The 55,199-nt window shown below is 69.5% G+C and carries 57 protein-coding genes and 1 tRNA gene (2 of these 58 running past the window's edge); 49 read left to right on the forward strand and 9 right to left on the reverse strand.

From position 1 onward, the window contains the following. From FHT38_RS08050 to ggt, 34 genes are all read left to right on the forward strand, one after another. Positions 1-237: the final stretch of an NADH:flavin oxidoreductase gene (locus FHT38_RS08050; protein WP_183491140.1), read on the forward strand. The gene continues 873 nt to the left of window position 1, outside the view; 237 of the gene's 1,110 nt are visible here — the last part of the coding sequence; its start codon lies beyond the left edge, outside the window; its stop codon occupies positions 235-237. Positions 238-555: 318 nt separating this feature from the next. Further along, entirely contained in the window at positions 556-1,089 is a 534-nt protein-coding gene (locus FHT38_RS08055; protein WP_091724267.1) for a Fe-S cluster assembly transcription factor, read from the forward strand. A 67-nt stretch (positions 1,090-1,156) separates the two neighbouring features. After that, positions 1,157-2,377, forward strand: a complete 1,221-nt coding sequence (locus tag FHT38_RS08060; protein ID WP_183491142.1) for an IscS subfamily cysteine desulfurase — start codon at positions 1,157-1,159, stop codon at positions 2,375-2,377. Between the two features lie 43 nt (positions 2,378-2,420). Then, positions 2,421-2,834 (forward strand): Fe-S cluster assembly scaffold IscU, encoded by a 414-nt coding sequence (gene iscU / locus FHT38_RS08065; RefSeq protein ID WP_091724269.1) that lies wholly within the window; start codon positions 2,421-2,423, stop codon positions 2,832-2,834. A 10-nt stretch (positions 2,835-2,844) separates the two neighbouring features. Next, positions 2,845-3,168: an iron-sulfur cluster assembly protein IscA gene (gene iscA / locus FHT38_RS08070; protein ID WP_091724270.1), complete on the forward strand. Its 324-nt coding sequence runs from the start codon at positions 2,845-2,847 to the stop codon at positions 3,166-3,168. Positions 3,169-3,316: 148 nt separating this feature from the next. Beyond that, a complete protein-coding gene (gene hscB, locus FHT38_RS08075; protein WP_091725198.1) occupies positions 3,317-3,838 on the forward strand; it encodes a Fe-S protein assembly co-chaperone HscB in 522 nt (173 codons plus the stop codon). Positions 3,839-3,896: 58 nt separating this feature from the next. Then, positions 3,897-5,765 (forward strand): Fe-S protein assembly chaperone HscA, encoded by a 1,869-nt coding sequence (hscA, locus tag FHT38_RS08080; protein WP_183491144.1) that lies wholly within the window; start codon positions 3,897-3,899, stop codon positions 5,763-5,765. Between the two features lie 35 nt (positions 5,766-5,800). Then, positions 5,801-6,139, forward strand: a complete 339-nt coding sequence (fdx, locus tag FHT38_RS08085) for an ISC system 2Fe-2S type ferredoxin (RefSeq protein WP_091724272.1) — start codon at positions 5,801-5,803, stop codon at positions 6,137-6,139. Between the two features lie 15 nt (positions 6,140-6,154). Next, positions 6,155-7,213 (forward strand): tRNA (adenosine(37)-N6)-threonylcarbamoyltransferase complex transferase subunit TsaD, encoded by a 1,059-nt coding sequence (gene tsaD / locus FHT38_RS08090; RefSeq protein ID WP_091724273.1) that lies wholly within the window; start codon positions 6,155-6,157, stop codon positions 7,211-7,213. A gap of 41 nt (positions 7,214-7,254) precedes the next feature. Continuing rightward, entirely contained in the window at positions 7,255-8,601 is a 1,347-nt protein-coding gene (locus FHT38_RS08095) for a branched-chain amino acid ABC transporter substrate-binding protein (RefSeq protein ID WP_183491146.1), read from the forward strand. Between the two features lie 248 nt (positions 8,602-8,849). Next, complete coding sequence (gene rpsO, locus FHT38_RS08100) at positions 8,850-9,119, forward strand: 30S ribosomal protein S15 (RefSeq protein ID WP_091724274.1); 270 nt, start codon at positions 8,850-8,852, stop codon at positions 9,117-9,119. Positions 9,120-9,432: 313 nt separating this feature from the next. After that, positions 9,433-11,571: a polyribonucleotide nucleotidyltransferase gene (pnp, locus tag FHT38_RS08105; protein ID WP_183491147.1), complete on the forward strand. Its 2,139-nt coding sequence runs from the start codon at positions 9,433-9,435 to the stop codon at positions 11,569-11,571. A 36-nt stretch (positions 11,572-11,607) separates the two neighbouring features. Further along, the gene (locus FHT38_RS08110) at positions 11,608-12,594 is read left to right on the forward strand and encodes an NAD(P)H-quinone oxidoreductase (protein ID WP_183491149.1); all 987 of its coding nucleotides are present in this window, start codon (positions 11,608-11,610) and stop codon (positions 12,592-12,594) included. A 48-nt stretch (positions 12,595-12,642) separates the two neighbouring features. Next, on the forward strand, positions 12,643-13,383 hold the full coding sequence (gene tpiA / locus FHT38_RS08115; protein ID WP_183491151.1) for a triose-phosphate isomerase: 741 nt from the start codon (positions 12,643-12,645) through the stop codon (positions 13,381-13,383). Positions 13,384-13,417: 34 nt separating this feature from the next. After that, positions 13,418-13,810 carry a preprotein translocase subunit SecG gene (gene secG, locus FHT38_RS08120; protein ID WP_091724278.1) on the forward strand — a complete coding sequence of 131 codons (393 nt, stop codon included), beginning with the start codon at positions 13,418-13,420 and terminating at the stop codon, positions 13,808-13,810. 134 nt (positions 13,811-13,944) lie between these two features. Further along, a tRNA-Leu gene (locus FHT38_RS08125) sits at positions 13,945-14,029 on the forward strand. A gap of 290 nt (positions 14,030-14,319) precedes the next feature. Next, a complete protein-coding gene (locus FHT38_RS08130) occupies positions 14,320-14,679 on the forward strand; it encodes an NADH-quinone oxidoreductase subunit A (RefSeq protein ID WP_091724279.1) in 360 nt (119 codons plus the stop codon). Positions 14,680-14,852: 173 nt separating this feature from the next. Then, positions 14,853-15,329, forward strand: coding sequence for an NADH-quinone oxidoreductase subunit B family protein (locus tag FHT38_RS08135; protein WP_067067101.1), 477 nt, complete (start codon positions 14,853-14,855; stop codon positions 15,327-15,329). A gap of 20 nt (positions 15,330-15,349) precedes the next feature. After that, the gene (locus tag FHT38_RS08140; RefSeq protein ID WP_091724280.1) at positions 15,350-15,946 is read left to right on the forward strand and encodes an NADH-quinone oxidoreductase subunit C; all 597 of its coding nucleotides are present in this window, start codon (positions 15,350-15,352) and stop codon (positions 15,944-15,946) included. A 2-nt stretch (positions 15,947-15,948) separates the two neighbouring features. Further along, complete coding sequence (locus tag FHT38_RS08145) at positions 15,949-17,205, forward strand: NADH-quinone oxidoreductase subunit D (protein WP_091724281.1); 1,257 nt, start codon at positions 15,949-15,951, stop codon at positions 17,203-17,205. Between the two features lie 11 nt (positions 17,206-17,216). Next, positions 17,217-17,732 carry an NAD(P)H-dependent oxidoreductase subunit E gene (nuoE, locus tag FHT38_RS08150; RefSeq protein ID WP_183491153.1) on the forward strand — a complete coding sequence of 172 codons (516 nt, stop codon included), beginning with the start codon at positions 17,217-17,219 and terminating at the stop codon, positions 17,730-17,732. Between the two features lie 12 nt (positions 17,733-17,744). Continuing rightward, on the forward strand, positions 17,745-19,142 hold the full coding sequence (gene nuoF, locus FHT38_RS08155) for an NADH-quinone oxidoreductase subunit NuoF (protein ID WP_183491155.1): 1,398 nt from the start codon (positions 17,745-17,747) through the stop codon (positions 19,140-19,142). Between the two features lie 21 nt (positions 19,143-19,163). After that, positions 19,164-21,506 carry an NADH-quinone oxidoreductase subunit NuoG gene (gene nuoG, locus FHT38_RS08160; RefSeq protein WP_183491157.1) on the forward strand — a complete coding sequence of 781 codons (2,343 nt, stop codon included), beginning with the start codon at positions 19,164-19,166 and terminating at the stop codon, positions 21,504-21,506. Between the two features lie 13 nt (positions 21,507-21,519). Next, positions 21,520-22,614 carry an NADH-quinone oxidoreductase subunit NuoH gene (gene nuoH, locus FHT38_RS08165; protein ID WP_091724285.1) on the forward strand — a complete coding sequence of 365 codons (1,095 nt, stop codon included), beginning with the start codon at positions 21,520-21,522 and terminating at the stop codon, positions 22,612-22,614. A 15-nt stretch (positions 22,615-22,629) separates the two neighbouring features. Further along, positions 22,630-23,112 carry an NADH-quinone oxidoreductase subunit NuoI gene (nuoI, locus tag FHT38_RS08170; protein ID WP_088407447.1) on the forward strand — a complete coding sequence of 161 codons (483 nt, stop codon included), beginning with the start codon at positions 22,630-22,632 and terminating at the stop codon, positions 23,110-23,112. Positions 23,113-23,191: 79 nt separating this feature from the next. Then, on the forward strand, positions 23,192-23,833 hold the full coding sequence (locus FHT38_RS08175; RefSeq protein WP_183491161.1) for an NADH-quinone oxidoreductase subunit J: 642 nt from the start codon (positions 23,192-23,194) through the stop codon (positions 23,831-23,833). Further along, positions 23,833-24,144 (forward strand): NADH-quinone oxidoreductase subunit NuoK, encoded by a 312-nt coding sequence (gene nuoK / locus FHT38_RS08180; RefSeq protein WP_067273420.1) that lies wholly within the window; start codon positions 23,833-23,835, stop codon positions 24,142-24,144. Before FHT38_RS08175 ends, nuoK begins: the two co-directional genes overlap by 1 nt. Before the next feature lie 20 nt (positions 24,145-24,164). Beyond that, positions 24,165-26,213 (forward strand): NADH-quinone oxidoreductase subunit L, encoded by a 2,049-nt coding sequence (gene nuoL / locus FHT38_RS08185; RefSeq protein ID WP_183491163.1) that lies wholly within the window; start codon positions 24,165-24,167, stop codon positions 26,211-26,213. Positions 26,214-26,231: 18 nt separating this feature from the next. Then, on the forward strand, positions 26,232-27,701 hold the full coding sequence (locus FHT38_RS08190) for an NADH-quinone oxidoreductase subunit M (RefSeq protein WP_183491165.1): 1,470 nt from the start codon (positions 26,232-26,234) through the stop codon (positions 27,699-27,701). 12 nt (positions 27,702-27,713) lie between these two features. Then, positions 27,714-29,195 (forward strand): NADH-quinone oxidoreductase subunit NuoN, encoded by a 1,482-nt coding sequence (gene nuoN / locus FHT38_RS08195; protein ID WP_147240855.1) that lies wholly within the window; start codon positions 27,714-27,716, stop codon positions 29,193-29,195. A 22-nt stretch (positions 29,196-29,217) separates the two neighbouring features. After that, a complete protein-coding gene (locus FHT38_RS08200) occupies positions 29,218-29,553 on the forward strand; it encodes a DUF2818 family protein (RefSeq protein WP_091724290.1) in 336 nt (111 codons plus the stop codon). Further along, positions 29,534-30,193 carry an NUDIX domain-containing protein gene (locus FHT38_RS08205; protein WP_183491167.1) on the forward strand — a complete coding sequence of 220 codons (660 nt, stop codon included), beginning with the start codon at positions 29,534-29,536 and terminating at the stop codon, positions 30,191-30,193. The genes FHT38_RS08200 and FHT38_RS08205 overlap by 20 nt, the downstream gene beginning before the upstream one ends. Before the next feature lie 12 nt (positions 30,194-30,205). Continuing rightward, positions 30,206-30,694 carry a DUF1178 family protein gene (locus tag FHT38_RS08210; protein ID WP_183491169.1) on the forward strand — a complete coding sequence of 163 codons (489 nt, stop codon included), beginning with the start codon at positions 30,206-30,208 and terminating at the stop codon, positions 30,692-30,694. A 196-nt stretch (positions 30,695-30,890) separates the two neighbouring features. Further along, the gene (gene ggt / locus FHT38_RS08215) at positions 30,891-32,510 is read left to right on the forward strand and encodes a gamma-glutamyltransferase (protein ID WP_255488768.1); all 1,620 of its coding nucleotides are present in this window, start codon (positions 30,891-30,893) and stop codon (positions 32,508-32,510) included. Between the two features lie 57 nt (positions 32,511-32,567). On the opposite strand, the gene FHT38_RS08220 is transcribed toward ggt, so the two are convergent. The 3 genes from FHT38_RS08220 to FHT38_RS08230 form a co-directional block, all read right to left on the reverse strand. Continuing rightward, the gene (locus tag FHT38_RS08220) at positions 32,568-33,566 is read right to left on the reverse strand and encodes a 5'-nucleotidase, lipoprotein e(P4) family (protein ID WP_183491173.1); all 999 of its coding nucleotides are present in this window, start codon (positions 33,564-33,566) and stop codon (positions 32,568-32,570) included. 117 nt (positions 33,567-33,683) lie between these two features. Next, on the reverse strand, positions 33,684-35,111 hold the full coding sequence (locus FHT38_RS08225; RefSeq protein ID WP_404935699.1) for a 3-deoxy-D-arabino-heptulosonate 7-phosphate synthase: 1,428 nt from the start codon (positions 35,109-35,111) through the stop codon (positions 33,684-33,686). A 147-nt stretch (positions 35,112-35,258) separates the two neighbouring features. After that, positions 35,259-36,515: an NADH:flavin oxidoreductase/NADH oxidase family protein gene (locus FHT38_RS08230; RefSeq protein WP_183491175.1), complete on the reverse strand. Its 1,257-nt coding sequence runs from the start codon at positions 36,513-36,515 to the stop codon at positions 35,259-35,261. Between the two features lie 93 nt (positions 36,516-36,608). Here FHT38_RS08230 and FHT38_RS08235 point away from each other — a divergent pair, with 93 nt between their 5' ends. Continuing rightward, positions 36,609-37,082 carry a MerR family transcriptional regulator gene (locus tag FHT38_RS08235; RefSeq protein ID WP_183479073.1) on the forward strand — a complete coding sequence of 158 codons (474 nt, stop codon included), beginning with the start codon at positions 36,609-36,611 and terminating at the stop codon, positions 37,080-37,082. Here FHT38_RS08235 and chrA read toward each other — a convergent pair. Next, the gene (chrA, locus tag FHT38_RS08240) at positions 37,027-38,400 is read right to left on the reverse strand and encodes a chromate efflux transporter (RefSeq protein WP_183491177.1); all 1,374 of its coding nucleotides are present in this window, start codon (positions 38,398-38,400) and stop codon (positions 37,027-37,029) included. The two genes, FHT38_RS08235 and chrA, sit on opposite strands and share 56 nt — an antisense overlap. 123 nt (positions 38,401-38,523) lie before the next feature. Between chrA and FHT38_RS08245 the strand changes: the two genes are divergently transcribed. Next, on the forward strand, positions 38,524-38,928 hold the full coding sequence (locus tag FHT38_RS08245; protein WP_183491178.1) for a DUF5329 domain-containing protein: 405 nt from the start codon (positions 38,524-38,526) through the stop codon (positions 38,926-38,928). A 100-nt stretch (positions 38,929-39,028) separates the two neighbouring features. On the opposite strand, the gene ampC is transcribed toward FHT38_RS08245, so the two are convergent. After that, entirely contained in the window at positions 39,029-40,207 is a 1,179-nt protein-coding gene (ampC, locus tag FHT38_RS08250) for a class C beta-lactamase (protein WP_183491180.1), read from the reverse strand. A gap of 253 nt (positions 40,208-40,460) precedes the next feature. Here ampC and FHT38_RS08255 point away from each other — a divergent pair, with 253 nt between their 5' ends. The 6 genes from FHT38_RS08255 to FHT38_RS08280 all read left to right on the forward strand — a co-directional run bounded on the left by FHT38_RS08255 (position 40,461) and on the right by FHT38_RS08280 (position 46,637). Next, a complete protein-coding gene (locus FHT38_RS08255; RefSeq protein WP_183491182.1) occupies positions 40,461-40,889 on the forward strand; it encodes a hypothetical protein in 429 nt (142 codons plus the stop codon). A gap of 158 nt (positions 40,890-41,047) precedes the next feature. Continuing rightward, the gene (locus FHT38_RS08260; protein WP_221213986.1) at positions 41,048-43,270 is read left to right on the forward strand and encodes a diguanylate cyclase domain-containing protein; all 2,223 of its coding nucleotides are present in this window, start codon (positions 41,048-41,050) and stop codon (positions 43,268-43,270) included. 170 nt (positions 43,271-43,440) lie between these two features. Beyond that, positions 43,441-44,502, forward strand: coding sequence for a cyclopropane-fatty-acyl-phospholipid synthase family protein (locus FHT38_RS08265; protein ID WP_183479081.1), 1,062 nt, complete (start codon positions 43,441-43,443; stop codon positions 44,500-44,502). Positions 44,503-44,516: 14 nt separating this feature from the next. Continuing rightward, a complete protein-coding gene (locus FHT38_RS08270; protein ID WP_183491187.1) occupies positions 44,517-45,326 on the forward strand; it encodes a DUF1295 domain-containing protein in 810 nt (269 codons plus the stop codon). Between the two features lie 17 nt (positions 45,327-45,343). Further along, entirely contained in the window at positions 45,344-46,135 is a 792-nt protein-coding gene (locus FHT38_RS08275) for a DUF6134 family protein (RefSeq protein ID WP_183491189.1), read from the forward strand. 22 nt (positions 46,136-46,157) lie between these two features. Next, positions 46,158-46,637: a DUF2177 family protein gene (locus tag FHT38_RS08280; RefSeq protein WP_183491191.1), complete on the forward strand. Its 480-nt coding sequence runs from the start codon at positions 46,158-46,160 to the stop codon at positions 46,635-46,637. Here the strand turns inward: FHT38_RS08280 and FHT38_RS08285 are convergent. Continuing rightward, positions 46,600-47,289 carry a ChrR family anti-sigma-E factor gene (locus tag FHT38_RS08285; RefSeq protein WP_183491193.1) on the reverse strand — a complete coding sequence of 230 codons (690 nt, stop codon included), beginning with the start codon at positions 47,287-47,289 and terminating at the stop codon, positions 46,600-46,602. The genes FHT38_RS08280 and FHT38_RS08285 overlap by 38 nt on opposite strands. Positions 47,290-47,388: 99 nt before the next feature. Next, positions 47,389-47,982, reverse strand: coding sequence for a sigma-70 family RNA polymerase sigma factor (locus FHT38_RS08290; protein WP_254783275.1), 594 nt, complete (start codon positions 47,980-47,982; stop codon positions 47,389-47,391). 262 nt (positions 47,983-48,244) lie between these two features. Here FHT38_RS08290 and FHT38_RS08295 point away from each other — a divergent pair, with 262 nt between their 5' ends. The 4 genes from FHT38_RS08295 (at position 48,245) to FHT38_RS08310 (ending at position 52,487) form a co-directional block, all read left to right on the forward strand. Next, entirely contained in the window at positions 48,245-49,654 is a 1,410-nt protein-coding gene (locus FHT38_RS08295) for an NAD(P)/FAD-dependent oxidoreductase (protein WP_183491194.1), read from the forward strand. Then, positions 49,651-50,487 carry a DUF1365 domain-containing protein gene (locus FHT38_RS08300; protein ID WP_183491196.1) on the forward strand — a complete coding sequence of 279 codons (837 nt, stop codon included), beginning with the start codon at positions 49,651-49,653 and terminating at the stop codon, positions 50,485-50,487. Before FHT38_RS08295 ends, FHT38_RS08300 begins: the two co-directional genes overlap by 4 nt. Positions 50,488-50,519: 32 nt before the next feature. Continuing rightward, positions 50,520-51,824 carry a cyclopropane-fatty-acyl-phospholipid synthase family protein gene (locus tag FHT38_RS08305; protein WP_183491198.1) on the forward strand — a complete coding sequence of 435 codons (1,305 nt, stop codon included), beginning with the start codon at positions 50,520-50,522 and terminating at the stop codon, positions 51,822-51,824. Positions 51,825-51,890: 66 nt separating this feature from the next. Then, positions 51,891-52,487, forward strand: a complete 597-nt coding sequence (locus tag FHT38_RS08310; RefSeq protein ID WP_091724306.1) for a GAF domain-containing protein — start codon at positions 51,891-51,893, stop codon at positions 52,485-52,487. Positions 52,488-52,536: 49 nt separating this feature from the next. Here the strand turns inward: FHT38_RS08310 and FHT38_RS08315 are convergent, their stop codons facing one another. Beyond that, complete coding sequence (locus FHT38_RS08315) at positions 52,537-52,977, reverse strand: hypothetical protein (protein ID WP_254783400.1); 441 nt, start codon at positions 52,975-52,977, stop codon at positions 52,537-52,539. Positions 52,978-53,202: 225 nt separating this feature from the next. Then, complete coding sequence (locus tag FHT38_RS08320; protein ID WP_183491200.1) at positions 53,203-53,583, reverse strand: hypothetical protein; 381 nt, start codon at positions 53,581-53,583, stop codon at positions 53,203-53,205. Positions 53,584-53,798: 215 nt separating this feature from the next. Here FHT38_RS08320 and FHT38_RS08325 point away from each other — a divergent pair, with 215 nt between their 5' ends. The 3 genes from FHT38_RS08325 to FHT38_RS08335 all read left to right on the forward strand — a co-directional run. Beyond that, complete coding sequence (locus tag FHT38_RS08325) at positions 53,799-54,017, forward strand: hypothetical protein (RefSeq protein ID WP_091724308.1); 219 nt, start codon at positions 53,799-53,801, stop codon at positions 54,015-54,017. Between the two features lie 164 nt (positions 54,018-54,181). Further along, complete coding sequence (locus FHT38_RS08330; RefSeq protein ID WP_175538227.1) at positions 54,182-54,346, forward strand: hypothetical protein; 165 nt, start codon at positions 54,182-54,184, stop codon at positions 54,344-54,346. Positions 54,347-54,469: 123 nt separating this feature from the next. Further along, positions 54,470-55,199, forward strand: partial view of an NAD(P)/FAD-dependent oxidoreductase gene (locus FHT38_RS08335; protein ID WP_091724309.1) — the beginning only. The gene runs 953 nt beyond the window's last position; only the first 730 of its 1,683 coding nucleotides appear in the window; its start codon is at positions 54,470-54,472; its stop codon lies beyond the right edge, outside the window.

The following is a 55,199-nucleotide window of genomic DNA, read 5'->3' on the forward strand; positions in this document are numbered from 1 at the left end:
GGGTCGGTGCCGGTGATCGCCAATGGATCGCTGCATGATCCGGCCCGCGCCGCAGGGATGATGGCGCGCGGGGAGGCGGACCTCATCGCCCTGGGACGGGGCGCGCTGAGCCATGCCGACTGGCCGCGGCGGGTTCGGGACGGGCTGCCGCTGGAGGAGTTCGACCGGACGTTGCTTTCGCCGCTCGCCGATCTGGCGAACGCCGACCTCAGACGGGCCCGGACCGCACGGGCCTGAGATCGCTCGCAAGACCCCGCCTGCAGGAAGGGTTATTGGCGCTGTCATTGAGAATCCGGCGGCGCGGGATGCCAAGGCCCGCCCGGGCCGGCCGCCCGGCCGCTGGACATCTGGCCTCTAGCGCAAACCGCCGTTCCGCGCCTGGCCTGGAACGGCCCCCTCGACGCCAGTCGGGGGTAACCCGAGCAAGCTCCTTCTTAATTGAGTAAAATGCTCGGACATTGCAGGGGGAAACCCTGCTTCGTGAGTCGACCCGGCGTCAGCCGAGCCGCCGCCTCCATGTCCTGAAGCCCGACACGGGCGCCAAGGAGAAGTTCGATGCGTCTCACCACCAAAGGTCGTTTTGCCGTCACCGCGATGATCGATCTGGCCCTGCGCGAAAACAGCGGCCCCGTCGCGCTGGCGGCAATCAGCCAACGCCAGCAGATCTCGCTGTCCTACCTGGAGCAGCTGTTCGGCAAGCTCCGCCGCCATCAGCTCGTCGAGTCCACCCGCGGCCCCGGCGGCGGTTATTCGCTCGGCCGCCGTTCCGATGAGATCACCGTCGCCGACATCATCGTCGCCGTCGACGAGCCCATCGACGCCACCGGCTGCGGCGGCAAGGAAAACTGCATGGGCGACGACAACGGCCGCTGCATCACGCACGACCTCTGGACCGCGCTCAACAACAAGATGATCGAGTTCCTGGACTCCGTGACGCTGCGCAAGCTCGTCGACGACCAGCTCGCCAAGGGCGTCACCGTCGAGGAAGCGCCCGTCAAGCGCGCCATCTCCAGCACCCCCGTCGTCAAGCCCATCCGCATCACCGCGCCGAATTCCGTCTTCGCGCTCGGCAATGCAATGAGCAAGTGATCCCGGCCCTCCGCTCCGCTCCGGTCCGCGTCAACCCGATTCAGTAGTCGACAAGAAGAACGTTCCCATGGACATGACCCCGCACTTCCCCATCTACATGGACTACGGCGCCACCACGCCGGTGGACCCGCGCGTCGTCGACGCGATGATCCCGTGGCTGCGCGAGCATTTCGGCAATCCGGCGTCGCGCAGCCATGCCTGGGGGTGGGAAGCGGAAGAAGCCGTGGAGAAGGCCCGTGGCGAGGTCGCCAAGCTGATCAACGCCGATCCGCGCGAGATCGTCTGGACCTCCGGCGCGACCGAGTCCAACAACCTCGCCATCAAGGGCGCGGCCAACTTCTACCAGTCCCGCGGCAGGCACCTGATCACCGTCAAGACCGAGCACAAGGCCGTGCTCGACACGACGCGCGAACTGGAGCGCCAGGGCTTCGAGGTGACCTACCTCGACGTCAAGGAAGACGGCCTGATCGACTTCGACGTGCTCAAGGCGGCGATCCGCCCGGACACGATCCTGATCTCGGTGATGTTCGTGAACAACGAGATCGGCGTGATCCAGGACATCCCCGCCATCGGCGCGCTGTGCCGCGAGAAGGGCATCATCTTCCACGTCGACGCCGCGCAGGCCACCGGCAAGGTCGAGATCGACCTGGCGACGCTGCCCGTCGACCTGATGAGCCTGGCCTCGCACAAGAGCTACGGTCCCAAGGGCATCGGCGCGCTGTACGTGCGCCGCAAGCCGCGCGTGCGTCTGGAAGCGCAGATGCACGGCGGCGGCCACGAGCGTGGCTTGCGCTCGGGCACGCTCCCCACGCACCAGATCGTCGGCATGGGCGAGGCCTTCCGCATCGCCCGCGAGGAGATGGCCACCGAGCTGCCCCGCATCAAGGCGCTGCAGCAGCGCCTGCTGGATGGCCTGAAGGACATCGAGCAGGTCTTCATCAACGGCGACCTCGAGCGCCGCGTGCCCCACAACGTCAACGCCTCGTTCAACTACGTCGAGGGCGAGTCGCTGATCATGGGCATCAAGGGCATCGCCGTGTCCTCGGGCTCGGCCTGCACGTCCGCCAGCCTGGAGCCCAGCTACGTGCTGCGCGCGCTGGGCCGCAGCGACGAGCTGGCGCATTCCTCGCTGCGCATGACGATCGGCCGCTTCACGACCGAGGAAGAGATCGATTACGCCGTCTCGCTGCTGAAGGACCGCGTCGCCAAGCTGCGCGAGCTGTCCCCGCTGTGGGACATGTACAAGGAAGGCATCGATCTGAGCACCATCCAGTGGGCCGCTCATTGATCTGATCCGCAGGACACCCGAACAACGACGTTGGAGAACAGTCATGGCATACAGCGACAAGGTCATCGACCACTATGAGAACCCCCGCAACGTGGGCGGTTTCGACAAGGGCGACGAATCGGTGGGCACCGGCATGGTCGGCGCGCCGGCCTGCGGCGACGTGATGAAGCTGCAGATCAAGGTGAACCCGGCCACCGGCCTGATCGAGGACGCCAAGTTCAAGACCTACGGCTGCGGCTCCGCGATCGCGTCGAGCTCGCTGGTCACCGAGTGGGTCAAGGGCAAGACGCTGGACGAGGCGCTGTCCATCAAGAACAACCAGATCGCGGAAGAACTGGCGCTGCCGCCGGTGAAGATCCACTGCTCGATCCTGGCCGAGGACGCCATCAAGGCCGCCGTGGACGACTACCGCGCCAAGCACGGCCAGACCGCCGACGCCGCGACCGCCACCGCCTGAGGTCCGCGCGATGTCCGTCACCCTGACCGAAGCCGCCGCCCGGCACGTCACGCGCTACATCGCCAAGCGCGGGCGGGGCGTCGGCGTGCGCCTGGGCGTCAAGACCACCGGCTGCTCCGGCCTGGCCTACAAGCTGGAGTACGCCGATGAAGTGGCCCCCGAGGACGTCGTCTTCGAGGGCCATGGCGTCAAGGTGCTGATCGACCCGAAGAGCCTGCCCTACCTGGACGGCACCGAGCTGGACTTCGTCCGCGAGGGCCTGAACGAGGGCTTCAAGTTCCGCAACCCGCGTGAGAAGGACCGCTGCGGCTGCGGCGAATCCTTCCGCGTCTGACTGTCGGCCCCCGGACGGGCGTGTACGCCCGTCCCGCCCCCCGAGGGGGCAGCAAGACATCTTGGGGCGGCCCGGCGATGTCTTCCGCGCGCTGACGGTCACCGCTTCATCGGCGCGGCAGCTCGGCCGCGCTTTTTTCATTGACATCGTGAAACTCGACGACGACGACTTCACCCTGTTCGGCCTGCCGCAGCGCTTCGCGCAGGACGGCGCCGAGATCGCGCAGCGCTGGAAGGCGCTGGCGGCGAAGGTGCATCCGGACCGCTTCGCCGCCGACGGCGCCGCCTCGCAGCGCCTGGCGATGCAGTGGTCGCTGCGCGTCAACGAGGCGCATCAGCGCCTGCGCGATCCGCTCAAGCGCGCGTCCTATCTCTGCGAGCTGCGTGGCGCGCCGATCCAGGCCAACGAGAACACCCGCATGCCGGCCGCCTTCCTGATGGAACAGATGGAATGGCGCGAGTCGCTGGACGAGGCCAAGACGCCCGACGCGATCCTGGCCATCGACCAGCAGGTCGCCGGCCGCGAGCGCGCGCTGCTGGCCCAGGCCGGCCGCCAGCTCGACGACGAGGGCGACGCCGCGGCCGCCGCCGAATCGGTGCGCGCGCTGATGTTCCTGACGCGCTTCCGCGCCGACATCGACCAGCGCCTGGAGGCGCTCGAGCATTCCTGAGGCCCGCGCGCGCATCGCCGCCCGCCGCCTCGACTTCCGAAGAACAAGACACGACACCATGGCCCTGCTGCAAATCTCCGAACCCGGCGCGTCGCCCGATCCCCATCAGCGGCGCATCGCCGTGGGCATCGACCTGGGCACGACGCACTCGCTGGTGGCGGCGATGCGCCACGGCGTCGCCGAGTGCCTGCCCGACGATCAGGGCCGCGTGATCCTGCCGTCGGCGGTGCGCGTGATGCCCGAGGGCCGCCGCCAGTTCGGCTACGACGCGCTGGCCGCGCAGGCCGAGGACCCGGAGAACACCATCGTCTCGGTCAAGCGCTTCATGGGGCGCCGCGTCGAGGACATCGCCAACCGCGACAAGCTGCCGTATCGCTTCGAGGACACGCCGGGCATGCTGAGCCTGGCCACGCGCGAGGGCCTGAAGTCGCCGGTCGAAATCAGCGCCGAGATCCTGGCCACGCTGCGCCAGCGCGCCGAGGACACCTTCAACGACGACCTGTTCGGCGCCGTCATCACCGTGCCCGCCTACTTCGACGACGCGCAGCGCCAGGCCACGAAGGACGCGGCGCAGCTCGCGGGCCTGAACGTGCTGCGCCTGATCAACGAGCCCACCGCCGCCGCGATCGCCTACGGGCTGGACAACGGTAGCGAGGGGCTCTACGCCGTCTACGACCTGGGCGGCGGCACCTTCGACATCTCGCTGCTGCGCCTGACGAAAGGCGTGTTCGAGGTGGTGGCGACCGGCGGCGACGCGCAACTGGGCGGCGACGACTTCGACCGCCTGCTGGCGGACTGGGCGCTGGCGCAGGCCGGCCTGAGCGTCACCAGCGCCGCCGACAAGCGCCGCGTGCTGGTCGCCGCGCGCCAGGCCAAGGAGGCGCTGACCGATGCCGAACGCGTCACGCTGAGCGCCGCGCTCGATGCCGGCGCGCTGAGCGTCGAGGTGTCGCGCGCCCTGTTCGACGAACTGGCCCTGCCGCTGGTCAACAAGACGCTGCTGGCGGTGCGTCGCGTGCTGCGCGACGCCAAGGTCGGCGCCGACGAGGTGCAGGGCACGGTGATGGTCGGCGGCTCGACGCGCATGCCCATCGTGCGCCGCGTCGTGAGCGAGCTCTTCGGCCGCGAGGTGCTGACCAACCTGAATCCCGACGAGGTCGTCGCGCTCGGCGCGGCGGTCCAGGCCAATCAGCTCGCGGGCAACAGCGCCGACGGCGAGATCCTGCTGCTGGACGTGATCCCGCTGTCGCTGGGCCTGGAGACGATGGGCGGGCTGGTCGAGCGCATCATCGAGCGCAACGCCACCATCCCGGTCGCCAAGGCTCAGGACTTCACCACCTTCAAGGACGGCCAGACCGCGCTCGCCGTGCACGTGCTGCAGGGCGAGCGCGAACTGGTGAGCGAGTGCCGCTCGCTGGCGCGCTTCGAGCTGCGCGGCATCCCGCCGATGGCCGCGGGCGCCGCCCGCATCCGCGTGAGCTTCCAGGTCGATGCCGACGGTCTGCTGAGCGTGTCCGCTCGCGAGCTGGGCTCGGGCGTCGAGGCGGCGGTGCAGGTCAAGCCGAGCTACGGCCTGGCCGACGAGCAGATCGCCACGATGCTGCGCGAGGGCTTCGCCAGCGCCGAATCCGACATGGCCGCCCGCAAGCTGCGCGAGGCGCGCGTCGAGGCCGAGCGCATGATCCTCGCGACCCAGTCCGCGCTGCGTGCCGATGGCGACCTGCTCAGCGAGGCCGAGCGCGCCGAGATCGCCGCGCTGCAGTCGGACCTGCTCGCCAAGGCGCAGGTCGACGACGCGGCCGCGAACGCCGATGCCATCGATGCCGCCGTCCAGGCGCTGGCCAAGGGCACCGAGGCCTTCGCCGCCGCGCGCATGAACCGCGGCATCCAGCAGGCCCTGACCGGCCGCAGCATCGATCAGGTCTGAGCGCGAGCCGACACCGCCAGCTTCAAGGACATCCCATGCCCGTCATCAAGATCCTTCCCCATCCCGAATACGCGCCCGAGGGCAAGACCATCGAGGCGCCGTCCGGGACGACGATCTGCGAGGCGCTGCTCGACAACCACGTCGAGATCGAGCACGCCTGCGACCAGGTCTGCGCCTGCACCACCTGCCACGTGATCGTGCGCGAGGGCTTCGCCTCGCTGTCCGAGATGGAGGAGAACGAGGAGGACATGCTGGACCGCGCCTGGGGTCTGGAGCCCAACTCGCGCCTGTCCTGCCAGGCCATCCTGTCCAACACCGACGTGACGGTCGAGATCCCCAAGTACTCGATCAACCACGCCAAAGAGAACCATTGAGCGGCGGCTGAGTCCATGCGTGTCCTCGGCATCGAATCCTCCTGCGACGAAACCGGCGTGGCGCTGGTGGACGCCTCGGGCGACGGCGTGCCCGCGCTGCTGGCGCATGCGCTGCACAGCCAGATCTCGATGCACCAGGCCTATGGCGGCGTGGTGCCGGAGTTGGCCTCGCGCGACCACATCCGCCGCGTGCTGCCGCTGACCCGCGAGGTGCTGGCCAGCGCCGGCCTGTCGCTGGCGGACATCGACGTCGTCGCCTACACCCAGGGGCCCGGCCTGGCCGGCGCGCTGCTGGTGGGCGCGGGCGTGGCGGCCTCGCTGGGCGCCGCGCTCGATCGGCCGGTGATGGGCGTCCATCACCTCGAGGGCCACCTGCTGTCGCCGTTCCTGTCCGAGGATCCGCCGGAGTTCCCCTTCGTCGCGCTGCTCGTCTCGGGCGGCCACACGCAGCTGATGCGGGTCGACGACGTCGGCAGCTACGAGCTGCTCGGCGAAACCATCGACGACGCCGCGGGCGAGGCCTTCGACAAGTCGGCCAAGCTGCTCGGCCTGCCGTATCCCGGCGGCCCGCATCTGTCGAAGCTGGCGGAGCAGGGCGATCCCGAGGCCTTCGCGCTGCCGCGGCCGCTGCTGCACAGCGGCAAGCCCGATTTCAGCTTCGCGGGCCTCAAGACGGCGGTGCTGACGCAGGTGCGCAAGCTCGAGGCGCAGCCCGGCGGCATCACCGAGGCGCAGCGTGCCGACTTGGCCGCGTCGACGCAGGCCGCGATCGTCGAGGTGCTGGTGAAGAAGGCGCTGCTCGCGCTCAAGGACACCGGGCTGAAGCGGCTGGTCGTGGCCGGCGGTGTCGGCGCCAACAAGCGGCTGCGCGAGCAGTTGAACGCGGTCTGCGACAAGCGCCGCGTGCGCGTGCACTATCCCGAGTTGCACCTGTGCACCGACAACGGCGCGATGATCGCGCTCGCCGCCGCGCTGCGCCTGCAGCGCGATATGGCGGCGCTCACGCGCGGCGGCGGCTTCGAGGTCCGCCCGCGCTGGGACCTGTCGCAACTGAACGGCCCGGCCGCGCTGTGAGGCGCCTGGCGAGGCGGGCGGCGCTGTTGCTGGGCGCCGTGATGGCCGTTGGCATCGCGAGCGCCGCGGGAGCGACCCGCGTGACGACGGGGCCGAGCGCTTCGTCCTCGGTCTCGTCCCCGTCTCTATCTCCGTCTTCCGGGTCCGCTGGGTCTTCCGTGTCGTCGCTCCCGAAGGGCGAGCCGGCGGCGCCCATCCGGCTCGCGCTGATCGAGGGCCTGTCCGGTCCGCTGGGCAATGGCGGCGAAGCGGTGTTCCGCAACCTGGTCTGGGCCACCGAGCGTGTCAACGCGCGCGGCGGCGTGCGGCTGCCTGGCGGCGCTCGGCGACTGGAGCTGGTGCGATTCGACAGCAAGGGCTCGGTCGAGGAGTCGCTGTCCATGCTGCGCGCCGCGACCGACCAGGGCATCCCGGTCGTGCTGCAGGGCAACAGCTCGGCGGTCGCCGGTGCGCTGATCGCGGCGCTGGAGAAGCACAACGCGCGCGAGCCGACGCGCCGCGCGCTGTTCCTGAACTACGCCGCCGTCGATCCCGCGTTGACCGGCGCGCAGTGCAGCTTCTGGCATTTCCGCTTCGATGCCCACACCGACATGCGGCTGGCCGCGCTGGTCGAGGTGATCGCCCAGGACCCGGCGCTGAAGACGATCTACCTGATCAACCAGGACTACAGCTTCGGCCAGCATCTGCGCGAGCAGGCGAGGGCGATGCTCGCCAGACGCCGGCCCGACCTGCGCATCGTCGGCGACGAACTGCATCCGCTGGGCCGGGTGAAGGACTTCCTGCCCTACGCGACCAAGATCCGCGCCAGCGGCGCCCAGGCGGTGCTGACCGGCAACTGGGGCAACGATCTGACGCTGCTGATCAAGGCGGCCAAGGACATCGGCCTGACGGCGCGTTTCCACACCTTCTACGGCAATGCGCTGGGCGTGCCGGGCGTGCTCGGCGAGGCGGGCGTCGACCGGGTGCTGGCCGTGGCCGAGTGGCACCCCAACGTCGGCACTCCCGACGCGGAGCGCTTCTATGCCGCTTTCCGCCAGCGCTTCCCGAAGCCGGAGCACGATTACCTGCATGCCCGCATGCAGCTGATGGTGGAGATGCTGGTCGCCGCGATGGAGCGGGCCGGTACGACCTCGCCCCAGGCGGTGGCGACGGCGCTCGAGGGGCTGACGCTCGATGGCCGGCCGCTGGGCATCGCCCACGAAGGCGTGATGCGGGCAACCGATCATCAGCTCCAGCAGCCGCTGTACGTCAGCGTGATGCGCCGCGCCGGGGAGGCCGGCGTGCCGCACGACAACGAGGGATCGGGTTACGGCTTCCGCACCCTGCGCTATCTGGATGCGTCGCAGGCGGCGCAGCCTTCGACCTGCCGGATGCGCCGCCCGGACTGATCGCCGCCGCCGCGGTGGGGCGGGGCGGGGCGCCAGGGTCGGCGGCTCTGTGCGAGCGCCGCTTCGATGCCCGATTCGTATATACTGCGCGCTGTTTTGCCTGGCTCGCCCAGGGAAACTGCCAGCACGGCACGGGTCGGTTTCACCTGTGACCGCAAGTCAATCCTCGGAAACCGTCAGCGCACTCGCAGCCTTCATCGGCCATGCCCGGCGGACCTTCCGAACCATTCCGGAACAAGGAACGCATCATGTCCATCGCCGATCTGAACAAGGCCGACATCGTCAAGGCCAACGCCCGCAGCGCCAACGACACGGGCTCCCCCGAAGTCCAGGTCGCCCTGCTGACCGCTCGCATCAACGAGCTGACCCCCCACTTCAAGCTGCACGCCAAGGACCACCACGGCCGCCGCGGCCTGCTGAAGATGGTCAACCAGCGCAAGAGCCTGCTGGCCTACCTGAAGAACAAGGACGCTGACCGCTACACCGCCCTGATCCAGAAGCTGGGTCTGCGCAAGTAAGTCGCGCGTGCATGCAAAGAGCCTGATTGGTCCGATTCCAACAGGCTCTTTGTCGTTTCTGCGAGCCGCTGCCGGAGCGTTCCGGACGGCCCGCCGCCGGTCCAGTCGCCGGTCAGGCCGCCCGCCCGCAGGGCAGGCCGCCTGAGAAGACGATGGAGTCGGGCTGACGTGGCGCTGCTGTGTCATTCCAATGCGCTTGCCGGCAGGGGCCGGGCAAGCAGGCGCTCTGGAATGGCATCCCGCCAAACCCAGCTTCACTCCCGGTTCCGCGCCGCACCGCGAGCGGCGCATCCCTGAACTGAGGAGAACTCGAATGAGCATGTTCAACAAGGTCACCAAGACCTTCCAATGGGGCCAGCATCAAGTCGTGATGGAGACCGGCGAGATCGCCCGTCAATCCAGCGGCGCCGTCCTGGTGAACATCGAGGACACCGTGGTCCTGGCGACCGTCGTCGCCAAGTCGGCCCCCAAGGCCGGCCAGGACTTCTTCCCGCTGACCGTCGACTACATCGAGAAGACCTACGCCGCCGGCAAGATCCCCGGCAGCTTCTTCAAGCGTGAAGGCCGTCCGAGCGAGCTCGAAACCCTGACCTCGCGCCTGATCGACCGCCCGATCCGTCCGCTGTTCCCTGAAGGCTTCTTCAACGAAGTCCAGGTTGTCATCCACACCGTCTCGCTGAACCCGGAAGTCCAGGCCGACATCGCCGCGATGATCGCCACCAGCGCCGCGCTGGCGATCTCCGGCATCCCGTTCAACGGCCCGATCGGCGCCGCGCGCGTGGGCTATGTCAACGGCGAGTACGTGCTGAACCCGGGCAAGACCCAGCTGATCGACTCGAAGCTGGACCTGGTGGTCGCCGGCACCGAAGCGGCCGTGCTGATGGTCGAATCGGAAGCCGACCAGCTGAGCGAAGACATCATGCTGGGCGCCGTCACCTACGGCCACGACCAGGGCAAGATCGCGATCGCCGCGATCAACGAGCTGGTCCGCGAAGCCGGCAAGCCGTCCTGGAACTGGGTCGCCCCGGCCAAGGACGAGGGCTTCATCGCCAAGGTCACCGCGCTGGCCGAGGAAGAGCTGCGCGCCGCCTACCAGATCCGCTCCAAGCAGGCCCGCACCGAGGCCTGCCGCAGCGCCTACGCCAAGGTCAAGGACGCGCTGACCGCTGAAGGCGTCGCCTTCGACGGCGTGGAGGTCGACGGCCTGCTGTTCGAGATCGAAGCCCGCATCGTGCGCGGCCAGATCCTGGCCGGCGAGCCGCGCATCGACGGCCGCGACACCCGCACCGTCCGCGCCATCGAGATCCGCAACAGCGTGCTGCCGCGCGCCCACGGCTCGGCGCTGTTCACCCGCGGCGAGACGCAGGCGCTGGTCGCCGCGACGCTGGGCACCGACCGCGACGCGCAAGTCATCGACGCGCTGGCCGGCGAGTACTCCGAGCGCTTCATGCTGCACTACAACATGCCCCCGTTCGCCACCGGCGAAACGGGCCGCGTGGGCAGCCCCAAGCGCCGCGAGATCGGCCACGGCCGCCTGGCCAAGCGCGCGCTGGTCGCGGTGCTGCCGAGCAAGGAAGACTTCCCGTACTCGATCCGCGTGGTCTCGGAGATCACCGAGTCCAATGGTTCGTCGTCGATGGCCTCGGTCTGCGGCGGCTGCCTGTCGCTGCTGGACGCCGGCGTGCCGCTGAAGGCGCACGTCGCGGGCATCGCCATGGGTCTGATCAAGGACGGCAACCGCTTCGCCGTGCTGACCGACATCCTGGGTGATGAGGACCACCTGGGCGACATGGACTTCAAGGTGGCCGGCACGACCTCGGGCATCACCGCGCTGCAGATGGGCATCAAGATCCAGGGCATCACCAAGGAGATCATGCAGGTCGCCCTTGCGCAGGCCAAGGAAGCGCGTCTGCACATCCTGGAGAAGATGGTCGACGCGATGGGCTCGGCCAACGCCGAGATCTCGCAGTTCGCTCCGCGCCTGTACACGATGAAGATCAATCCGGAGAAGATCCGTGACGTGATCGGCAAGGGCGGCGCGACCATTCGCGCGCTGACCGAAGAGACCGGCACGCAGATCGACATCGCCGAGGACGGCACCATCACCATCGCCTCGACCGATGGCGACAAGGCCGAGCTGGCCAAGAAGCGCATCGAGCAGATCACCGCCGAAGCGGAGATCGGCAAGGTCTACGAAGGCCCGGTCACCAAGATCCTGGACTTCGGCGCGCTGATCAACATCCTGCCGGGCAAGGACGGTCTGCTGCACATCAGCCAGATCGCCCACCAGCGCGTGGAGAAGGTCACCGACTTCCTGAGCGAAGGCCAGATCGTCAAGGTCAAGGTCCTGGAGACCGACGAGAAGGGCCGCATCAAGCTGTCGATGAAGGCGCTGCTGGACCGCGACGCGGCGCCGGTCGCTCCGGCTCACGGCGAAGGCTCGGCCGAGTAATCGGCCCGGCTTCGACGCACCGCGACCCGACCTGCCATGAAGGCCATTGCCATCACACAGCCCGGCGGACCGGAGGTCCTGCAGCTGATCGAGCGCGCCGACCCCGTCGCCGGGGCTGGCGAGTGCCTGATCCGCGTGCAGGCCTATGGCATCAACCGTCCGGATGTGCTGCAGCGCAAGGGCGCGTATCCGCCGCCGGCGGGTGCCAGCGATCTGCCTGGCCTGGAGGTCGCGGGTGTTGTCGAAGCGGGGGATGCGCAGGCGCTGGCCGAAGCTGGCCTGAAGGTCGGCGACGCGGTCTGTGCGCTGGTCGCGGGCGGCGGCTATGCCGAGCTGTGCGTGGCGCCGGTGGTCCAGTGCCTGCCGGTCCCCAAGGGCTGGAGCATGGCCGAGGCCGCCAGCCTGCCGGAGACCTTCTTCACCGTCTGGAGCAATGTCTTCGAGCGCGCCCGCCTGCAGCCTGGCGAAAGCCTGCTGGTGCATGGTGGCAGTTCGGGCATCGGCGTCACCGCGATCCAGATCGCGAAGGCGCTGGGCTCGACGGTGCTGGTCACCGTCGGCACTGCGGACAAGGCCAAGGCCTGCCAGGCGCTTGGCGCCGACGTCGCGATCAACTATCGCGAGCAGGACTTCGTCGAGGCGGTGAAGGCGGCGACGGGCGGTCGTGGCGTCGACGTGATCCTGGACATGGTGGCCGGCAGCTATGTCGCGCGCAACGTGCAGTGCCTGGCGGATGACGGCCGTGCCGTGATCATCGCGGTGCAGGGCGGCGTGAAGGCGGAGTTCGACGCGGGCCAGGTCCTGCGTCGCCGTCTGACGATCACCGGCTCGACGCTGCGTCCGCGCCCGATCGCGTTCAAGGCCGGCATCGCCCGCGCGCTGCGCGAGCGGGTCTGGCCGCTGCTCGAGTGCCGTGCCATCGCGCCGGTGATCTTCAGGCAGCTGCCGGCGTCCGAGGCGGCCGCGGCGCACGCGCTGATGGAATCGGGCGAGCACGTCGGCAAGATCGTGCTGAGCTGGTGAGCGTCCAGCGCGCTCGCGGGATTTTTCGGTTTCAAGGGAGTTGATCTGATGCGCAAGAAACTGGTGGTCGGCAACTGGAAGATGCATGGCACCCGTGCGTCGAACGCCGTGCTGCTGGCGGGCCTCAAGGAAGCGGGTCCGTGGAGCGCCCAGGTGGCCGTGTGCGTGCCTTTCCCGTACATCACGGAGACGGCGCTGGCGCTGACCGGCACGCAGATGGCGTACGGCGCGCAGGACGTGTCCACGCACGAGCAGGGCGCCTACACCGGCGAGGTGTCCTCGGCCATGCTGGCCGACCTGGGTTGCCGTTTCGCGATCGTGGGGCACTCGGAGCGCCGCGCCTACCACGCGGAGAGCGACCAGCTGGTCGCCGACAAGGCCAAGGCGGCGCTGGCGCATGGCGTCACGCCCATCGTCTGCGTCGGCGAGACGCTGGCCGAGCGCGAGGGCGGCAAGACGGAAGAGGTCGTCAAGCGCCAGCTGGCGGCGGTGATCCACACGCTGACGCATTGCATCGGCGAGATCGTCGTGGCCTACGAGCCGGTGTGGGCGATCGGCACCGGCCTGACGGCTACGCCGGAGCAGGCCCAGCAGGTCCATGCGCTGCTGCGCCAGCAGTTGCGCGCGGCCACGCAGAAGGCTGATCAGATGCAGATCCTGTACGGCGGCAGCGTCAAGCCCGACAACGCCGTCCAACTGTTTGCGCAGCCCGACATCGATGGCGGCCTCATCGGAGGCGCCGCGCTGAAGGCGGCCGATTTCGCGGCGATCTGCCGCGCCGCCGGCTGAAGCCCGGCGTTCAAGGTTCCTGGAGAAAGAAGCAATGCAAGTGATGATGAACCTGGTGCTGGTGGTGCAGCTGATCGCGGCACTGGCGATGATCGGCCTGGTGCTGGTCCAGCACGGCAAGGGTGCCGACATGGGGGCCTCGTTCGGCAGCGGGGCCTCGGGCTCGCTGTTCGGTGCGACCGGCAGCGCCAACTTCCTGTCGCGCTCGACCGCGGTCGCGGCCACGATCTTCTTCGTGGCGACGCTGGCGCTGGCCTACATGGGCAGCCACCGCGAGGGCGGTATCGGTGCCGGCCCGACGGCGGGCGAGCAACTGCTGGAACGTGCCGCCACCCCGGCATCCCCGGCATCGGCCGCGGCGCTGCCCGGTGCGTCGATCGCTCCTCAGGCCGCGCCTTCGGCGGCGGCCTCGGGCGCCTCGAACTGACAGAGATGGGCGGCAAGCGCAAGCTCCTCGACAAAATTGCTTCGGTTTCTTTTTGTCGCTCAGAAAGCGCTATAGAATTCGAGGCTGTCTGAAACGCGAGCCGTCAAGACAAAGTCACTGAAGGGTGACAACCAGCCGACGTGGTGAAATTGGTAGACACGCTATCTTGAGGGGGTAGTGGCGAAAGCTGTGCGAGTTCGAGTCTCGCCGTCGGCACCAGATAAATCGGCCTGCCATGGTCTTCGTGATCTAGCCGGAAAGCCGGATCGAAGCAGATCAAGCAGGTTGAAGGATTCGGGGGAATCTCCACGCGACAGGCGTGTGCGAATTTCCGGAGTCCTAGGCGGGCGCGGTCCGTGAGCGATTGGATAATCGCTGGCGGCGCGCCCGTTGCTTTTGCCGAATCGTTGGTCGGCCCTGGCCCGCCAATCTTCGGTGACACGTTGGGAATTGGAATTGCCGCCCACTGCGGCAGTATCTCGATCCCGGCATCAAAACGAGAGCAAGCCGTGAGCCTGGAACAATACCTGCCCGTCATCCTTTTCATCCTGGTCGGTTGCGGAGTGGGTATCGCCCCGCAAGTCCTGGGGTTCCTGGCGGGCCCGCGTCGCCCTGACGCGGCAAAGAACAGCCCCTACGAATGCGGCTTCGAGGCCTTCGAGGACGCGCGCATGAAATTCGACGTGCGCTACTACCTTGTCGCCATCCTCTTCATCCTCTTCGACCTGGAAATCGCCTTCCTGTTCCCCTGGGCGGTCTCGCTGCGCGAGATCGGTCCGGAAGGCTTCTGGGCGATGATGATCTTCCTGGGCATCCTGGTCGTGGGCTTCGCCTACGAATGGAAGAAGGGCGCGCTCGACTGGGAGTGACGACCCGACCGCGGGCCCGCGGCGACGCGCCGGGCCCGTGAACGCATCAGGACACGGCGCCCGTTTCGGGCGCGTGTCCGTTAGGGAAGGGCAACGCGTCAACGCGGCGTCAAGGCGACGGTCGCGGGCTCGAGGATCCTTCTCCGCTGATCTCGAAAGATTGGAAATTCGATATGGGTAACGAAGGCGTATTGAAGGAAGGCTTCATGACCACCCAGCTGGACAAGCTGGTGAACTGGTCCAAGACCGGCTCGTTGTGGCCGATGACCTTCGGTCTCGCCTGCTGCGCGGTCGAGATGATGCACGCGGGCGCCGCGCGCTACGACATCGACCGCTTCGGCATGCTGTTCCGTCCGAGCCCGCGCCAGTCCGACCTGATGATCGTGGCCGGCACGCTGTGCAACAAGATGGCGCCCGCCCTGCGCAAGGTCTACGACCAGATGGCCGAGCCGCGCTGGGTGCTGTCGATGGGCAGCTGCGCCAACGGCGGCGGCTACTACCACTACAGCTATTCGGTGGTGCGGGGCTGTGACCGCATCGTCCCGGTCGACGTCTATGTCCCGGGCTGTCCGCCGACCGCCGAGGCGCTGCTCTACGGCATCCTGCAGCTGCAGGCCAAGATCCGTCGCGAGAACACCATCGCTCGCTGAGCGGAAGCAGGCTGACTCCCATGACCATGAAACTCGACACCCTGCAGGCGGCGCTGCAATCCGTGCTCGGCGAGCAGATCGTCGCGCTCAAGCGCGAGCTGGGCGAAATCACGATCACCGTCGCGGCCAAGGACTACTTCAATGTCGCCAAGCTGCTGCGCGATCACTCGGAGCTGCGCTTCGAGCAACTGATCGACCTGTGCGGCGTGGATTACTCGGCCTACAAGGACGGCGCCTACGACGGCGCGCGCTTCGCGGTGGTCTCGCACCTGCTGTCGATCAACAAGAACTGGCGCCTGCGCGTCAAGGTCTTCGCGCCTGACGACGACTTCCCGTCGGTGGCCGCGGTGACGCCGATCTGGAACGCCGCCAACTGGTTCGAACGCGAGGCCTTCGACCTGTACGGGATCATCTTCGAGGGCCACGAGGACCTGCGCCGCATCCTCACGGACTACGGTTTCATCGGCCACCCGATGCGCAAGGACTTCCCGGTGACGGGCCATGTCGAGATGCGCTACGACCCCGAGCAGAAGCGCGTGATCTACCAGCCGGTCACGATCGAGCCGCGCGAGATCACCCCGCGCGTGATCCGCGAAGACAACTACGGGGGCCTGTGAGCATGCCAGCCGAAATCAAGAACTACACCCTGAACTTCGGTCCCCAGCACCCGGCCGCGCACGGGGTGCTGCGCCTGGTGCTCGAGCTGGACGGCGAAGTGATCCAGCGCGCCGACCCGCACATCGGCCTGCTGCACCGCGCCACCGAGAAGCTGGCCGAGTCCAAGACCTTCATCCAGTCGCTGCCCTACATGGACCGCCTCGACTACGTGTCGATGATGGCCAACGAGCACGCGTACTGCCTGGCCATCGAGAAGATGCTGGGCCTGGAGGTCCCCGAGCGCGCGCAGTACATCCGCGTGATGTTCTCGGAGCTGACCCGCATCCTGAACCACCTGCTCTGGCTGGGCGCGCACGGCATCGACTGCGGCGCGATGAACATCCTCATCTACTGCTTCCGCGAGCGTGAGGACATCTTCGACATGTACGAGGCAGTGTCGGGCGCGCGCATGCACGCGGCCTACTTCCGTCCGGGTGGCGTGTACCGCGACCTGCCGGATTCGATGCCGCAGTACAAGGTCAGCAAGATCAAGAACCAGAAGGCGATCGACAAGCTCAACGAGAACCGTCAGGGCTCGCTGCTCGATTTCATCGAGGACTTCTGCAACCGCTTCCCGGCCAACGTCGACGACTACGAGACGCTGCTGACTGACAACCGCATCTGGAAGCAGCGCACGGTGGGCATCGGCGTCGTGTCGCCGGAGCGCGCGCTGAACCTGGGCCTGACCGGCCCGATGCTGCGCGGCTCGGGCATCGCCTGGGACACCCGCAAGACCCAGCCCTACGACGTGTACGGCCGCATGGACTTCGACATCCCGGTCGGCACCAACGGCGACACCTACGACCGCTACTGCGTGCGGGTCGAGGAGATGCGCCAGTCCAACCGTATCGTGCAGCAGTGCGTGAAGTGGCTCAAGGCCAATCCGGGTCCGGTCATCACCGACAACCACAAGGTGGCGCCGCCCAGCCGCGTGGCGATGAAGACCAGCATGGAAGAGCTGATCCACCACTTCAAGCTGTTCACCGAAGGCTTCCGCGTCCCCGAGGGCGAGGCCTACGCCTCGGTCGAGCATCCGAAGGGCGAGTTCGGCATCTACATCGTCAGCGACGGCGCCAACAAGCCGTACCGGCTGAAGATCCGCGCGCCGGGCTATTCGCACCTGGCCGCGCTGGACGAGATGGCCCGGGGCCACATGATTGCCGACGCCGTGGCCGTGATCGGCACGATGGACATCGTGTTCGGTGAAATTGACCGTTGAGTGGTGAAGCGATGAGCAGCACTGAATTTGTCTTGAGCGACGCGACCAAGTCGCGCTTCGCGCGCGAAGTCGCCAAGTACCCGGCGGAACAGGCGCAATCGGCGGTGATGGCCTGCCTGTCGATCGTCCAGCAGGAGCAGGGCTACGTGTCCCGCGAGGCCGAGGACGCGATCGCGGACTACCTGGGCATGCCGGCGATCGCCGTCTACGAGGTCACGACCTTCTACAACATGTACAACCAGCGCAAGCTGGGGGCGTTCAAGCTGAACGTCTGCACGAATCTTCCGTGCCAGCTGCGCGACGGCCAGAAGGCGCTGGACCACCTGTGCGCGAAGCTGGGCGTCGAGGCCGGCGGCACGACCGCCGACGGCGTCTTCACCGTGCAGCAGAGCGAGTGCCTGGGCGCCTGCGCCGACTCGCCGGTGATGCTGGTCAACGACCGCCAGATGCTGAGCTTCATGAGCGCCGAACGGCTGGACGAGCTGGTGGATGCGCTCAGAGCCCACCACGCGGCCAACAAGAACTGAGGGACCTGGACGATGACCAACATCGCGAACATCGACCTCTCGAAGTGGCAGGCCACCGGCAAGGAAACCTGCTTCCACGACCGCAACATCACCCCGCAGATCTACGCGGGCCTCGATGGCAAGAACTGGTCGCTGAAGGACTATGAAGCGCGCGGCGGCTACCAGGCGCTGCGCAAGATCCTGGCCCAGGGCGAAGGGCAGGGCCTGACCGCCGACCAGGTCATCGCCGAAGTGAAGGCCTCGGGCCTGCGCGGCCGCGGCGGCGCCGGCTTCCCGACCGGCCTGAAGTGGAGCTTCATGCCGCGCCAATTCCCGGGCGCGAAGTACCTCGTCTGCAACAGCGACGAAGGCGAGCCGGGCACCTGCAAGGACCGCGACATCCTCATGTACAACCCGCACATCGTCATCGAAGGGATGGCGATCGCGGCGTATGCCATGGGTATCAAGGTTGGCTACAACTACATCCACGGCGAGATCTTCGAGGTCTACGAGCGCTTCGAGGCGGCCCTGGAAGAGGCCCGCGCGGCCGGCCTGCTGGGCGACAACATCCTGGGCAGCAACTTCAGCTTCCAGCTGCACGCGCACCACGGCTTCGGCGCCTACATCTGCGGCGAGGAAACCGCGCTGCTGGAATCGCTGGAAGGCAAGAAGGGCCAGCCGCGCTTCAAGCCGCCGTTCCCGGCCTCGTTCGGCCTGTATGGCAAGCCCACGACGATCAACAACACCGAGACCTTCGCCGCGGTGCCCTGGATCATCCGCAACGGTGGGCAGGCCTATCTCGAAGTGGGCAAGCCCAACAACGGCGGCACCAAGATCTTCTCGATCTCGGGCGACGTCGAGCGTCCGGGCAACTACGAGATCCCGCTGGGCACCTCGTTCGAGAAGCTGCTCGAGCTCGCCGGCGGGATGCGTGGCGGCCGCAAGCTCAAGGCGGTGATCCCGGGCGGCTCGTCGGCCCCGGTGCTGCCGGCCGACATCATGATGCAGTGCACGATGGACTATGACTCCATCGCCAAGGCCGGCTCGATGCTGGGCTCGGGCGCCGTCATCGTGATGGACGAGACCCGCTGCATGGTCAACAGCCTGCTGCGCCTGTCCTACTTCTACGCGCACGAGTCCTGCGGCCAGTGCACCCCCTGCCGCGAAGGCACGGGCTGGATGCACCGCGTGATCGAGCGCATCGCCCACGGCAAGGGCCGCGTCGAGGACATCGACCTGCTGAACTCCGTGGCCGACAACATCCAGGGCCGCACCATCTGCGCGCTGGGCGATGCCGCCGCGATGCCGGTGCGCGCGATGCTCAAGCACTTCAAGGGCGAGTTCATCGCGATGATCGAACAGGCCCAGCAGAACAAGGCGCCCGCCGCGTCGTCCCCGTCCGCCACGGCGAAGTCGCCGGCGCACGCCTGATCGGAGCCGCTGAGAAGAACTATGGTTGAAATCGAACTCGACGGCCAGAAGGTCGAAGTGCCCGAAGGCAGCATGGTGATGCATGCCGCCGAGAAGGCCGGGACCTACATCCCGCACTTCTGCTACCACAAGAAGCTGAGCATCGCGGCCAACTGCCGCATGTGCCTGGTCGACGTGGAGAAGGCGCCCAAGCCGCTGCCCGCCTGCGCGACCCCGGTCACGCAGGGCATGATCGTCCGCACCAAGAGCGAGAAAGCCATCAAGGCCCAGCAGGGCGTGATGGAGTTCCTGCTGATCAATCACCCGCTGGACTGCCCGATCTGCGACCAGGGCGGCGAATGCCAGCTGCAGGATCTGGCCGTCGGCTACGGCGCGGGCTCCTCGCGCTACACCGAAGAGAAGCGCGTGGTGTTCCACAAGAACGTGGGCCCGCTGATCTCGATGGAGGAGATGAGCCGCTGCATCCACTGCACGCGCTGCGTCCGCTTCGGCCAGGAGATCTCCGGCGTGATGGAACTGGGCATGGCGCACCGCGGCGAGCACAGCGAGATCCAGACCTTCGTCGGCCGCACCGTGGACTCGGAGCTGTCGGGCAACATGATCGACATCTGCCCGGTCGGCGCGCTGACGAGCAAGCCCTTCCGCTACAGCGCCCGCACCTGGGAGCTGTCGCGCCGCAAGAGCGTCAGCCCGCACGATTCGACCGGCGCCAACCTGATCGTCCAGGTCAAGAACAACGAAGTGCTGCGCGTCGTCCCGCTGGAGAACGAGGCCGTCAACGAGTGCTGGATCGCTGACCGCGACCGCTTCTCGTATGAAGCGCTGAACAGCGACGAGCGCCTGACCACGCCGATGCTCAAGCAGGGCGGCGAATGGAAGCCGGTGGACTGGACCACGGCGCTCGAGTACGTCGCCAACGGCCTGAAGCAGATCAAGACCGAAAAGGGCGGCGCGTCCATCGCGGCGCTGGGCTCGGAGCACAGCACCGTCGAAGAGCTGCACCTGCTGGCGCAGCTGGTGCGCGGCCTGGGCAGCGAGAACATCGACACGCGCTTGCGCGTGGTCGATCCGGCGCTGCGCGCGGGCGAGGGCAAGGCCTTGTGGCTGGGCACCTCGATCGCGTCGCTGTCGGCGCTGGATCGCGCCTTCGTCGTCGGCTCGTCGCTGCGCAAGGACCATCCGCTGTTCGCGCAGCGCCTGCGCCAGGCCGCCCGCCGCGGCGCGCAGATCGTCGCGCTGGGGGGCTCGGTCGAAGACTGGAAGATGACGGTCGCTTCGACGCTCGTCGCCGCGCCGTCGGCTTGGGCCGCTGAACTGGCCAACGTCGCCACCGCGATCGGCGCCGCCAAGGGCGTCAGCGCTCCGGCGCAAGCGAGCCAGGGCCAAGCGACGGACGCCGCCAAGGCGATCGCCGACGCGCTGCTGTCGGGCGAGCGCAAGGCCGTGCTGCTGGGCAATGCCGCGATCCAGCATCCGCAGGCCGCGACGCTGCTGTCGCTGGCGAACTGGATCGGCGAGCAGACCGGCGCCAGCGTCGGCGTGCTGTCGGCCGCGGCGAACACCGTCGGCGCCCAGCTGGTCAAGGCCCAGCCGGGGCAGGGCGGCCGTTCGGCGGCCCAGCTGCTGAACGACCAGCCGGCCAAGGCGCTGCTGCTGCTGAACACCGACCCGGTGCTGGACGGCCCGAATGCCGCCGCCGCCGCCAAGGCCGTCAACGCGGCCGAGATGGTCGTCGTGCTGAGCCCGTTCAAGACCGGCCCGGTGGTCGAGTTCGCCGACGTGCTGCTGCCCACGGCCCCGTTCACCGAGACCTCGGGCAGCTTCGTCAACGCGGAGGGCCGCCTGCAGAGCTTCGTCGGCGTGGCCAAGGCCCGCGGCGAGACCCGTCCGGGCTGGAAGATCCTGCGCGTGCTGGGCAACCTGCTGGGCCTGCAGGGCTTCGAGTTCGACAGCTCCGAGCAGGTCCGCGCCGCGGCGCTGGGCTCCGAGCTGGACCTGACGAACCGCCTGTCCAACGGCGTGTCGGCGCAGTCCGCCGCAGCCGCCCCGGTGCAGGGCCTGGAGCGCCTGACGACGGTGCCGATCTACGCGACGGACGCGCTGGTGCGCCGCGCCACCTCGCTGCAGCTGACCCGCGACGGCCGTGACGCGGCCGTCGCCTCGCTGCCGCAGGCGCTGTGGACCAGCCTCGGCCTGAATGAGAAGGGCGCGCAGGTGCGCGTGTCGCAGGACGGCGGCGAGGCCGTGCTGGCCGCGCAGCTGGACGCGTCGCTGCCCGCGAACGTGGTGCGCATTCCCGCCGGCATCCCCGAGACCGCCGCGCTGGGCGCATTCACCGGCGCGATCGCCGTGACCAAGGCCTGAGGACGAGACGACCATGGAAAACTTCTACAACGCCGGCGCCTCGATGCTGGGCATGGTCTGGCCGGTGGTCTGGAGCCTGCTCAAGATCATCGCCGTGCTGCTGCCGCTGCTGGGCTGCGTCGCCTACCTGACGCTGTGGGAACGCAAGGCCATCGGCTGGTCGCAGATCCGTCCGGGCCCGAACCGGGTCGGTCCGATGGGCCTGCTGACGCCGATCGCCGACGCCGTGAAGCTGATCTTCAAGGAGATCATCGTCCCGAGCGCCGCCAACAAGGGCCTGTTCTTCCTCGGCCCGATCATGACGATCATGCCGGCGCTGGCGGCCTGGGCCGTCGTGCCGTTCGGCCCCGGCGCGGCGATCGCCGACGTCAACGCCGGCCTGCTGTTCCTGATGGCCATCACCTCGCTGGAGGTCTACGGCGTGATCATCGCGGGCTGGGCCTCCAACTCGAAGTACGCTTTCCTGGGCGCGCTGCGCGCCTCGGCCCAGATGGTGTCCTACGAGATCGCGATGGGCTTCTGCCTGGTCGTCGTGCTGATGGTCACGGGCTCGATGAACGTCAGCGCCATCGTCACCAGCCAGGAGCATGGGTGGTTCGCGTCGCACGGCGTGAATGTCCTGTCGTGGAACTGGCTGCCGCTGCTGCCGATCTTCCTCGTGTACTTCATCTCCGGCCTGGCCGAGACCAACCGCCATCCGTTCGACGTCGTCGAAGGCGAATCGGAAATCGTGGCCGGTCACATGATCGAGTACTCGGGCATGTCCTTCGCGATGTTCTTCCTGGCCGAGTACGCCAACATGATCCTGGTGTCGGCCCTGGCGGTGCTGATGTTCCTGGGCGGCTGGTCGGCGCCGATCTCCTGGTCGCTGCTGGGCATGGATACGCCGGCCTTCATCCAGCAGACCATGGCCTTCTGGAACTGGTTCTGGCTGTTCGCCAAGACCTTCTTCGTCGTGACCTGCTTCCTGTGGGTGCGCGCGACCTTCCCGCGCTATCGCTATGACCAGATCATGCGTCTGGGCTGGAAGATCTTCATTCCGGTCACCCTGGTGTGGCTCGTCGTGGTGGGTCTGTGGATCCAGTCGCCGTTCAACATCTGGAAGTAATCCGAGGTATCTGCTGTGATCAAGGACCTAGTCAAGAGCTTCATGCTCACCGAGCTGCTGAAGGGCATGGCCCTGACGGGCCGGCATTTCCTCTCGAAGAACATCACGGTGCAGTTCCCGGAAGAGAAGACGCCGCTGTCTCCTCGCTTCCGCGGCCTGCACGCGCTGCGCCGGTATGAGAACGGCGAGGAGCGCTGCATCGCCTGCAAGCTGTGCGAGGCCGTCTGCCCCGCCATGGCGATCACGATCGAATCGGACGTCCGTGCCGACGGCTCGCGCCGCACCACGCGCTACGACATCGACCTGACCAAGTGCATCTTCTGCGGCTTCTGCGAAGAGAGCTGCCCGGTCGACTCGATCGTCGAGACCGACATTTTCGAGTACCACGGCGAGAAGCGCGGCGACCTCTACTTCACCAAGGAGATGCTCCTGGCGGTGGGGGACCGGTACGAGCCGCAGATCGCAGCCAGCAAGGAGGCCGACGCCAAGTACCGCTGACCGGTCGAGCGGCTGCCCGGGCCCTCGCGCGAGCGAGGGGGAGGGCGCCGCGGCCGGCGGCCTGCTTGCAGGAAATCGCATGGATATCACTACCGCGCTGTTCTTCGTCTTCTCGGCCGTGCTGCTGGGCTCCGCGTTCCGTGTCATCACGGCCAAGAGCACCGTTCACTCGGCCCTGTTCCTGATCCTGTCGTTCTTCAGTGCCTCCTGCCTGTGGATGCTGCTGAAGGCCGAGTTCCTGGCCATCACGCTGGTGCTGGTCTACATCGGCGCCGTCATGGTGCTGTTCCTGTTCGTCGTGATGATGCTGGACTTCGAGTCCACCGCCGTGCGCGAGAGCATCTGGAAGCACCTGCCGGTGGCCAGCCTCGTCGGCGCGCTGATCGCGCTGGAGATCGCGGCCGTGCTGATGGGCGGCTTCCGTGGCGTCGAGAACGCGCCCGAGATCGCCGGCATGGCGCAGTTCGGCAACACCAAGCTGCTGGGCATCGAGATCTACACCAACTACCTGTTCCCGCTGCAGATCGCCGCCGTGCTGCTGCTGGTGGCGATCATCGCGGCGATCGCGCTGACGCTGCGCGGCCGCAAGGATTCGCGCCACCAGGACGCCTCGCAGCAGATCAAGGTCAAGAAGGCCGACCGCCTGCGCATCGTGAAGGTCGCCCCCACCGTCGAAGCCCCGTCCGTGGCGGCGGCTGACAAGAACGAAGGAGCCGCGTGATGGGTGCGCTGAGCCTGAACCACTTCCTGATCCTGGGCGCGTTCCTGTTCGCGCTGTCGGTGATCGGCATCTTCCTGAACCGCAAGAACCTGATCGTGCTGCTGATGGCCATCGAGCTGATGCTGCTGGCGGTCAACATGAACTTCGTCGCGTTCTCGCACTACCTGGGCGACATGGCCGGCCAGGTGTTCGTGTTCTTCATCCTGACCGTGGCGGCCGCCGAGTCGGCGATCGGCCTGGCGATCCTGGTCGTGCTGTTCCGCAACCGCAGCAGCATCGACGTGGAAGAGCTGGACGCCCTCAAGGGCTGACGAGGGAAGCGAGAAAAACAATGTCTGCAACACTCTCCCAGAACCTGCTGCTGGCGGTGCCGCTGGCCCCGCTGGCGGGCGCCATCGTGGCGGGCCTGTTCGGCAAGCAGGTGGGCCGCCGCGGCGCCCACGTCGTCACCATCCTGGGCGTGCTGATCGCCTTCATCCTCTCGGCGATGACGCTGAGCGCGGTGCTCGACGGCGCGCGCTTCAACCAGACCGTCTACGAATGGATGGTGCTGGGCGGCCTGAAGATGGAAGTCGGCTTCATGATCGACGGCCTGTCCGCGATGATGATGTGCGTGGTGACCTTCGTCTCGCTGATGGTGCACATCTACACCATCGGCTACATGGAGGAAGACCCCGGCTACCAGCGCTTCTTCAGCTACATCTCGTTGTTCACCTTCAGCATGCTGATGCTGGTGATGTCCAACAACATGCTGCAGCTGTTCTTCGGCTGGGAAGCGGTGGGCCTGGTGTCCTACCTGCTGATCGGCTTCTGGTACACGAAGCCGACGGCGATCTTCGCCAACATGAAGGCCTTCCTGGTGAACCGGGTCGGCGACTTCGGCTTCATCCTGGGCATCGGCCTGCTGGTGGCCTACGGCGGCTCGCTGAATTACACCGAGACCTTCGCCAAGTCGGCCGAGCTGGCCAGGATCGGCTTCGCCAACCCCTTCGGCGGCGAGCCCTGGATGATGCTGAGCGTGGCCTGCATCTGCCTGTTCATCGGCGCGATGGGCAAGTCGGCGCAGTTCCCGCTGCACGTCTGGCTGCCGGACTCGATGGAAGGCCCGACCCCGATCTCGGCGCTGATCCACGCGGCGACCATGGTGACGGCCGGCATCTTCATGGTGTCGCGCTTCAGCCCGCTGTTCGAGCTGTCGGACACCGCGCTGAACTTCGTCATGATCATCGGCGCGATCACCGCGCTGTTCATGGGCTTCCTGGGCATCATCCAGAACGACATCAAGCGCGTGGTCGCGTATTCCACGCTGTCGCAGCTGGGCTACATGACGGTGGCGCTGGGCGCCTCGGCCTACTCGGTCGCCGTGTTCCACCTGATGACGCACGCGTTCTTCAAGGCGCTGCTGTTCCTGGGCGCGGGCTCGGTGATCATCGGCATGCACCATGACCAGGACATCCGCAACATGGGCGGCCTGCGCAAGTACATGCCCATCACCTGGATCACCTCGCTGCTGGGCTCGCTGGCGCTGATCGGCACGCCGTTCTTCTCGGGCTTCTACTCGAAGGACTCGATCATCGAGGCGGTCCATGCCTCGCACCTGCCGGGCGCGGGCTTCGCCTACTTCGCGGTGGTGGCCGGCGTCTTCGTGACGGCGTTCTACAGCTTCCGGATGTACTTCCTGGTCTTCCACGGCAAGGAGCACTTCCACCACAAGCCCTTCCCGGGCGAGCACGACCACCACGACGACCACGGCCACGGGCATGACCACACGCCGCACGAGTCGCCCTGGGTGGTGACGGTGCCGCTGATCCTGCTGGCGATCCCGTCGGTGGTGATCGGCTACCTGACGATCGGCCCGATGGTGCACGGCGAGTTCTTCAAGGACGCGATCGTCGTGAACCACGAGCTCCACCACGCGATGCACGAGCTGGCCGAGGAGTTCCACGGTGCCTTCGCGATGGCGCTGCACAGCCTGCAGACGCTGCCGCTGTGGCTTGCCGTGGCCGGCGTGGCCGTCTCCTACTGGTTCTACATGATCAGCCCGGCGATCCCGGCCGCGATCGCGCGCACCTTCCGCCCGATCGTGACGATCCTCGAGAACAAGTACTACATGGACTGGTTCAACGAGAACGTGCTGGCCCGCGCGGCCCGCGCCCTCGGCACCGGCCTGTGGAAGGCCGGCGACCAGGGCGTCATCGACGGCGTCCTGATCAACGGCTCCGCGCGCACGGTGGGCGGCATCGCCGGCCTGGTGCGCCTGATCCAGACCGGCCACCTGTACTGGTATGCGCTGGTCATGATCCTGGGTGTCGTGGGTCTGATGACCTGGCAGCTGTGGCCTTCCATGTGGCCCCAATTCAAGGCCCTGCTGGGTCTGTGACGCGGGCGGAGAATAAGAATGTTGCTGAGTCTCTCCATCTGGCTGCCCATCGTCTGCGGTGGCCTGCTGCTCGCGCTCGGACGCGACAACAACGCCGGCGCGGTGCGCTGGATGGCACTGGTCGCGTCGGTCGCCTCCTTCCTGGTGACGCTGCCGCTGATCACTGGCTTCGACACCTCGACCGCCGCGATGCAGTTCGTCGAGAACGCGTCCTGGATCGAGCGCTTCAACATCCACTACCACCTGGGCGTGGATGGCATCTCGATGTGGTTCGTGCCGCTGACGGCCTTCATCTCGATCATCGTGGTGATCGCGGCCTGGGAAGTGATCGAGACGCGGGTGCACCAGTACATGGGCGCCTTCCTGATCCTGTCGGGCCTGATGATCGGCGTGTTCTGCGCGCTGGACGGCATGCTGTTCTACGTGTTCTTCGAGGCCACGCTGATCCCGATGTACATCATCATCGGCGTCTGGGGCGGACCTCGGCGCGTGTACGCGGCCTTCAAGTTCTTCCTGTACACGCTGGCCGGCTCGCTGCTGATGCTGATCGCGCTGCTCTACCTGTACAGCCAGTCGGGCAGCTTCGAGATCCTGGACTGGCACAAGCTACCGCTGCCGATGTCGGCGCAGTCGCTGCTGTTCTTCGCCTTCTTCGCGGCCTTCGCGGTGAAGGTGCCGATGTGGCCGGTGCACACGTGGTTGCCGGACGCGCACGTGGAGGCGCCGACCGGCGGCTCGGTGGTGCTGGCGGCCATCATGCTGAAGCTGGGCGCCTACGGCTTCCTGCGCTTCTCGCTGCCGATCGCGCCTGACGCGGCCCGTCACTACGACTGGTTCATCATCGGCCTGTCGCTGATCGCGGTGATCTACATCGGCCTGGTGGCCATGGTCCAGCGCGACATGAAGAAGCTGGTGGCCTATTCGTCGGTCGCCCACATGGGCTTCGTGACCTTGGGCTTCTTCATCTTCAACGAGCTGGGCATCTCCGGCGGCCTGGTGCAGATGATCTCGCACGGCTTCGTCTCGGGCGCGATGTTCCTGTGCATCGGCGTGCTCTACGACCGCGTGCATTCGCGTGAGATCGCCGACTACGGCGGCGTCGTCAACACGATGCCCAAGTTCGCGGCGCTGGCGGTGTTCTTCGGCATGGCCAACTGCGGCCTGCCGGCGACCGCGGGCTTCGTGGGCGAGTGGATGGTGATCCTGGGCTCGGTGCAGCACAACTTCTGGATCGGCCTGCTGGCGGCCACGGCGCTGATCTTCGGCGCGGCCTACACGCTGTGGATGATCAAGCGCGTCTACTTCGGCGCGGTGACCAACGACAACGTCCGCAACCTGACCGACATCAACGGCCGCGAGTTCCTGATGCTGGGCGTGCTGGCGATCGCGACGCTCTACATGGGCGTGTATCCGAAGCCGTTCACCGACGTGATGCACCCATCCGTCGACGCGCTGCTCAAGCACGTCGCGGTGTCCAAGCTCCAATAAGGGCCCAACACAATGAATGACATGAACTGGGTCGCGGTCTATCCCGAAATCCTGCTGCTGGTGCTGGCCTGCGTGGTCGCGCTGGTGGACCTGTTCGTCACCGACCCGCGCCGCACGCCGACCTACTGGCTGACGCAGCTGAGCCTGGCGGTGGTGGGCGCGATGCACTTCGCCGCGATGGGCAACGCGCCGGCCGAGGCGATGCAGGGCCTGCTGGTCGTCGATCCGCTGAGCCACCTGCTCAGCGGCGTCAGTGCGCTGGCGCTGATCATCACGCTGGTCTATGCGCGTCCCTACGCCGAGTCGCGCGAGATGCTCAAGGGCGAGCTGTTCACCCTGAGCCTGCTGGCGCTGCTGGGCGTGAACGTGATGGTGGCGTCCAACAACTTCCTGTCGATCTACCTCGGCCTGGAGCTGATGAGCCTGTCGCTGTACGCGCTGACCGCGCTGCGCCGCGACCACACCATCTCGACCGAAGCCGCGATGAAGTACTTCGTGCTGGGCGCGCTGGCCTCGGGCTTCCTGCTGTACGGCCTGTCGATGATGTACGGCGCCACCGGTTCGCTGTCGATCCCGCGCGTGTTCGAGGTCATCTCCAGCGGCACGGTCAACAAGGGCGTGCTGGTGCTGGGCGTGGTGTTCGTCGTCGCCGGCCTGGGCTTCAAGCTGGGCGCCGCGCCGTTCCACATGTGGGTGCCGGACGTCTACCAGGGCGCGCCGACCGCCGCGACGCTGCTGATCGGCGGCGCGCCCAAGCTGGCCGCGCTGGGCATCGCGCTGCGCCTGCTGGTGGAGGGCATGCTGCCGCTGGCCACGGACTGGCAGCAGATGCTGCTGGTGATGGCGGTGGCCTCGCTGGTGGTGGGCAACCTGGCCGCGATCGCGCAGAGCAACCTGAAGCGGATGCTGGCGTACTCGACGATCTCGCAGATGGGCTTCGTCGTGCTGGGTCTGGCCTCGGGCGTGGTGAACGGCCAGCCGGACAACCATGCGCTGAATGCCTACAGCTCGGCGATGTTCTACGCGATCACCTACGTGCTGACGACGCTGGGCAGCTTCGGCCTGATCATGCTGCTGGCGCGCCAGGGTTTCGAGTCCGAGCAGATCAGCGACCTGGCTGGCCTGTTCAAGCGCAGCCCCTGGTATGCGCTGGTGATGGCGATCTACATGTTCTCGCTGACCGGCATTCCGCCGACGGTGGGCTTCTACGGCAAGCTGGCCGTGCTGCAGGCGATGGTCACGACCGGCCAGTCGCTCTACCTGTGGCTGGCGGTGGTGGCGGTGGTGCTGTCGCTGATCGGCGCGTTCTACTACCTGCGTGTCGTGAAGGTCATGTTCTTCGATGAACCGACCGACCACGCCCCGCTGAACGCCCCGGCCGACGCGCGCCTGGTGATGTCGCTCAACGGCATCGCGGTGCTGGCCTTCGGCCTGCTGCCCGGCGGCCTGCTGGCGCTGTGCGGCCAGGCCGTGACCCGCGCGCTGGCGCACTGAGCGCGCGCTGAGCGGACCCGGGATGGAGCAGGGCGCTTCGGTGTGGGTGGTGCTGGTGGTCGCGCTGGTCGCGGCCAACCTGCCTTACCTCAGTTCGCGCATCCTGCTCGTCGGGCCGCGCCGCGATCCCAAGGCCGCCGGCTGGCGGCTGCTGGAACTCTTCCTGCTGGCGCTGGCGACGCTGGCCGTCGGCTTCGGGCTGGAGGCCCGGCTGGGTCAGCGCGCGCCGCAGGGCTGGGAGTTCTACGCGGCGGCGCTGGCGCTGTTCGTGACGCTGGGATTCCCGGGCTTCGTGTGGCGCTACCTGCGCCGTTCGCGGTCCAAGGTGCGAGAGTTCGATGACGAAGAAGCTGCCTGAGGCCCTTCGACCCGATGCCGACGGCGTGGTCGGCATTCCCCCGGCGACCGACGCCGATCCCCATCTGCGCGAGACCCCGCTGAGTTCCGACTGGATCCTGCGGGGCAACTTCCTTCATGCCAAGCGCGACCGCATCGCGCTGCCCAACGGCCGCGAAGCGACGCGCGAGTACATCCGCCATCCCGGCGCCGCCGTGATCGTGCCGCTGCTGGACGACGGCCGCGTGCTGCTCGAGCGCCAGTACCGCTACCCGATGGGCCGCGTGGTGCTGGAGTTCCCCGCCGGCAAGCTGGATCCGCTGGAACCCCCGCTGCGCTGCGCGATGCGCGAGCTGGTCGAGGAGACCGGCTACACCGCGCGCGAGTGGGCCTACGCCGGCGTGATGCACAACGCGATCGCCTATTCGGACGAGCGCATCGAGGTCTTCTTCGCGCGCGGGCTGGTTGCCGGCGAGCGCCGCTTGGACGACGAGGAGTTCCTCGACCTGCTGGCCGTGGGCGAGGACGAGCTGGACCGCATGGCCTTCGACGGCCGCGTCACCGACGCCAAGACCCTGACCTGCCTGCTGTGGCTGCAGCGCTGGCGCGCCGGCGCATGGCCTTTGGACTGGATGCCGGCGGCCGGGGCGGCGAGCCGCTAGCATCGGCCCATCATGCTGGTCCTGAACCTGGCCTGCGAGACAGGCCATTCCTTCGAAGGCTGGTTCGCGTCGGCCAACGACTTCGAATCGCAGCAGCAGCGCGGCCTGCTGAGCTGCCCGCTGTGCAACAGCGCCAAGGTGCGCAAGATGCCGAGCGCCCCGCGGTTGAACCTCTCCGCTGCCGAGCCTGCGCCGGCCCGGCCGCGCGCGCCGGCGGCGCCGTCCCCCGAGCCCACCGCACCGGTGCTGCCGCCCGGCGCGCCGGTGATCGCCGCCGAGCTGCAGAAGCAGGTGATCCAGGCGGTGCGCACGCTGATGGCCAACACCGAGGACGTCGGCGACCGCTTCGCCACCGAGGCCCGCCGCATCCATTACGGCGAGGCCCAGGAGCGCGGCATCCGCGGTCGCGCCACGCCCGACGAGGCGCGTGAACTGGCGGACGAAGGCATCGACATCGTCGCACTGCCGGTGCCCGACGCGCTGAAAGACCCTCTCCAGTAACGACCTGACGCCTCGTGGGATTGCGGGCGATGCCGGGGCCGGTGTCGAATCGCGCGGTCGCATCTGTTGAGGAATCAGGTTCATGAAGACTTTCCGATTGCTTGTCTGCGCCGCGGCGGCGACCGCGTCGTTCGCGTTCGCGCCGGTCGCGCCGTCGTATGCGGCCTCCGCCGCGCCGGTGGCCGCGCCCAACGGGATGGTGGTGACGGCGCAGCACCTGGCCACGCGCGTCGGCGTCGACGTGCTGAAGGACGGTGGCAATGCCGTCGACGCCGCGGTGGCGGTGGGGTATGCGCTGGCGGTGGTGTACCCGGCTGCGGGCAACCTGGGGGGCGGCGGCTTCATGACCATCCAGCTCGCCGACGGTCGCAAGACCTTCCTGGACTTCCGCGAGAAGGCGCCGCTGGCCGCCACGGCCAACATGTACCTGGACAAGGACGGCAACGTCGTCAAGGGCCTGAGCACCCACGGCCACCTGGCGGTGGGCGTGCCCGGCACGGTGTCGGGCCTCGAGTACGCGCGCGAGAAGTACGGGACGATGAAGCGCCAGACGCTGATCGCGCCGGCGGTCGCGCTGGCGGACCGCGGCTTCGCGCTGGACCAGGGCGACGTCGACATGTTCCAGACGGCGACCAAGGACTTCGAGGCCGATCCCGCGTCCGCGGCGATCTTCCTGAACAAGGGCAAGGCCTTCCAGCCCGGCGACAAGCTGGTGCAGAAGGACCTGGCGAAGACGCTGCGCGAGGTCTCGGCCAGGGGCACCGACGGCTTCTACAAGGGCTGGGTGGCGAAGGCGCTGGTCGAGTCGAGCCAGGCCGGCAAGGGCATCCTGACGCAGGCCGACCTGGACCAGTACCGCACGCGCGAGCTGGCGCCGGTCGAGTGCGACTACCGCGGCTACCACGTGGTGTCGGCGCCGCCGCCGAGTTCGGGCGGCGTGATCATCTGCGAGATGCTCAACATCCTGGAGGGCTATCCGCTGCGGCAGCTGGGCTGGGGCTCGGCGCAGGGCGTGCATTACCAGATCGAGGCGATGCGGCATGCCTACGTCGACCGCAACAGCACCCTCGGCGATCCGGACTTCGTGAAGAACCCGCTGCAGCGGCTGCTGGACAAGGACTACGCGGCCAAGATCCGCGCCGCGATCGATCCGGCCAAGGCCGGGGTGTCGCAGGACCTCAAGCCGGGCGTGCCGCCGCATGAGGGCAGCAACACCACGCATTACTCCATCGCCGACAAGTGGGGCAACGCGGTGTCGGTGACCTACACGCTGAACGACTGGTTCGGCGCCAAGGTCACCGCCGCGAAGACCGGCGTGCTGCTCAACAACGAGATGGACGACTTCACCTCCAAGGTGGGCGTGCCCAACATGTACGGCCTGGTGCAGGGCGAGGCCAATGCGATCGCTCCGGGCAAGCGGCCGCTGTCCTCGATGAGCCCGACGATCGTGACCAAGGACGGCAAGCCGGTGATGGTGGTGGGCACGCCGGGCGGCAGCCGCATCATCACGGCGGTGCTGCAGACGATGATCAACGCGATCGACTACGACATGAACGTCCAGGAGGCGGTGGACGCGCCGCGCTTCCACCACCAGTGGATGCCGGACCTGACGAACGTGGAGCCCTACACGCTGTCGCCGGACACGCGCCGGATCCTCGAGGGCATGGGCCACAAGCTGGGCGCGCCGCATCCGGCCAACCACCTGGCGGCGATCATCGTCGGCGCGCCGTCGCTGAACGGGAAACCGGTGGGCAACAACCGGTTCTACGGCGCGAATGATCCGCGCCGCAATACGGGGCTGGCCGCCGGTTATTGAGCGCGGTTGTCGGGGCGGGCATCGAACCCGGGTATCGAGCCCGGGGATCGAATCCGGCTATTGAGCCGAGGCGGCGGAAGCCGCCGCGGCTGCCGCGGCCGCAGTCCCCGCTGAGTTCGCCGTGCCCGCTGAGCCCGTTGTGCCTGCCGTAGCGGGCTCGGCGGCTGCGGGACCGGCCCACGGCTTCAAGGCCGCGTAGCGCTGGGTGAGCGACAGCGCATCGCCCCAGGAGCCATAGGTCGGATTGGGAATCGGGACCCAGGTCGTGCCCCAGCGCGCGGCGTGGTCCTGCTCGACGTAGCGGGCGCGCGGGACGAAGTCGTTGAGGTCGTCGCCGACCAGCATCGCGATGCGGTGCGTGCGCGCGACGGCCTCCCGGCGCGGCGTCTTGTCCGAGGCTGCCCATTCCGCGCGCTCGCCGCGCAGCATCACGTCGGCGGGCGCGACCGCATGGCCGAGCACGCGGCTCAGGTTGGCGATCGTCTGCGCCTTCTGCGGGCAGGCGGCGTGGAGGCCGTCCGGGCCGAAGGGGCCGTCGGCCGGGCAACGCCGGTTGGTGATGAAGACGACCCGGAAGCCGGTCGCGCGCGCCCGTGCGATGAACTCGGGCGCGCCGGGAATGGCGGCGGCCTGGGCGCTGGCCACCCAGGCGGCCCAGCTGCTTTCCTCGTAGCTGCGACCGTCGCGGATCTGCCAGGCCTCATAGGGCGAGTTGTCGAGCACGGTCTCGTCCACGTCCAGCACGATGGCCGGCGGCTTGCGCGAGAAGCCGCCCTGCGCGGCCTGTTCCAGCGAGGCTGTCTCGCGCGTGGCCCGACGCGCCGCGCCCAGCCGGGCCGTCGCGGCGCGGTAGACCGCCAGCGTGGCGGCCTGGCGTTCGACCGCGGTCTGGAACCAGAGCGTGGCGTTGAGGTTCTCGCGCGCCATCACCGGCTGGCCGACGGCGGCGGGCGACACGGCCAGGCCGGTCAGGCAGGCGAGTCCGCTCAAGGCGGCCAGGCAGGTCGACCGGCTCGGCAGTCGCCGGGCGAAGGAGGGCAGGAAGGCGCGGGGCATGGCGGGTCGTTCTCTCGGTTGGAAACGCGGGATCGCGGAAGTGCGGGAGTGCGGAGGTGCAGGGCGGGGCTGCGGGATCGCGGGATTGTTTCGCAGCCGGGCTGCACGGTCGGTGGACTAGGTCGAGTCCGGCGTGTCCTGGGCCACCGCCATCAGGTCGCTCGGATGGAGCATGAGCTCGCGCACGGTCCGCAGCGTCGCATGCTGGCGCAGCACCGGCTTGAAGGCGGGCGCCGTCAGCAGTTGGTCCCAGACCGCCTTGAGCTGGCGGGGTTCCACCGGGACGCCGCGCTCGAGCCGGTCGGCGAAGTCCAGGCTCGCCGGCGCCGACAGCAACTGCATGCGGCTCGCGGCGCTGAGCAGCCGCGGTGCCTGCTCGGCCGGCGCGTCGCTGCAATAGAGCACCGCGCGGGCCAGGTCGTCTTCCTCGGTCGGCAGAGCGCGCAGCGAGGCGCCCCGCAAGGAGATCTCGCCTTGATGCGAGGCGAAGGCATAGGTCGACTGCGGGTCCGCCTGCGCCAGCAGTCGCAGGCCGCGCAGCAGCCGGGGCAGGTCGGTGGTCGCGGCATCGGCCGAGGCCTTGGCCTCGACCAGCAGGAGCAGGTCCCAGGTACCGGCGTCGTGGCGCCGCAGCAGCGCCACGTCCCATTCGCTCTTGGCGCGCCGCGGATCGCCGGGGATCGACGACGGCACCTTCAAGGAAGTCGCCACGCGGTAGCGCGGCGGGTCCTCTCCCGCATTCAGACGCGCGGCCAGGACCTCGAGCGCCTGCGCGGCAAGCGCTTCCACGGCATCGCCGCGGCGCTGCGCGTCGCTGCCGGCCGAGGCGGCCTGCCCGGTGCCCGCCGCGGGGCCTTGCCGAGCCCACAGTGCGCGATATCGCTGCACCTCGTCCCGCTGGCCCAGCGCCTCGATCCGGAGAAGCCGCCTGAGCGCGTCATCGCTGACGATCCGCTCCAGGCTGCGAAACAGCACCGGCTCGTCCTGCACCTCGGGCAAGCCCAGGAGGTCCATGATCTCGTCGTCGACGTCGGACCAGTCCGCCGCGGCGCTCGCCTGCCGCATGCGCTGCAAGCCGTCCCGGATCTCGCCGGCGGGGTGGTCCTGCAGCTTCGCCGGATGGGCCAGCGCATTGGCCGCCGAACGGATCTGCCGCCGGTCCGCCTCCGCATGCGCATTGAGCGAGGCGAACTCCCGCACGGCGGGCGAGCGATGGCGCAGCACCATCGCCTGGAGCGCGGCATCGCCGTGCTCCGGCTGCATGGCCTCGGCGATGTGCCGCGCGAGGGCGTCGAGGAACAGCGCGCGAACGTCGTCGCCTGGTGCCGAGCCGGCGCCCAGGGCCTGCCGCGCGCGCTCGATCGAGGTGGCGAGTGCGGTCGCGGTCCCGTGGGTCCGGGCCTCTGCCAGCGAGTCCGGTAGCGCCGGTGCGCGGAAGCGGCGGGCGGCGCGCTGCAACCGGTCCGTGATTTCCCGAGGGAGTGGCGCCGGATCCGGGCGCGACGGGGAGAGCGTCGGAGGGACAGGGGGCGAAGGAGACGACATGGCGACGAGCAGGCGCCGAACAGGCGGCGAAGGATGTCGAGGCCGCCATTGTGTCCGGCTCGCGCGCCGCGATGCTTCCCGTGCGGACCCGTGCGGACCCGTGCGGGCTCTTGCGGGTCCGTGGGGCGCCTGGCCCCGTCGCTCCGATCAGCGCTGCGGCACGGCCGTGGCCGCCCGCCAGGCGCGATAGCGCCGCGTGAGCCGCGAGGCGCGCCACTGGTCCATCAGCAAGGTCACCAGCGGCGACAGGCGCCGCGACGGTGATGCGCCCGAGGCCATGCGCGCCAGCTGCCGCCGTGCCAGCGCCATCGTCGCGAGGCTGCCCAGCACCTTGTTCTTCCAGGTCACGGTGACGGGCTCGGCGACCGCCTCGGCCTTGATCCAGCGTGTCGGCAGGTCCGGCTCGTACGCGAGCGCGGTGCCCAGCCCGACCACCGCGATCCCGCCCGCCAGCACGCGTTCGGCGACGGCGCGCCGGCGGATGCCGCCGGTCGTCATCACCGGCATGCGCGCGTGCCGGGCCAGGTCTTGCGCGAACTCCAGGAAATAGGCCTCGCGCGCCAGCGTGCGACCGTCGGCGGTGCGGCCCTGCATCGCGGGGCTCTCGTAGCTGCCGCCGGACAGTTCGAGCAGGTCGATGCCTTCGGCGTTCAGCATCTCGACGACCGCGCGAGCGTCGGCCTCGTCGAAGCCACCGCGCTGGAAGTCGGCGCTGTTGAGCTTCACCGAGATGGCGAAGCCGGGGCCACCGGCGGCCTTGACGGCGCGCACGACCTCGATGAGCAGGCGGGCGCGGTGGGCGATCGGGCCGCCGTAGCCATCGTCGCGGCGGTTGGCCAGCGGCGACAGGAACTGCGACAGCAGGTAGCCATGGGCGGCATGGACCTGCACGCCGTCGAAGCCGGCCTCGCGCGCGGCGCGGGCGGTGTCGGCGAAGCGGTGCACGATGGCGCCGATCTCGGCGGCGGTCAGCGCGCGGACCGGTGCGAACAGCTTGCCGTGCTTGCCCATCTCGAGCGCGACCTCGGACGGCGCGTAACCCGGATTGCCCAGTGCCGCGAACACCTGTCGGCCTGGGTGGTTGATCTGCATCCAGACCTTGGTGCCGCCGGCCTGTGCGGCGCGGGCCCAGGCCCGGAAGGCGTCCAGCGGCGTGCCGGCCTCGAGCACCAGGCCGCCGGGGCTGGTCAGCGCGTCGGGCGCGACCATGACGTTGCCGGTGATCAGCAGCCCGGCGCCGCCTTCGGCCCAGCGGCGGTAGAGCGCCTGGCTGTGGGCGCCGGGCACTTGGCCGGGCTCCGCCAGCATCTCTTCCATCGCGGCCTTCGCGATGCGGTTCTTCAAGGTCTGGCCGTTCGGCAGGACCAGCGGCAAGTGCAGGGCGGAGGAGGCAGCGATCGACATGGACAGGGACACGCCCGGAGAAAAGGGGCGGTTTGAAAGGGAGAAGGCCGCCAGCGTAAGCTTCAAGCTGAGTTGAAGGTCAAGGGGTTTTGAATGCGGATTGGGGAACTGGCGAAACAGCTCGGGATCAAGCCCTCGGCGATCCGGTTCTATGAAGCGAGCGGGCTGTTGCCGGAGGGCGAGCGCGGCCTGAACGGTTATCGCGAGTACGGCCCGGAGACGCTGCAGCGGCTGCAGTTCATCCAGCTGTCGCAGCGTCTGGGTTTCTCGCTCGACGGCATCCGGCAGGCGCTGGCGCAGGAAGTGGATGGCCGGCTGCCGCATGAACTGGTGCAGGCCAGCCTGAAGCGGCGGCGCGAGGAGATCGCCCGCATGCGCGCCGAACTCGACGCGCAGGATGCGGAGCTGGAGCGGCTGGGCCGGACCTGCGAGGAGAACTGGGCCCAGGGGCAGTGCTTCGACCGGGAAGGCTTCCTGGCGTCGATGGGCGAGGCACTCGACGCCGCCGCCGTCACGCCGCCGGCATCGCCAGCGCCAGCGCGAGCCCGATCGCGCCGCACGCGCTGAGCAGCGGGATCACGCCCCACTTGAAGCGGAACAGCGCGACGGCCGCGCCGGCGGCGATCAGCGCGGACGTGGCGTCGAAGGGACCGCCCAGTCCCTGCGGCCAGAACACGTGGCCGGCGAAGAACAGCGCCAGGTTGACGATCACGCCCACCACGGCCGCGGTGATCGCGGTCAGCGGCGCGGTCAGGCGCAGGTCGCCGTGGGTCGCCTCGATGACCGGGCCGCCGGCCAGCACGAAGACGAAGGAGGGCAGGAAGGTGAAGCAGGTGACCAGCGTCGCCGCCGCGGCACCGGCGGCGAAGAGCGCGTCCGGTCCGAAGACCTGTTCCTTCCATCCGCCCAGGAATCCGACGAAGGCGACCACCATGATGAGCGGCCCCGGCGTGGTCTCGCCCAGCGCGAGGCCATCGATCATCTGCGGCCCGGTGGCCCAGTGGTGGTGCTCGACGGCGCCCTGCACGACGTAGGGCAGCACCGCGTAGGCGCCGCCGAAGGTCATCAACGCGGCCTTGGTGAAGAACAGCCCCATCTGCGTGAACGCGCCGTCGAGCCCATACACGGCGATCAAGGCGCCCATCGCGGCGAGCCACAGCCCCAGGCCCACGATCAGCACCCGGGCGAGGCGAGCGCGAGTGAAGCGGGCGTGCGGGGGCGTCGGGGTGTCGTCGTCGATCAGCGCCGGGCCGTAGCCGGCCTGCGCGGCGGCGTGCGCGGCACCGGGCGAGAACACCTGCGGCGCGAAGCGCGCGCCGATCGCGCCGGCGATCCCGGCGCCCAGCACGATGAGCGGGAAGGGCAGGTCCAGGAGGATCGCCACCAGCGCCGCGACCGCGATGCTCCACAGCCAGCCGTTGCGCAGCACGCGGCGGCCGATGCGGTGGGCCGCGTGCAGCACGAGCGCGGTGACCGCGGGCTTGATGCCGTAGAAGATCCCCGCGACCGCCGGCAGCGTGCCGAAGGCGACGTAGATCCACGACAGCGCGACGAGGATGAACAGCGACGGCAGCACGAAGAGTCCGCCGGCGACGATGCCGCCCCAGCCACGGTGCATCAGCCAGCCGATGTAGGTGGCGAGCTGCTGGGCCTCGGGGCCGGGCAGCAGCATGCAGTAGTTGAGCGCATGCAGGAAGCGCCGCTCGCTGATCCAGCGGCGACGCTCGACCAGCTCGGCATGCATGATCGCGATCTGCCCGGCCGGGCCGCCGAAGCTGATGAAGCCCAGCTTCAGCCAGAAGAGGAAGGCTTCCCGGAAGGAGACGGGGGCGGGGCGGTCCGGGGGCGAAGCGACCGTGGCGGTGGAATCGTTCGGACGGGTCATGCGCGGGGGCCGGACAGCTGGAGGGGGACGACGGGTTGGCGGCGAAGTGTGCCTCAGCCCGCCGTCCGCGAGGCGGGTCGCGTGGCAAGATCGCCGCCTCTCGCTGACCCGACCCCCTGTCCCATGCGCACTCCCCTGATCCCGATGCTCCTCGCCCTGGCGCTGGCCGCGCCGATCGCCGGCCGGGCCGATCCACTGCCCTCGGCGGCGAAGGCCGAGGTCACCGCCTTGCTGGGGCGACTGCAAGCCTCGTCCTGCGAGTTCAATCGCAACGGCGATTGGCACTCGGCGTCCGACGCGAAGCGGCACCTGGAACGCAAGCTCGCCTACCTCGAGGACAAGCAGCTCGTGAAAACAGCGGAACAGTTCATCGAGCTCGGTGCCTCGAAGAGCAGCATGAGCGGCAAGCCTTACCTGGTGCGTTGTGCGGGCGCCTCGCCGGTCGAGAGCAAGGCGTGGCTCATGCGCGAACTGGCCGCCGTGCGCGCCGCGGCCAAGGGCGCGTCGGCACCGGCACCGACACGTTAGGACGGCGATCGCTCAGCGGGTGCTCTCGGGCGATGGCGCGAGAGGATGCTGGCCAGCGCTGCTCACGCACAGGCCACGGCGCGTTGAGCAGGGCTCTGGATCAATGGGCCGGCGCTTCCTCCAGCTTCCGCAAGATGTCGCAGGCCGCGTTCACGCGGTCCGGGATCGGCCAGTTGCGATTGGCCAGGAGCACGATGCCCAGGCGCTTCTCGGGCACGAACGCCGCGTACGCGCCGAAGCCGCGGGTGGAGCCGGTCTTGTTGAACAGGCGCGGCCCCGACGGCGTCGCCGCGATCGGCGTCACCTCGCTGACCGCGCGGCCCAGCGCGTTGCCCGCCTGCAGGCGATCCAGCGCGACCGGCCACGGGTACTGCTCCCAGCCGAGCCCCTGCGTCATGGGCCCGACCTGGAACATCCCGACCTGCGTGCCCTCGATGGCCTGGCGCGTGCTGGGTGCCAGGCCGCTGGGGTCGATGTTGAGCCGCACGAAGCGCAGCAGGTCCGCCGCCGTCGTCTTGATCCCGTAGGCCTCGGCATCGAAGACGCCCGGCGTCACGCGCACGGCCCGCGCCTGGTCGTGGCCCCAGGCGTAGTCGGCCATCGCGGCTGCGGGCACCCGGATGAAGGTTTCGCGCAGACCGAGCCGGGGCAGCAGGTCCGACTCCACCGCCGTGGCGAAGTCACGCCCCAGCGCGCCAGCGACGGCCCGGCCGAACAGGCCGATGCTCGGGTTCGAGTACTGCCGCTTCGTTCCCGGCGCGAAGGCCGGCCGCCACTGCTGGAGGTAGCCCTGCATCGAGGCCTCGTCGACGACCTCCTCCGGGATCTGCAGCGGCAGGCCCCCGGCCGAGTAGGTGGCGAGCTGCCGCAGCGTCGCGCGATCGATCGGATGACCGCGCAGCGCCGGGAGCGTCCGGCCCGGATGGTCGGACAGCGACAGGCGGCCCTCCGCCGCGGCCTGGGCGCCCAAGGTCGCGGTGAAGGTCTTGCTGATCGAGCCGATCTCGAAGAGCGTCCGATCGTTGACCGGCGCTCCCGACTGGCGGGAGGCCACGCCGTAGCTGAAGACGTAGGAGCGACCGTCGACCGTCACGCCGACGGCCATGCCGGGGATGTCGTGACGCGCCATGGCGGGGCGGATGGCCTCATCCACCCAGGCGCGGATCGCGGCGGCATCGGGTGCTTGCGTGGTGGCGCTGGTGACGCTGGTGACGGTCAGCGCCAGGGCGCACAGGGTCGCGATCGTCGGCCGGCGTGCGGCGCGCAGGAAAAGTTGCATCAATGGAGCCCCTTGGCAATGCGACCGCGATCCGATCGCGGCCTGGATCCAGGACGATAGGCGTCCGCGCTGCGCCTCGGCGCTGCAAGCGGCGTTACGGTGGGCGGCCGTAACGCCCGTTCAGCGCGTCATGTGGATTGCCGGCGCCAGCGCCGCAGTGACCGGAGCCGTCGATATCATGCGCAGCCGCCGCACCGCGCGGACCGGCCGCCAACCAACGCGCCGCAGTGCGCGACATCAGGGAGAAGATTTCATGCGGGCAGTGCTGCTCATCGTCGTCGCCGTGGTGCTCGGCGTCATCGGCTGGAAGAAGCGCGACGAGATCCCGTTCCTGCGCGATGCCACGCGCCAGCTGGAGCGCCAGGCCGGCAAGGTCGAGCTGCCGAAGCTGCGCACCGGCAACGACACGCCGCCCGGGGCCGGTGGCGGTTCGGCCCCGACCCCGGGCGGCGTGCGCCGCTGCGTCGTCGACGGCCAGGTGCTCTACACCAACGAGGCCTGCCCGCGCGGCAGCGCCGAGCAGAAGGTCAAGGGCGGCACGGTGTCGGTGATGCCGGCCTACAAGGCCCCGCCGCCGCCCGAGCAGGCCGGCTCCGGCATCCCCAATGCGCGGGACTTGCTCGCGCCCAAAGGCGGCACGCTCAAGGACAAGGCCCAGGAACGGGCGATGGAGGGGTTGTAACACCCCCGCATTCCCGGGTTTACGGGCATCGCGTCACGGGGCCGGGGCTCAGTAGACTGGCCCTCAGGCCGACCAAGGGACCGGCCACCTCGCAGGGAGACCAGCCGGGACAGGGCTCAGCCCCCGCCCGGCGCGCCGGAGCCGATGCTTCGCAAGCCATGCCGCTGACCGATCCGCAACTCCTTGTCGACGGTGCCACCAAACGCCGGCGTCGCATGACGGCCTGGCTCGTCGGCGCCAACCTGACCGTCGCGCTCGTGCTCGCGGCGCTGGTCTGGCATGTGCTGGACGCGTCCCATCGCACCTATGCGACGCAGGCGCGCGATGTCGCCGAAGGCCTGGCCGCCGTCGCACAGCTCAACGTCGAGGCCGAGATCGGCCGCGTGGACGCGGTGTTGCGCGCCACCGGCGCCGAGCTCGAGCGGCTGATGGCCGCGCCCGGCGGTGCCCCCGACGCGGTGCTCAACGAGGTGCTGCATGCGCGCTTCGGCCTGCTGCACGGCATCGAGGCCTTCCGCGCCGCCGACGCCAGCGGCGAGGTCCGCTGGGGCACGCGCCTGCCCGCCGGCGCGCCGACGCGCGTCCATGACCGCGACTATTTCCTCCAGGCGCGCGCGCTGGCCGAGCCCGCGACGCTGGTGACCGGTCCGCTGGTCTCGCGGGTGTCGGGCAACTGGGTGGTGGCGTTCGTGCGGCCGCTGGTCGTGCGAGGCCGCTTCGCGGGCGTCCTCTACGTGAGCGTCGGCGTCGACCACTTCCGCCACCTCTTCGAGCGCTACGAGCTGGCGCCGCTGGACGCGATGACGCTGCGCCGCGACGACCTGCGGCTGGTCGCGCGCATCGCGCCGGGCAGTCCGGTGCAGGGCGAGGTCGGCGACACCAAGGTCTCGGCGCGGATGCGCGAGATGCTGGCGGCGAATCCCCGCCAGGGCAGCGTGGTCACCACGGTGAGCATCGACGGCCGCGACCGCACCAGCGCCTACCGCGCGCTCGATCACTGGCCCTTCGTCGTTTACGCCGGCGTGAACAACGAGCGCTTCTTCAAGCCCTGGCGGGAACAGGCCTGGACGGTGGCGTCCCTGGCGGCGCTGGCCTGGCTGCTGGTGGCGCTCGCCACCTGGCATGTGCGGCGCGCCAACCGCCGCGAGGAACAGGCCATGACGGCGCTGGTCGAGCAGGGCAAGCGCATCCAGGCGCTGATGCGGGTCTCGGCGGATGGGATCCACATCATCGACGGGCGAGGGCGGCTGGTGGAGATGAGCGACTCCTTCGCGGAGATGCTCAAGTCCACCCGCGCCTCGCTGATGGGGCGCCACGTCGGCAGCTGGGACGTCAACCAGGACGAGGCGGCGATCAATGCCTGGCTGGCGAAGATCAAGGCGGGCGACCGGCAGCGCGTGGACGTGCAGCATCGCCGGGACGACGGCCAGGTGATCGACGTCGAGCTGCAGCTCAGCGTCACCGAGATCCGTGGCGAGCTCTACGTGTTCTCGTCCGGGCGCGACGTCACCCAGGCGCGGCGCCTGCAGCGCGAGCAGGCGGCGATGCTCGACAGCGACCTGGTGGCCATGGCCAAGATCGAGCACCGCACCATCACCTGGCGCAATCGCGCGCTGGAACGCATCCTCGGCTACGGGCCCGGCGAGCTGCAGGGCGCGCCGGCGCGGGTCTTCTATTGGGACGACGCGCAGTACGAGGAGGTCGGGCGGCAGGTGTATTCGGCGCTGGCGGAGCACGGCCACTACCGGTCGCAGATCCGGATGCGCAGCAAGGGTGGCGAGGCGGTGTGGGTGGACTTCGGCGCGGCGCCGCTGTCGGTCACCGAGATCTTCGCGATGGCGGTCGACATCACGCCGATGAAGGCGGCGCATGAGCACCTGGCGCACGCGGCCTTCCACGACGCGCTGACGCAGCTGCCCAACCGGGTGCTGCTGCACGACCGGATCGAGCAGGCGCTGGGGGTGGCGCGGCGGGAACGCAAGCGGGTGGCGATCTGCTACCTGGACCTGGACGGCTTCAAGGCCGTCAACGACGAGCACGGGCACGACGCCGGCGACCAGTTGCTGGAGACGGTGGCGAGGCGGCTGCTGGCCCACATCCGGCCGCTGGACACGGCGGCGCGCCTGGGCGGGGACGAGTTCGTGCTGGTGCTGACCTGTGTGGACGGCGACGACTGGCGGCCGGTGCTGGCACGCGTCGTCGACGCCATCGGCGAGCCGGTGGCGCTGAGCTCCGGCGCGATCGTCGCGGTGGGCGCGACCGTCGGCGTCGCGGTGTTCTCGCCCGACGACACGACCGGCGCGCAGGAACTCATCGAGCGCGCGGACCACGAGATGCTGCGCGGCAAGCGCGACGGCAAGGGACGGGTGGTGGCGGGCTGAGGCGGGGAGGGCCAGCGGGCGGTGGTGGGCGCCGCGCCTCAGGCCGGCGGCGGGATGGCCGTCGCCTTGGACCACACGGCCCGCCAACCGGCATCGCGCACGTGCGCACCGGAGATCCAAGTCGTCCGGCCCGGCGTACAAGCGGCAGACCAATCCCCGAAGGGCATGCCATGGCGCCTGCAATTTCCTCGATCGCCGTCCGGCTCGCCGAGCGCGGCTTGCTGCCTGAGGCCGCGGTGCGGCTGGGCATCCGGCGCCTGCTGCGCCTGCGGCTCGACGAGGCGCACCACCAGGACCCCGAGGCGGCGGCCGCGCTGACGCAGGACTTCCTGGCCGGGCTGCGCGCCGCGCCGCTGGCGGTGCTGCCGGAGCAGGCCAACGCGCAGCATTACGAGCTGCCGCCCGCGCTGTTCGAGGCCATGCTGGGACCGCGGCGCAAGTACAGCTGTTGCTGGTGGCCAGAAGGCGTCGACACGCTGGCGGCGGCCGAGGAGGCGGCGCTGGCGGAAACCGCGGCGCGCGCCGGGCTCGCCGACGGGCAGACGATCCTGGAGCTGGGCTGCGGCTGGGGCTCGCTGAGCCTGTGGATGGCGCAGCACCTGCCGGCGGCGCAGATCCTGGCGGTGTCGAACTCGGCCTCGCAGCGGGCCTTCATCGAAGCGCAGGCGCTGCGGCTGGGCCTGCGCAACCTGCAGGTGCAGACGGCCGACTTCTCGTCCTGGGGCGAGGACGGCCAGTTCGACCGGCGCTTCGACCGGATCGTGTCGGTCGAGATGTTCGAGCACCTGCGCAACTGGCCGCGCGCCTTCCGCAAGGTGTCGAACTGGTTGCGCGACGATGGCCGCTTCTTCCTGCATGTCTTCGCGCATCGCGAGGCGCCCTATGCCTTCGAGGTCCGCGATGACACCGACTGGATGAGCCGGCACTTCTTCTCCGGCGGCATGATGCCCAGCGACGACCTGGCCTTGCTCTGCCAGGACGACCTGGCGCTGCAGCAGCGCTGGCGCTGGGACGGCCGCCATTACGCGCGCACCGCGGCGGCCTGGCTGGAGCGCCTGGATGCGCACCGGGGCGAGCTGATGCCGCTCTTCGAGCGCGTCTACGGCCCCGCCGACGCCTCCATGTGGTGGCAGCGCTGGCGGCTCTTCTTGCTGTCCGTCGAGGAACTGTTCGCCTACGACCAGGGGCAACAGTGGTGGGTCAGCCACTACCTCTTCGCGCCTCGGCGCTGAGGGCGGGGATGGACATGGCGCCTTCCGCTGTCGAACTCGCCGTCGCGGCCGGCATCGGCCTGTCGATCGCCGTCGCCATCGCGCTGCCCACCTGGCTGGTGAGCCTCACGCGGCGCGACGCGAGCCTGGCCGACCGCGTGTGGTCGGCTTTCATCACCGCGCCGGCGGCCTGCTATGTCGTCAGCCTCGGCGGTGATGCCCGGGCGCAGGTGATGCTGGCGATCACGCTGGTCTGGGCGCTGCGGCTCGGTGTCCATGTCACCGTGCGGAACTGGGGTCATGGCGAGGACCCGCGCTACCAGGCCATCCGCGCGCGCAACCAGCCAGGCTTCGGGCTCAAGAGCCTGTGGCTGGTGTTCCTGCTGCAGGCGGTGCTCGGCTGGGTCGTGTCCTGGCCGATGCTCGCGGCCAGCGGCGGCGGCCGGTCGGTGTGGTCCGCCTGGGACACCGTCGGCGCCACGCTGGCCGCGGGCGGCCTGCTCATCGAGACGATCGCCGACGCTCAGCTCAGCCGCTTCCGCCGCGCGCCGGGGCATCGCGACCGCGTGCTCGACAGCGGGCTGTGGCGCTATTCGCGGCATCCCAATTACTTCGGCGAAAGCTGCGTGTGGTGGGGGCTGGGGCTGATGGCCGTGTCAGCGGGTGGGGCCACCGCGGCCTGGTGCCTCGCATCGCCGGTGCTGATGACGGTGCTGCTGCTCAAGGTCAGCGGCGTGACGCTGCTCGAGCAGGACATCGGTGAGCGGCGTCCCGCCTATCGCGACTACATCGCCCGCACCAGCGCCTTCATCCCGTGGCCGCCGAAACGGAGCGGCGCTCGATGAGGGCGGGCCGAACGCTCATGCCGAGGCTCGGCCTGCGCGTCGCCGTCCTTGCGGCCGCCTGGATTGGCGGCGCTGCGATCGGCGCGGACGGCACGCCGGGCGCAGACGGCGCGTCGGCGTCGGGCGCTGTCGCGACGCCCACGCCTCGAGGGGCCGACGCGCGCACGACCGCGAGCGGCGCCTGGGACTTCGAAGTCCGCCTCGACGGCAAGCCGATCGGCACCCATCGCTTCGTCGTCGAGGGCGAGCCCGGGGCCCGTACCGTGCGGAGCCTCGCCCGCTTCGACGTGAAGCTGCTCGGCCTCACGGTCTTCCGCTACCGCCACGAGGCCAGCGAGCGCTGGCGCGGTGATTGCCTGCAGGCGATCCAGAGCCGCACCGACGATGACGGCAAGCCGGTGGAGGTCAACAAGACCTTCAATGCGCGAGGGCCGTCGACCGCATCGCCATCGTCGCAGGCTCCGTCGGCATCGACATCGGCATCGGCATCGGCCGTCGCCGAGTCGGACTGCCTGATGAGCTACGCCTACTGGCATCCGGCGCTGGTGCGGCAGCAGCGCCTGCTGAATCCGCAGACGGGCGAAATCGACGAGGTCCGCATCGAGCGCTTGCCCGATGCCTCGCTTGCGGTGGCCGGCCGCGAGGTCGAGGCGATGCGCTGGCGCCTCACCGCCACGCCACCCGCCGCCGCCGGCAAGCCTGCGGAACGCCAGCAGCTGACGCTGTGGCGAGATCGGTCCGATGGCCGCTGGATCGGGCTCGATGCGGTGGTCAAGGGCGGACGGGTGCTGAGCTATCGGCTGCCGTGAACCAACCCTCCAGGAGATCGCGATGAACGCATCCACCACGACGACTCGCCCGTTGCCTGCCGCCGTGCCCGCCTGGCGCTGGCCGCTGGCCTACCTCGCGACGCTGGCCGTCTTCCTGGCGATGGATGCCGTCTGGCTCGGCACCATGACCGCCGCGCTCTACCAGCCGGCCATCGGTCACCTGATGGCCGCCACCGTCGACTGGCGCGCGGTGGCGATCTTCTATCCGCTGTTCGTCGCCGGGCTGGTGCATTTCGCGGTCGCGCCCGCGCTGCGGGGTGGCCGTCCGCGGCTCGCGTTCGCGCAGGGCGCCTGCTTCGGCTTCCTGGCCTACGCGACCTACGACTTCACCAACCAGGCCACGCTGCGCGACTGGCCCTGGTTCATCACCGTCATCGACCTGGCGTGGGGCGCCGTCGTCAGCGGCGTGTCGTCCGGCATCGCCGCCCTCGCGGCGGCCGCGCTCACATCCCGACGAGCGACCCGAACCACCGGGCGATGAAGCCGTCGAAGTGCAGCCGGCCGTCGACGGCGGCCACGCAGATGCATTCGCTGCCTTCCTGCACCACCGGCTGATGGTGGACCTCGCCGTCGGCCAGGTCGAAGTCGCCCGGGCCGAACAGCGCGCGCCCGTCGTGGAATCGGCCGTAGATGACCTGCGTCAGCTCGGTCCCGCGGTGCGTGTGCGGCGGCAGGTACTTGCCGGGCCCGATGCGCAGCAGGAAGACATTGGCCTGCGGCGCACCGGGCACGCTGACCTTGCTCCAGCGCATGCCCGGGCCGATCCAGCGCCAGCGCGTCGCGCTGCAGTCGGCCAGCGCCCGAGGCCACACTGCACCGGTCGGCAGTGGCGGCGGCGCCGGTACCTTGCGGGGAACGGCCACCCCGTCCGCGCCGGCCACGGCCTCGATCGCGTCCATCGCGTCGATCCGCGCGAAAGCCCGCGCCAGCGCGTCGTCCCGCATCGGCGCGGCCGCTTCCTCCTCGATCAGCGCCCCGCCCACCGCCCGCAGCATCGCCACCCGCTCGCGGCAGGCGGCGCACAGCTCCAGATGGATTTCCGTCACCAGCCGGATGCCCGTGGGCAGCGTGCCCGCGGCCAGCGACAGCAGCAGCTCGTCGGCGGGGTGATGGTGGATGTCGGGCGGGCGCATGGTCAGGCGGTCAGAAGGGGAAGGGCGGTGATTGGTGATGGCTGGCGTGATGGGAACGGTGTGGCGTGATTGATGGGGCGAGGCGATCGCGCGGGCGGCTCAGGGATCCAGCAGCCGGCGCAGGTGCGCCACCGCCAGCCGGATGCGCGATTTCACCGTGCCCAGCGGCAATCCCAGTTCCGAGGCGATCCGCGCATGCGGTTCGTCCTCGTAGAAGGACAGCCGCAGCACCTGCGCCTGCTCCGGCGGCAGGCGCGACAGCGCCTCCCGGATCCGCTGGCCCTGGCGCGCGGCGTCGGCGTGGTCGGCCACGTCGGGCTGGTCGGCCTGGAGGCGGTCGAACTCGAAACACTCGTCGCCGGCGCCGTCCAGCAGGTGGCGCCGCGCGGCATCGATGCGCAGGCGGCGCCCGATGGTGAAGATCCAGGTCGACACCGCCGCCTGCGCCGGATCGAACATCGCCGCCTTGCGCCACACCGTCACCAGCGTGTCCTGCGCCAGTTCCTCGGCGGCGGCGTCGCTGCTGCCGGTGCGCATCAGGTAGCTCTTGAGCCGCGGCGCGAAATGCGAGAACAGCCGGCCGAAGGCCTCCCGATCGTGCTGCTCGGCGACGCGACGCATCAGCGCCGCCCAGTCCGGCTCGGACGGCGGGGGCGCGGACCGGCGGTCCGGATCGAGCGGGACGATCTTCAAGTGGCGGGCTTTCGGCAAGGCGGACGGGGACGCCGCCTCGCCCGGCGGGGAGGCCGGGGCGGAGGTCGGATCGTCGCGATGCGGGGTACCCATGGGCCCTGATACGCGACGGACGGCGGATCGGATCATCGCCGGGCCGAGCCACCACCGCCATGCGGGCGACCCTCGCCCCAGGGAAAGCCGGGGCAGGCTCGCCGGTTCGCGGGCCGGCGATCCAAATCCGATCGGCTCGCGTAGAAGCGCCAAACCCCAGGACGCGACGATGCCCGGCCCAGACACCCTCCCGCCCGACTTCCCCAGCCCCCCGGACGGCCGTCCGCTGCGCATCGCCGTCGTCGGCGCCGGCATCTCGGGGCTGTCCTGCGCCTGGCTGCTGTCGGGGCGCCACGACGTCCAGGTCTTCGAGGCGGACGGCCGCATCGGCGGCCACAGCCACACGGTCGACGCGCCGGACCGGGGCGCGAGCGTGCCGGTGGACACCGGCTTCATCGTCTACAACGAGCCGGCCTATCCCAACCTGAGCGCGCTGTTCCGCCACCTGGCGGTGCCGACGCGCGCGTCGGACATGTCCTTCGCGGTGAGCCTGGACGGCGGCGCGCTGGAATACGCCGGCACCGACCTGAACGGCCTTTTCGCCCAGCGCGCCAACCTGCTGCGTCCGCGCTTCTGGTCGATGCTGCGCGACCTGCTGCGCTTCTACCGGGAAGCCCCGCGCGACGCCCAGGCCAGCGGCGACCTGGCGCTGGACGACTACCTGGACGCGCGCGGCTACGGCCGCGCGTTCCGCGACGACCACCTGTACCCGATGGGCGCCGCGATCTGGTCCTCGACGGCCGCCGACATCGGCCGTTATCCGGTGGCCGCCTTCGTCCGCTTCTGCGAGAACCACGGCCTGCTGCGGGTCAGCGGGCGGCCGGTGTGGCGCACCGTCGAGGGCGGCAGCCGCGAGTACGTGCGACGCCTGACGCAGTCCTTCGCCGACCGCATCCACCGCGACGAGCCGGTCATCGCCGTCGCGCGCGAGCCGGACGGCGTGCGCCTGCGCACCCGGCGCGGCGCCTGGACCGCGCCCTTCGACCACGTCGTGCTGGCCACGCACGCGGACCAGTCGCTGCGCATGCTGCTCGCCCCCAGCGCCGCCGAGCGGCGCCTGCTCGGGGCCATTCCCTACACGCGCAACCTGGCCGTGCTGCACCGCGATCCGGCGCTGATGCCGCGCCGCCGGGCGGTCTGGTCGAGCTGGAACTACCTCGCCTCGCGCCAAGGTGAAAGCGGGCAGGTGGCGCCGACGGTGACCTACTGGATGAACCGGCTGCAGCCGCACCTGCCGCAGGGGCCGGATGCGCAACCGCTGTTCGTGACGCTGAATCCGGCCGTCCCGCCGCATCCCGATCACCTGCTGCGCACCGAGGTCTACGAGCATCCGCGCTTCGACGCGGCCGGCATAGCCGCGCAACGCGAGCTCTGGTCGCTGCAGGGCCGGCAGCGCACCTGGTTCTGCGGTGCCTGGTTCGGATCGGGCTTCCACGAGGACGGCCTGCAGGCGGGCCTGGCGGTGGCCGAGGCGCTGGGCGGCGTGCGCCGGCCCTGGTCGGTGCCGGACGAATCCGGCCGCATCCACCTGCCGCGCGGCGCGGCCGGGCTGGCCGACCGGGCCGGGGTGGTGGCATGAGCGCACTAGACGGCGCGAGCGCCCCGGGCGCCTCCGCGCTCTACCTCGGCCGGGTGATGCACCAGCGGCTGCGACCGCTGCGTCATCGGCTGAGCTACCGGATGTTCTCGCTGCTGCTGGACCTGGACGAGTTGCCGGCGCTCGATGCGCGGCTGCGCTGGTTCTCGCTGGGGCGGTTCAACCTCTTCAGCTTCCGTCCGTCGGACCACGGCGACGGCCGCGCCGGCGACGTGGCCGGGCTGCGCGCGTGGATCGATGCGCAGCTCGCGGCGGCCGGCCTGCCCGCCGGTGGCGCAGTCCGGCTGCTGACGATGCCGCGCCTGCTCGGCTACGCCTTCAATCCGCTGAGCGTGTGGTTCTGCGACGCGCCGGACGGCACGCCGCTGGCGATCCTCTACGAGGTCAACAACACCTTCGGCCAACGGCACAGCTACCTGATCGAAGTCGATCCGGCCCAGCGCGCCGCGCCGCTGATCGAGCAGCGCAGCGACAAGCGGCTGTACGTGTCGCCCTTCCTTGGCATGGCGCTGCACTACCGCTTCCGCATCGAGCCGCCGCGCGAGTCGATGTCCATCGGCGTCAGCGTGCATGAGACCGACGGCGCCGCGGTGCTGCATGCCCGGCTCGACGCGCACCGCGCGCCGCTGACCGACGCCCGGTTGCTGCGATTGCTCGTCGCCTATCCGCTGCTGACGCTGAAGGTCGTCGCCGGCATCCATTGGGAGGCGCTGCGGCTGTGGCTCAAGGGCGCGCGGCTGCATGAACGGCCCGCCGCGCCGGCCTCGCCGCTGACCGTGGTGCGGCGGGAAGACGTTCCTTCGTCCTTGCCATGACCGACTTCCCGAGACCGACCCACGAGACCCTCATGCATCACGACACCAGTTCGATCCTGACCGCGCCCCGCGACGTGCCGTCGTCGGCGGCCACGCTGGCGGGCGATCCGCTCCCGGCGTGGCAGGCGCCGCTGCGGCGGTGGCTGGCGCGGGTCCGGCATGGCCGCCTGACGCTCATCTGGCCGGATGGCCGGCGGCTCGAGGTCACCGGCCCCGCGCCGGGACCGCGCGCGGAACTCCGCCTGCATCGGTGGCGGCCGGTGCTGCGCCTGCTGATGGAGGGCGACCTCGGGCTGGCGTTCTCCTACCGCGACGACGACTGGAGCTCGCCCGACCTGACCGCGCTGCTGATGTTCGGCGTTGCCAACGAGGCGGCGCTGGGCGGCGTGACCGCGACGCGCGGCCCGGCGCGCTGGCTCTCGCGGTGGCGCCATCGCGCCAATGCGAATACGCGGCGCGGCAGCCGCCACAACATCGCCGCCCATTACGACCTGGGCAACCGGTTCTACGCGAAGTGGCTGGATGACTCGATGCTCTACTCGAGCGCGATGTACGACGGGGACGAGCTCGCCGCGGCGGACGCGTCCTGCGCAGGCCTGGCTGCGACGCCATCCGACGGGTCGCTGGAGGCCGCGCAGGCGCGGCGGCTCGACCGCATCGTCGAGCTGCTGGACCTGCGCGCGGGTCAACGGGTGCTCGAGATCGGTTGCGGCTGGGGCACGCTGGCCGCGACGCTCGCCCGGCGCTGCGGCGTGGAGGTCGTCGGCGTGACCTTGTCGACCGAGCAGCTCGCCTTCGCGCGGCAGCGCGCGGCCGGGTGGGGCGTCGCCGCGCAGGTCGACCTGCGCCTGCAGGATTACCGCGACATCGAGGGGCGCTTCGATCGCATCGTTTCCATCGAGATGATCGAGGCGGTCGGCGAGGCCTACTGGCCGACCTACTTCGCCACCCTGCGGGACCGGCTGAAGCCGGGCGGCCGGGCGGTGCTGCAGGCCATCACGATCGACGAGGCGCACTTCGAGCGCTATCGCGCCAGTCCGGACTTCATCCAACGCTGCATCTTCCCCGGCGGCATGCTGCCCACACCCGAGCGCATGGCCCGGGAGGCGGCGCGCGCCGGGCTGGATTTCCACACCGAGGCCCGCTTCGGCCGCGATTACGCGAGGACGCTGGCGGAATGGCGCCGGCGCTTCCTGGCCGAGTGGCCGGCGATCGAGGCGCAGGGCTTCGACCTGCCGTTCCAGCGGCTGTGGACCTACTACCTGAGCTACTGCGAGGCGGGATTCCTGGCCGGACGCGTCGACGTGGGGCTGTATCGCCTGACGCGCGGCACCTGAGGCCGCGAGGTCCTGCTACACGCGGTAACCTGCGCGCCTTGGCGCCGCGGGGACGCCGCGCGGTGGATGAGTAGCATCGACCGCCTGTCTCCGCCGTCTTCCTTCCAACCCTTCGCCCCGATGTACGACCGTCCGTTCACCGCCCAGTCCCTCGATGTCGCCATCTCCGAGCTGCTCGCCGCCACCTCGGACGGCTTCGATCCGGAGCTCGACGCGCGCATCACCCAGGTGCTGCGCGGCCTGCGCGAGCAACTGGGCATGGACGTGGTGTTCGTGTCCGAGTTCCTGGAGGGCGAGCGGGTGTTCCGCTTCGTCGACGGCGAGTCCGAGATTGGCGTGCAGGTGGGCGATTCGGCGCCGCTGGAGCAGAGCTACTGCCAGCGCATCGTCGAGGGACGCGCGCCGCAGCTGATGACGAACGCGTCGGCGCTGGCCGAGGCGCTGCAGCTGCCGCCGACGCCGATCCCGATCGGCGCCCACCTGAGCGCGCCGGTCGTGCTGTCCGACGGCCGCATCTTCGGCACCGTGTGCTGCTTCAGCGCGCACCCGAACCCGGGCCTGCAGACCGAGGACCTCTCCCGGCTCAAGGGCTGCGCGCGCCTGGTCGCCCGCAAGGTCGAGGCGCAGGACTTCCTGGACACGATGCCGTTCGAGAACGATTGAGCAACTGGGCCTCGGGGCGGCGGGGCAGGCGGCCCGGTGGGCGACCCGCTCACTTGAGCTTGTGATCCTCCCGCTTGGCTTCCTGCATCGCCTCGGGCTCGAGTTCCTCGGCGGCGCGGTTCAGGCGGATGAACAGCCCCCAGCCCGTCAGCAGCGCACCCACCGCCAGCACCATCGCCGCCGCGTGCAGCAGCAGCGTCGAGTCCGAATGCGCCGAGCGGAAGGTCGCCACCAGCGCCTCGATCGCGAGCGCGACCACGATCACCACCATGAAGCGCGACAGGAAACGCCGCACCCGCGTGGGCGCGCTGATGTGGGCGCTGCGGATCACCTCTTCCTCGGTGATCGTCTGCGCGATCTGCAGCGCCACCACGGCGGCCGCCAGCACGCCCATCGCCTCGATCACCAACTGCGCGGCCTCGTCGTTCCAGTCCAGGTGCAGCGCCATCCAGGTTTCTTTCGCCGCGATGGCCAGCAGCAGCAAGGCCATGACGGTGAACAGCAGCGCCAGCGCGGCATGCACCACCGAGAAGCCGCGCAGCAGCAGCGGGACGGCGTCCTCGTCGGAGGGCCGAGGGTCCCGTGGAGGGGTGGGCGGCGCGGGAGCTTGCGAATCGGGGGAGGGCGCGGCTGGCTTCATGCGTCGGGTGGGGAGGGGAGACGGGGCGGCGCGGTATGACCAGGCACGGGGCGTCGAGGACGAAGCGCCGGCCGGTCAGTTCCGGTCGGGCCGTATCGGCAGCGCGCCGGCGGGCTCGGCGGCCTCGGTGACGCGACCGCTGGCCCGGCGGCTGGAGGGCGCGCTCGGGCGCTCGGCGCGGGACGGGGCCGCGGCCTCCGGCCGGGGCTCGGGCGTGTCGGCGGCGGGCGGAGGAGCCACAGGAGCCGGCGCGACCGCAGGGGCGGGCGTGGGAGCGGGCGTGGCTGTCGACGCCGCCGGTTGCTGGATCTGCGCCGCGTCCAGCGGTGGGCCCACGACGCCGGACTGCTTGCGGCTCGCGGCCGAGGAGGGCGGCGGTTCCTGCGTCTGGGCGATGGCCGCCGCGGCGACGACGGTCACCGACGCCGTGATGAGGGCGATGCGGAGGTGTTTCATGGCCGTATCCCTTCGACTTTCCGTTCGCGGGTCGGAACACGGGCAATCGGCGGACCCGGCACGGCGGTGGACCTGGCGGGATCGGCGCACGGACGCGCATGGACAGGGCGATATGCGTGATCGACTGCCGCTTGGGCGTCGCGGGAGGCTGGTACCCTGGCGCGAGCGACTCGCCGGACTCGCCGTTGAGACCCGCACGACTGAAGGAGGCCGCCGTGAAGACCATCGACGAGATGTTGAACCTCGACCTGATCACGCGGGAACAGCACCAGGAAATCGATGCCTGGATCGCCCGCTCCGACACGCCGGAGGACATCCTGGCGATGCCCGCCGCGCTCTGGCAGGCGGTCGAGCGCGCCAGCGAGGTCATGGGCGTGGACGCCGACCTGCTGCGCCCGCCCGCCCTGGATGCCGGCGGTCACGGGCTGGATTGAGCCGGGCACCCGCGCCGCCGCGCCGAGCCGCGCGCGACGCGTGTAAACTCCCGCCCTTCACCGTATTTCCGACGCTGCTCAAGGCAACCGGTCGCCCGCTCGGGCCCGAGGCCGGCGAGTCTGTGACTTCGGGCAGGTGTCTCTCGTTCATTACCGGAGCCAACATGGGCAACAAGATCGTCACCGAAGCCGACCGCAAGGCTTCCCCCCGTCCCGCCGCGCCCAAGGGCGTGACCGTCACCACGCACCGCGGCCAGAAGAGCAGCCTCGAGCGCGGCTCGCACACCCGCTCGAAGAAGAACCCGGGCAAGCGTCCGCACTCGGGTTGAGGTCGCGGGGAGCAAGACCCCAGCGACTCGACAACAGGCCCATGCCTCCCGGCGGGGCCTGTTTTGTTTTCTGCGACGTCCGGCCGCCCGCCGCGACCTCGCCCTGCTGCCCGATCAATCGCCATGATCCGCATCAACGAACTCCGCCTGCCCCTCGACCACCCCGAGGAGGCGCTGCGCGCCGCCGTCCTGCAGCGGCTCGGCATCCCCGACGCGCAACTCACCGCCTTCACCGTCTTCAAGCGCAGCTATGACGCGCGCAAGAAGACCGCGATGGTCCTGATCTATTCCGTCGACTGCGAGGTCGGCGACGCCGCCGCCGAGGCCGCGCTGCTGCAGCGCCACGGCGGCGACGCCCACATCAAGCCGTCGCCGGACACCCGCTACCAGTTCGTCGGCCATGCGCCGGCCGACTTCCACGCCGGCGAGCGGCCGCGTCCGGTGGTCATCGGCTTCGGCCCCTGCGGCATCTTCGTCGCGCTGATCCTGGCCCAGATGGGCCTGCGGCCGATCGTGCTGGAGCGCGGCAAGCAGGTCCGCGAACGGACCAAGGACACCTGGGGTCTGTGGCGCGAGAGCGTCCTGGACCCGGAATCGAACGTCCAGTTCGGCGAAGGCGGCGCCGGCACCTTTTCCGACGGCAAGCTCTACAGCCAGATCTCCGACCCGCGCTTCCTCACCCGCAAGGTGCTGACGGAGTTCGTCAAGGCCGGCGCGCCCGAGGAGATCCTCTACGTCAGCAAGCCGCACATCGGCACCTTCCGCCTGGTGAGCATGGTCATCAAGATCCGGGCCGAGATCGAGCGCCTGGGCGGCGAGATCCGCTTCCAGCAGAAGGTCACCGACCTGCTGA

The sequence above is a fragment of the Mitsuaria sp. BK041 genome, from assembly GCF_014193085.1.
GTDB lineage: Bacteria > Pseudomonadota > Gammaproteobacteria > Burkholderiales > Burkholderiaceae_C > Roseateles.

Excerpts from the sequence above, each read along its gene's own strand:
- FHT38_RS08140 (WP_091724280.1), top strand. The coding sequence starts at position 15,350 with ATGACCATGAAACTCGACACCCTGCAGGCGGCGCTGCAATCCGTGCTC.
- FHT38_RS08280 (WP_183491191.1), top strand. The coding sequence starts at position 46,158 with ATGAACGCATCCACCACGACGACTCGCCCGTTGCCTGCCGCCGTGCCC.
- pnp (WP_183491147.1), top strand. The coding sequence starts at position 9,433 with ATGAGCATGTTCAACAAGGTCACCAAGACCTTCCAATGGGGCCAGCAT.
- FHT38_RS08210 (WP_183491169.1), top strand. The coding sequence starts at position 30,206 with ATGCTGGTCCTGAACCTGGCCTGCGAGACAGGCCATTCCTTCGAAGGC.
- nuoG (WP_183491157.1), top strand. The coding sequence starts at position 19,164 with ATGGTTGAAATCGAACTCGACGGCCAGAAGGTCGAAGTGCCCGAAGGC.
- FHT38_RS08200 (WP_091724290.1), top strand. The coding sequence starts at position 29,218 with ATGGAGCAGGGCGCTTCGGTGTGGGTGGTGCTGGTGGTCGCGCTGGTC.
- FHT38_RS08245 (WP_183491178.1), top strand. The coding sequence starts at position 38,524 with ATGCGCACTCCCCTGATCCCGATGCTCCTCGCCCTGGCGCTGGCCGCG.
- FHT38_RS08305 (WP_183491198.1), top strand. The coding sequence starts at position 50,520 with ATGCATCACGACACCAGTTCGATCCTGACCGCGCCCCGCGACGTGCCG.
- FHT38_RS08190 (WP_183491165.1), top strand. The coding sequence starts at position 26,232 with ATGTTGCTGAGTCTCTCCATCTGGCTGCCCATCGTCTGCGGTGGCCTG.
- hscA (WP_183491144.1), top strand. The coding sequence starts at position 3,897 with ATGGCCCTGCTGCAAATCTCCGAACCCGGCGCGTCGCCCGATCCCCAT.
- FHT38_RS08260 (WP_221213986.1), top strand. The coding sequence starts at position 41,048 with ATGCCGCTGACCGATCCGCAACTCCTTGTCGACGGTGCCACCAAACGC.
- iscA (WP_091724270.1), top strand. The coding sequence starts at position 2,845 with ATGTCCGTCACCCTGACCGAAGCCGCCGCCCGGCACGTCACGCGCTAC.
- FHT38_RS08175 (WP_183491161.1), top strand. The coding sequence starts at position 23,192 with ATGGATATCACTACCGCGCTGTTCTTCGTCTTCTCGGCCGTGCTGCTG.
- fdx (WP_091724272.1), top strand. The coding sequence starts at position 5,801 with ATGCCCGTCATCAAGATCCTTCCCCATCCCGAATACGCGCCCGAGGGC.
- FHT38_RS08110 (WP_183491149.1), top strand. The coding sequence starts at position 11,608 with ATGAAGGCCATTGCCATCACACAGCCCGGCGGACCGGAGGTCCTGCAG.
- FHT38_RS08145 (WP_091724281.1), top strand. The coding sequence starts at position 15,949 with ATGCCAGCCGAAATCAAGAACTACACCCTGAACTTCGGTCCCCAGCAC.
- FHT38_RS08225 (WP_404935699.1), bottom strand. The coding sequence starts at position 35,111 with ATGTCGTCTCCTTCGCCCCCTGTCCCTCCGACGCTCTCCCCGTCGCGC.
- nuoF (WP_183491155.1), top strand. The coding sequence starts at position 17,745 with ATGACCAACATCGCGAACATCGACCTCTCGAAGTGGCAGGCCACCGGC.
- iscU (WP_091724269.1), top strand. The coding sequence starts at position 2,421 with ATGGCATACAGCGACAAGGTCATCGACCACTATGAGAACCCCCGCAAC.
- FHT38_RS08055 (WP_091724267.1), top strand. The coding sequence starts at position 556 with ATGCGTCTCACCACCAAAGGTCGTTTTGCCGTCACCGCGATGATCGAT.
- chrA (WP_183491177.1), bottom strand. The coding sequence starts at position 38,400 with ATGACCCGTCCGAACGATTCCACCGCCACGGTCGCTTCGCCCCCGGAC.
- rpsO (WP_091724274.1), top strand. The coding sequence starts at position 8,850 with ATGTCCATCGCCGATCTGAACAAGGCCGACATCGTCAAGGCCAACGCC.
- tpiA (WP_183491151.1), top strand. The coding sequence starts at position 12,643 with ATGCGCAAGAAACTGGTGGTCGGCAACTGGAAGATGCATGGCACCCGT.
- FHT38_RS08095 (WP_183491146.1), top strand. The coding sequence starts at position 7,255 with ATGGCCGTTGGCATCGCGAGCGCCGCGGGAGCGACCCGCGTGACGACG.
- FHT38_RS08230 (WP_183491175.1), bottom strand. The coding sequence starts at position 36,515 with ATGTCGATCGCTGCCTCCTCCGCCCTGCACTTGCCGCTGGTCCTGCCG.
- FHT38_RS08330 (WP_175538227.1), top strand. The coding sequence starts at position 54,182 with ATGGGCAACAAGATCGTCACCGAAGCCGACCGCAAGGCTTCCCCCCGT.
- FHT38_RS08060 (WP_183491142.1), top strand. The coding sequence starts at position 1,157 with ATGGACATGACCCCGCACTTCCCCATCTACATGGACTACGGCGCCACC.
- FHT38_RS08275 (WP_183491189.1), top strand. The coding sequence starts at position 45,344 with ATGCCGAGGCTCGGCCTGCGCGTCGCCGTCCTTGCGGCCGCCTGGATT.
- nuoE (WP_183491153.1), top strand. The coding sequence starts at position 17,217 with ATGAGCAGCACTGAATTTGTCTTGAGCGACGCGACCAAGTCGCGCTTC.
- FHT38_RS08205 (WP_183491167.1), top strand. The coding sequence starts at position 29,534 with ATGACGAAGAAGCTGCCTGAGGCCCTTCGACCCGATGCCGACGGCGTG.
- FHT38_RS08320 (WP_183491200.1), bottom strand. The coding sequence starts at position 53,583 with ATGAAACACCTCCGCATCGCCCTCATCACGGCGTCGGTGACCGTCGTC.
- tsaD (WP_091724273.1), top strand. The coding sequence starts at position 6,155 with ATGCGTGTCCTCGGCATCGAATCCTCCTGCGACGAAACCGGCGTGGCG.
- nuoN (WP_147240855.1), top strand. The coding sequence starts at position 27,714 with ATGAATGACATGAACTGGGTCGCGGTCTATCCCGAAATCCTGCTGCTG.
- FHT38_RS08220 (WP_183491173.1), bottom strand. The coding sequence starts at position 33,566 with ATGCCCCGCGCCTTCCTGCCCTCCTTCGCCCGGCGACTGCCGAGCCGG.
- FHT38_RS08135 (WP_067067101.1), top strand. The coding sequence starts at position 14,853 with ATGGGTAACGAAGGCGTATTGAAGGAAGGCTTCATGACCACCCAGCTG.
- ggt (WP_255488768.1), top strand. The coding sequence starts at position 30,891 with ATGGTGGTGACGGCGCAGCACCTGGCCACGCGCGTCGGCGTCGACGTG.
- FHT38_RS08295 (WP_183491194.1), top strand. The coding sequence starts at position 48,245 with ATGCCCGGCCCAGACACCCTCCCGCCCGACTTCCCCAGCCCCCCGGAC.
- FHT38_RS08315 (WP_254783400.1), bottom strand. The coding sequence starts at position 52,977 with ATGGCCTTGCTGCTGCTGGCCATCGCGGCGAAAGAAACCTGGATGGCG.
- ampC (WP_183491180.1), bottom strand. The coding sequence starts at position 40,207 with ATGCAACTTTTCCTGCGCGCCGCACGCCGGCCGACGATCGCGACCCTG.
- secG (WP_091724278.1), top strand. The coding sequence starts at position 13,418 with ATGCAAGTGATGATGAACCTGGTGCTGGTGGTGCAGCTGATCGCGGCA.
- FHT38_RS08300 (WP_183491196.1), top strand. The coding sequence starts at position 49,651 with ATGAGCGCACTAGACGGCGCGAGCGCCCCGGGCGCCTCCGCGCTCTAC.
- FHT38_RS08270 (WP_183491187.1), top strand. The coding sequence starts at position 44,517 with ATGGCGCCTTCCGCTGTCGAACTCGCCGTCGCGGCCGGCATCGGCCTG.
- nuoL (WP_183491163.1), top strand. The coding sequence starts at position 24,165 with ATGTCTGCAACACTCTCCCAGAACCTGCTGCTGGCGGTGCCGCTGGCC.
- FHT38_RS08265 (WP_183479081.1), top strand. The coding sequence starts at position 43,441 with ATGGCGCCTGCAATTTCCTCGATCGCCGTCCGGCTCGCCGAGCGCGGC.
- FHT38_RS08285 (WP_183491193.1), bottom strand. The coding sequence starts at position 47,289 with ATGCGCCCGCCCGACATCCACCATCACCCCGCCGACGAGCTGCTGCTG.
- nuoH (WP_091724285.1), top strand. The coding sequence starts at position 21,520 with ATGGAAAACTTCTACAACGCCGGCGCCTCGATGCTGGGCATGGTCTGG.
- FHT38_RS08255 (WP_183491182.1), top strand. The coding sequence starts at position 40,461 with ATGCGGGCAGTGCTGCTCATCGTCGTCGCCGTGGTGCTCGGCGTCATC.
- FHT38_RS08235 (WP_183479073.1), top strand. The coding sequence starts at position 36,609 with ATGCGGATTGGGGAACTGGCGAAACAGCTCGGGATCAAGCCCTCGGCG.
- nuoK (WP_067273420.1), top strand. The coding sequence starts at position 23,833 with ATGGGTGCGCTGAGCCTGAACCACTTCCTGATCCTGGGCGCGTTCCTG.
- FHT38_RS08310 (WP_091724306.1), top strand. The coding sequence starts at position 51,891 with ATGAGTAGCATCGACCGCCTGTCTCCGCCGTCTTCCTTCCAACCCTTC.